Source organism: Bradyrhizobium sp. Arg816, from assembly GCF_029989365.1.
GTDB lineage: Bacteria > Pseudomonadota > Alphaproteobacteria > Rhizobiales > Xanthobacteraceae > Bradyrhizobium.
Genome location: NZ_JAPRAQ010000028.1, coordinates 1 through 57,049, shown reverse-complemented (window position 1 = coordinate 57,049; position 57,049 = coordinate 1). Strand labels below are relative to the sequence as shown.

Genomic DNA, 57,049 nt, shown 5'->3' with positions numbered 1-57,049 from the left:
ACATGGCCGACCGGCACGTTGACGACCTGCATCGGCCGGAGCGGCACCGCGCGCCCGTCGAGCGTCGCCTCGCCGCCGCCGCGCTCGATCAGCAGCACCTGGTGCAGCCGGGCATGGCGATGCACGGCCAGCGTCCAGTCGTGCAGCACCGAGCGCGAAGCGATCGTCTCGCAATGCACGACGTCGGGCAGATCGCCGGACTCGCCGAAGAGGTTGTAGACCCGGATTGCCGGGGCTGAGGCTGTGCTTCTCATGTTCGAATAGTACAAGACAAAGACGAAACCCTCCATCGGTTTGCGGCGTCGTATCTGCAAAAAACGCAGCGACGGACGTAAAAATGAAAGTTCAGGTCTGCATCATCGGCGGTGGGCCGTCCGGGCTGCTGTTGTCCCAGCTTCTGCACCTGAAGGGCATCGACACTGTCGTGCTGGAGAAATACAGCCGCGACCACGTGCTCGCCCGCATCCGTGCCGGCGTGCTCGAGCACGGCTTCGCCAGGTTGATGCGCGAGGCGCAGTGCGGCGAGCGGATGGACGGCGAGGGCGAGATCCACAACGGTTTCGAGATCGCGCATGACGGCGTGCTCTCCCATATCGACCTGCACAAGCATTCCGGCGGCAATTCGGTGCTGGTCTACGGCCAGACCGAGCTGACGCGCGACCTCTACGAGGCGCGCGATCGCCTCGGCGGCAAGGTCGTGCACAACGCCGAGGACGTGACGCCACACGATCTGACGTCGGACCGGCCCTACGTGACCTATCGATCGAACGACGAGATCGTCCGCATCGATTGCGATTACGTCGTTGGCGCCGACGGCTTTCACGGCGTCAGCCGCAGGTCCATCCCGAAGGACGTGCTGCGCGAATACGAGAAGGTGTATCCGTTCGGCTGGTTAGGGGTGCTGTCGCGCACGAAACCGGTATCGCCCGAGCTGATCTATGTGAAGCATGAACGCGGCTTTGCGCTCTGCTCGCTGCGCTCACAAGTGCTGAGCCGCTACTACGTCCAGGTGCCGTTGACCGACAAGGTGGAGGACTGGAGCGACGATGCGTTCTGGACGGAGCTGAAGCGCCGCCTGCCGGACGAGGTCGCCGGCCGCCTGATCACCGGGCCCTCGATCGAGAAGAGCATCGCGCCCCTGCGTAGCTTCGTCGCCGAGCCGATGAGCTACGGCCGCCTGTTCCTCGCCGGCGATGCCGCCCACATCGTGCCTCCGACCGGCGCGCGCGGGCTCAACAGCGCGGCGTCTGACATCTATTACCTCTACCACGCCATGTTGGCGCATTATCAGCACGGCGACGATTCCGGGCTCAAGGGGTATTCCGCCAAGGCGCTTGCGCGGATCTGGAAAGCGCAACGCTTCTCGTGGTGGATGACGATGCTGCTGCATCGTTTTCCCGACCGTTCCGAATATGAGGAACGGCTTCAGCAGACGGAGCTGGAATATCTGCTCTCGTCCGAGACCGCGCAGCGCCTGCTTGCGGAGAATTACGTGGGCCTGCCGTTTTAGGTAGTGGCAGTCGCCTGCTGTGCTGAGCCGCAGTGAAGATCAAATGACTCAGCATATCTGCCCGTTGTCGCCCCAGTCGCAAATGTGACCGGGCCAGCCCCGGACCGACGGACCGAACCATATTGGAATGCCGTCCCAGAAAATCCAGCGGCCATCCGGTTCAAGCGGAAGCTTGTAGGACCTGCTGACGGTGGCGGAATGGTTCATATCAAAGGGCGCGCGTATTATGACGCGTCGCTTCTCGCGAGCCATGGCGGACGTTGTGAGCATAGCGATCGCGATCAATCCAATCGACAAGAGCTTGATTGGGGACATCGAACTTGCCTTTTAGCCCTTGATAGGGGCTGCAACCTTAGCCCGTTTCTTCAACCTTGGGCAGGCGGAACCTATCCGAGTTGTCATGGCGCATTTGCGCCAGTTGAAAACGCACCGGGCCGCGGCGGCAACTACTTTCCTTCCAGCGTGTTGACCGGTGTCCAATCCGGCGGCGGTGGATTGGCCGCGAGGGCTTGGGCGCGCTTTGCGAACAGCGTTGACGCTGGATCGGTCTTTGCCATCGTCTCGAACGCCTCGGCCGCCTTTGCGAACTCCCGCGCCCGCCAGTAGGCCAGCCCCTCCGCATACGCCGCGCCCACCTTTGTTTGCGCCGCGCTCTCCGCGCCCTTGTCCGCCAGCGGCTCGAACACCTTGATTGCCTCGCCGCGGCCGAGCACCCTGATCGCATCGAGCTCACGCCAGGCGAAAGTGTCGCCGGTCTGCGCCATCGTCGTTTCCGAGGCCATGATGGCGGTGCCGTAATATTTGTTGGCGCCCTCGAGGCGCGAGGCGACGTTCACGGTGTCGCTCATCACGGTGTAGTTGAAGCGACGGCGCGAGCCGATATTGCCGACCACGGCCTCGCCGCTGTTGAGCCCGATGCGGTGCGACAGGCCGTGGCCCGCGAAGGCGGGATTGCTGGCGTTCAATTCCGCGAGCTTCTCGTGGCACTTCAGCGCGGCGTGAACCGCGTTGCGCGCGTGTACGGGATCGTCGGCCGGCGCGCCGAACATCGCGACGATGGAATCGCCGATATATTTGTCGACATAGCCGCCATGGCTCTCGATGATGTCGGTCATGGCCGAGAGATATTCGTTCATCAGCGTCACCAGCTCGCCCGGCGTCATCGTCTCGGCGATCGAGGAGAAGCCGCTGAGGTCGGAGAAGAACATGGTGACGTTGCGCATCTCGCCGCCGAGCGCCGGCATCTTGCCGGAGGCGACCATGGTGTTGATCACTTCGGGCGCCAGATAGAAGGCAAAGCTCTTGCGCAGAAAACGCTCGTCGCGATCGGCCAGCACGAAGCGGTAGCCGATCATCATCGCGAGCGCGGCAAGGCTCGCGAGCGCGGGCTCTGTCAAGGGCAGCGCCAGGGCATGCACGAACGCGCCGACCGCCACGGCGGCGTAAACGGCGGTGAGGGCGAGCCAGGCGATCACCGCGCCGCCGGGTGCGAGCATGCAGGCCGCGCAGGCGATGATCGCCGCGAACGCAATCGTGAGGACGGTCCGCGCCGGAAAGCCGAGCTCCGTCACGGCGTCGCGCTCGATCAGGTTTCGCACGACGGTGGCATGCACGAACACGCCGGCGATGTCGCTGCGGGCCTTCTGCGCGGTGCCGGCCGGGGCGGGCAGGGCGCAACGCGGTGCGGGCGAGCCGTCATATCCGCCGGAAAGCCGCATCGAGGTGAGCTTGCGGTCCTCGAAATTGAGGACGGTGCCGAGCAGCACAACCTTGCCGTCGAAGGCGCGGCGGAAGAAATCGCGGTCGCCTTTCTCGACGCAGGCACGCAGGTCGGCGAAAGAATAGGCCGGGACGTCGCGGCCCATGCCACGGTAGTTGAGCGTCAACGTGTTGGGGACCGCGCTCGGGATCGTGTAGCCGGGCAGCTGCATCGCGCCGGATGGTCCGTTCCCGGGCGTCGTGCCGAGCGCACGCGCGGCGAGCTCGACCGCCATCGCAGGGACAGGCTTGCCGTCGATGGCAAAGCTCAGCGGCATCCGCCGGATCACATCATCGGTGTCGGTATGCACGTTGAGGGCGCGGACAACGTTTTTCACCGCAAGTCGCTGTGCGGGGTAGGGCACATCCGGATGGTCATTGCTCAGGATCTCGCCAAGCACCAGCTTGCCGCCGTCGGAGAGTTGCCGGAGTGCGATGAGGTAGTCCCGGTCAAATCCCTTCAAGCGGCTGCCGAACGACGCGTCGCCAAAGGGAATTTCCGACTGCTCGATCGAGCTCGGAAAGATGACGTCGAAGCCGATCACCTTGGCGCCGCCCTCGCTGATGCTGGCGAGCACCCGGCCGATCTCGCGCGTCCAGGTCTGGGTCGGCGATCCCTTGAAGGGCGGCGTGTCGTAGGTCTCCCCGTCGATCGCAACCACGACGACCGGAGAAGCGGCGGGATCGCGGCGATCGCCGACAAGCTTCCAGCGCAGCGCCGTGAGGATATCGAGCGAGAGACCTTGCAGCGTCTGAAGCGGCGGGGACGTGAAGACTGCGCCCGCAACGAGCGCAATCAGGATCGCCGCAACGATGTCCCGTCCCCCGATCCGCCGCATCGCCCCGTCGCAGACCGCCTATTCGAGCCGCAGCAGGCGGCCGACGATCGGCGTCGACGATGATGTGGCGCTGGCATCGACCTGGAAGGCGTAGCGCTTGGCGCCGAGGATGGCGAGATAGCTGCCGCCCGGGGTCAGTGTCTTTCCGGCCTTGGCAAAGTCGTAGAACTTGCCACCGACCATGATCTCGCTCTTGAGCGGCACGCTGATCGTGGGCTCCTTGCCGTCGGTGCGTTCGATCACCAGCGTGCTGCCGCTCTTGGCCTGTACCAGCGGCGCGACGCCATAGAGCGTCGGCAGCTTGGCCGGCGGCGCTCCCTTCGCGTCCGATCGCATGGTGCGGAAGGTCGTTGCGGCGCTCTGGTTCGCCTCGCGCTCGGACAGTTTTGCCGCATTGGTATCGCAGGGCACCTTCTCGCGCTTGACCTCGCCGAGCTGTACGGTGCTCTGCTCGGCGCCGACCAGGACGACGCCTTCGCTGATGGTCTCGCGCTGGCAGGATTTGAGGTAGCTGAGCGTGACGCTGGCCTTGGGCCCGAGCTTGATGATCTTGCCCGGCGCCACATAGTCCATGAAGGCGATGCCGTCGACCTTGCCCTGGACGTCTTCGACGATCGCGGCCGGGGTCTCCGCCAAAGCGGGAGCCGCAAGACAGAACGCGCCGACACCAGCGCCGATCAGGCTTCTCATGGGAATTCTCATCCAATTCGACCGATAAATCGCCGGTCCCCGTCCTGGTTCGATGCTTAGCACCGGCGCGTCCAGACAAATGTGACCGGAATCACTCTTGGTTGTTGGTGCACTCTAGCAGGAACAGGTTCAAATCTGCGACCGGAGAAAAGCGAAGTCGCGGCAAGCTATTGGCCGGATGGATCATGTCAGGCGGCCGGGACGGGCTCAGGCAACCGGTCCTCGACCGCAGGGCTCTCTGCCGCACACTCTATAATAGGTGCGAGACGCGCTTCGGTCTTCTGATACGGCGTCGCCTGTTGACCGGCGGCGATTTCCACGACCTCGTCCCAGCGCGACAGGAAGGCCCCGACGCAGGCCGGGTCGAACTGCCGGCCCTGGTTCTCGACCAGATAGTCGCGCGCCACGTCGAGCGGCATCGGCTCTTTATATGGCCGACGCGTCGTCAGGGCGTCGAACACGTCGGCGACTGCGACGACGCGCGCGGCGACCGGGATCGCGTCTGCCTGAAGGCCGTTCGGATAGCCCGCGCCGTCCCAGCGCTCGTGATGGCCTGCGGCAATTTGCGCACCGAGCTGGATCAGCTCGCAGCTGGAATCCGCCAGGATCTTTTCGCCGATCGTCGCATGGGTGCGAATCACCGCCATCTCATCGTCGGTGAGCTTGCCGGGCTTGAGGAGGACATGATCGGGGATGGCGACCTTGCCGACGTCGTGCAGGGGCGCGGCCAGATAGATGTCGCGGCAGAGCCGGGGCGGCAGGCCGAGCTGCTCGGCGATGATGCGGCTGTAGCGGGCCACCCGCAGCGTGTGCTCGCCGGTGTCGTTGTCGCGGTATTCGACCGCGAGCGCGAGCCGCAGGATGATCTCTTCCTCGCGCTCACCGAGCTTCCGGGTCGCGGCGGCGACCGCGCTCGCGAGATCGGCGGCACGGTCGTTCTGCTTGCGTACGGCTGCACCAAGGCGCACCAGATTGCGCAGGCGCACCGTCATCTCCAGGCTCTGTGGCTGTTTCGGTAAGAAATCGGTTGCACCAACCTGCAGCGCTTCCATCTTGACGTCATCGGTCTGTCGCGACGTGATCATCGCGATCGGGATGTCGGCGCAGCCGGGCAGGGTGCGGAAGGCGCGGATGAAGCTGATGCCGTCCATATGCGGCATCTCGTAGTCGACCAGCACGAGGTCGAAGACGCGCTCGCGTGCGCGAGCCAGCGCCTCGACGGGATCGAGGAAAGTCGTGGCCTCGACCAGGCCTTCGGCTTCGATATGACGTTTCAGGAAATTGAGGACAGAGCGGCTGTCATCAACCAAAAGCGCTTGGGTCAGCATCGGCGGCCGGTCTCGTTCGGATGGCGAGGCGTGACCTCCACGAATAGCCGCTGCGATTTAACGCGGAGCAAACGTCCGGGCTGCGGCGAACTGACTCAAGACTGCGCACAACGCATGAGAAATGAGCGAACCATGCACGCCTGCATGCATGCGCGAAGTTCTAGGGTTTGTGACCCGTAGTTGTACGGTGATGCCCATTAGGGGTTTGCACACTCTCCCAAGGGAATAGTCGCCGTGCGGGATTCGCGTCATGCGTGCAGCGAATCCCGAGGAAATCTGGGGGACGAATGCCGTCTGATGTCACTGAGCCGAAGTGGTCCCTACGGCTGCCTGCAGATTGCAGCATCGCTGCGATCCGCAGCGTCTATGACCTGATCCGAGAGGCTTTCGGCCGGCAGGACCGGCTCGAGATCGATTGTTCGAGCGTCGACAAGGCCGACGTAACCTCGATCCAGCTTCTGCTGTCGACCGCCAGGACGGGCGAGGCCCAGGGCCGCCCGGTGGTGCTCACATCATTCTCCCAGTCTCTGCGCAACACCCTTCGCCGCGCCGGCTTCGCCAGCGATGCGATGATCGAACAGCACTTCCCGCAAAAGAAAGATGGCACCTGATGGCCACGATTCTCACGGTCGACGATTCCCCCAGCATCCGTCAGATGATCAAGGTCGTGCTCGAGCCGGCCGGTCACAACGTGATCGAGGCCGGCGACGGCGCGCAAGGGCTCGCCAAGGCGCAGGCCGGCAAGCTCGACCTCGTCATCACCGACCTCAACATGCCCGTCATGAACGGGCTGGAGCTGATCCGGGCGCTGCGCAAGCTGCCGAGCGCGGTCGGCATGCCGATCGTGTTCCTGACCACCGAATCCAATGACACGGTGAAGCAGGAAGCCAAGAGCGCCGGCGCCACCGGCTGGATCACCAAGCCGTTCAAGCCCGAGCAGCTGCTCGCCGTGGTCGGCAAGCTGGTGCGTGCATGAGTGCGATGGACCCGACCGAGGTCTTTCGCCAGGAAGCCAGCGAGCTGTTCGAGGTCCTGGAAGGGGCCCTGCTCGATCTCGGCCAGCGTCCCGACGACCGCGAGCTGGTCGATTCCGCCTTCCGCGCCCTGCATACGATCAAGGGCTCGGGCGCCATGTTCGGCTTCGACAAGGTCGCCTCCTTTACCCACGAATTCGAGACCGCGTTCGACCGCGTCCGCAAGGGCGAGATCAAGCCGACGCAGGAGCTGATCTCGGTCGCGCTTGCGGCCAAGGACTATATCCGGGCGCTGATCGAGGATCCGCAGTCGACCGACGACATCATCGGCGAGGCCATCCTCGACGATCTCAAGCGCTTCGTGTTTCCCGACCAGCCTGCCGCTCCTGTCGCCGAAATCGCCGAAGCGCCGCCGCTGGCCCCCAGTGAGAGCAAGCAGACCGGCTGGCACCTGTATCTGGAATTTGAATCCCACATCCTGCGCAACGGCTCGAACCCGCTCGATCTGCTGGAAGACCTTTGCAAGCTCGGCCCGTGCTTCGTCGTGCCCGTGACCGACGGCATCCCGTTCCTCGACGAGATGGAGCCGGAAGACTGCTATCTGAAGTGGGACGTCAAGCTGCACGCGGCCTGCGACAAGGACGCGATCGACGACGTCTTCATGTTCGTCCAGGACGAGATGAAGCTGACGCTCTCGCCGCTTGAGCAGGTCGAAGCGCCCGCGCCGCTACCGTTGTTCCAGCTTCTCGACGAGGAGCCGACACCGGTGGCCGAGATGGCCGCGCAGGCGGTCGAGGTCGCTGCCGCGCCCGTCGCCGCGCAGCCCCCCGTCAAGGCAGAGCCGAAGCCGGAAGCCAAGCTTGAATCGAAGTCTGAACCGAAACCCGAGGCCAAGCGTGACGATCGCGGCATCGCCACCGTCCGCGTCCAGGCCGAGCGTCTCGACGAGTTGATGGACCGGGTCGGCGAGCTCGTCATCGCCCAGGCGCGGCTGACGCAGCTCGCCTCGTCCGGTTCGGATCTCTCGATCAAGATGATCGCCGAGGAAATCGAGCGCCTTGCCTCCTCCTTGCGTGACACCACAATGGGCGCGCGCATGGTACCGATCGGCTCGCTGTTCGGCCGCTTCCGCCGCCTGGTGCACGATTTGTCGCGCGACCTGTCGAAGCCGGTCGAATTCGTCACCACGGGCGAGGACACCGAGCTCGACAAGACCATGATCGAGTGCCTGGCCGATCCGCTGGTTCACCTGATCCGCAACGCCATCGACCATGGCATCGAAGACACCGCGACCCGCTCCGCCAACGGCAAGACGGAGCAGGGCCGGATCGAGCTCGCGGCTGTTCATTCCGGTGCGCAGGTGCTCGTCACCGTGAAGGACAATGGCGGCGGCCTCAACACCGCGCGCATCCGCGCGAAAGCGGAAGAGCAGGGGCTGATCGCCTCCGGCGCCGTACTGACCGATCACGAGATCCACCAGTTCCTGTTCCACCCGGGCTTCTCGACCGCGCAGACCATCTCGGCGCTGTCGGGCCGCGGCGTCGGCATGGACGTGGTCAAGCGCACCATCGAGACCATGCGCGGCACGATCGACCTGTCGACCCGGCCGGGCCAGGGCACCACGGTGACGCTGCGCCTGCCGCTGACGCTCGCGATCATCGAGGGTCTTTTGATCCGCGTCGGCGAGGGCCGCTACATCATTCCGTTGTCGGCGGTGGAGGAGTGCGTCGAGCTGACGGCAGAGGACGAGCGCTCCCGCGGCCGCAACTTCCTCAACGTGCGCGGCAACCTCGTGCCGTTCCTGCGCTTGCGCGAGATCATGACCGCATCGGGCGCGCCCGACCGGCACCAGAAGACGATCATCATCTCGACCGGCGAAACCCGCGTCGGCCTGGTCGCCGACCAGATCATCGGCAACCACCAGACCGTGATCAAGTCGCTCTCCAAGCTGCACTCCGACGTCACGATCTTCTCCGGCGCGACCATTCTGGGCGACGGTACGGCGGCGCTGATCCTCGATGTCGCACAGCTCGTCGCGATGGCGCAGTCGAAGGTCGAGAAGCAGCACATCAGCGAGGCGGCGTGATGAACGAGGCGCATACGGAGGAACATCAGGTCGACGCGATGCAGGTCGTGATGATCGGTCTCGGCGAGGAGAAATTCGCGCTCGACGCCGGCCTCGTCCGCGAGATCATCGATCCCGTGCCGGTGACCAGGGTGGCGGGCGCGCGGGCCTTCGTTCCGAGCGTCATCAACGTGCGCGGCAACGTCATTCCGCTCGCCGACCTGCGCATTCGCTTCGGCATGCCGCAGCTCGACGACTCCGCCGACACGCGCATCGTCGTCATCGAGATCGAACTGGACGGCGAGCCGGTGCTGGTCGGCGTCACCGCCGACAAGGTCTATGAGGTCACCGAAATATCGCAGACCGACGTGCAGCAGACACCGCGCGTCGGCATGCACTGGAAGCCGGAGTTCATTCGCTTCATTGCCAAGTGGCGCGAAGAGTTCGTCATCGTTCCGAACATGGAACGCATCCTGAATTGAGATGAGGTCTCGGGCGAGACTGGGGTAGGGGCTGGAAATGAGATTTACGGTCAAGGCAAAGCTTGCCATCGCGTTCGGTGTGGTCCTGTTGCTGTCGATGGCGGCGGGTGGCCTCGCTTATGTGAAACTGAGCGAGATGATCGACACCGCCGACAGTCTGGTGTCGCGCGCGGGCCGAATGGACCGTGCGGCGGAAATCGAAAAGGGAGTTCTGTCCCAGGTTCGGGCCGAGAAGAACCTGCTTCTCGCGCCGGATAGCGAGGCCGACCGCTTCATCGCCGAGATCGCCAAGCAACGTGAGACGCTGCTGAAACTGAAAGAGGAGATCCATGGACAGGCTTCTGCCGAGGGCAAGAAGCTGATCGAGAATTTCGGCGCCGCCTACGTCCGGATGAATGCCATTCAGGACGACGTCCTCAAGACCGCCAGGACCGACAGGACGAAGGCCGTCGAGCGCTCGTCGATTGAGGCTCGCAAGGCGGCCGGCGAGGCGATGGAAGCCGCCAGCGTCTACGTAACCAACGTCAAGAAGAACATGGCCGCTCAGACGGCCCAGGCTCACGAGGACGGCAACCGCGCTCAGTTCCTGCTGATCTCGGCCGTGTTAGCATCGCTTGTGATCGGCCTGATCGCCGCGATCTGGATTTCCCTCAGCATTGCGCGTGGCCTCAGCCGCGCCGTCGGCCTTGCCGGCGCGGTGGCGAGTGGCGACCTCAGCCAGACGATCAACGTCTCCAGCAACGACGAGATCGGCGATCTGGTCAAATCGCTCAACATGATGGTCGAGAAGCTTCGGCAGGTCGTCGAGGAGGCTCTCACCGCTGCAAACAACGTCTCCGCCGGCAGCCAGGAGCTCTCGGCCAGTGCCGAGCAGCTCTCGCAGGGCGCGACCGAGCAGGCCTCATCCGCCGAGGAGGCCTCGTCCTCGATGGAAGAGATGGCCTCGAACGTGAAGCAGAATGCCGACAACGCCAACCAGACCGAGAAGATCGCTGCGCAGTCGGCCAAGGACGCGGAAGCCAGCGGCGTCGCCGTGGGGCGTGCCGTCAATGCGATGCAGACCATCGCCGAGAAGATCACGATCGTGCAGGAGATCGCGCGCCAGACCGACCTGCTCGCGCTCAACGCCGCGGTCGAGGCCGCGCGCGCCGGGGAGCACGGCAAGGGCTTTGCGGTGGTCGCCTCCGAAGTCCGCAAGCTCGCAGAACGCAGCCAGGCGGCGGCGGCCGACATCGGCACGCTGTCGACGGAAACCGTGAAGGTCGCGCGGGAAGCCGGCGACATGCTGTCCAAGCTCGTGCCCGACATCAAGAAGACTGCCGAGCTGGTCCAGGAGATCACCGCTGCCTGCCGCGAGCAGGACGTCGGCTCGGCCCAGATCAACCAGGCGATCCAGCAGCTCGACAAGGTCGGCCAGCAGAACGCCAGCGCCTCCGAGCAGGTGTCCTCGACCTCCGAGGAGCTCGCCTCGCAGGCCGAGCAGCTTCAGTCCACCATCTCGTTCTTCCGCATCGAGCATGCCGGCCGCGGCGAGGCTGCGGCGCCCGCGCCGATCGACCGTGCGGTCACCCAGCTCCGCGCCAAGGCCGCGCACATGGCGGCAGCGGACCGCAGCGTCAAGAAGCCCGCGCCCGCCCGCAAGCCGGCGCGCGCGATGAAGGTCGCCAATGGCGGCGGCTTCGCCTTCGACATGCATGACGGCGAAGACGAACGCGACGCCGAGTTTCAGCGCTGACCGCAACTTGAAAACTATCTGACTCTGGACCGTACCATGGCCGCAACCTCGCAATATCTGACGCTCGGGCTCGCCGGCGAGACGTTCGGCATCAGCATCCGCAATGTCCGGGAAATTCTCGACATGCGGCCGATCTCACGGCTGCCGCATGCGCCGAATTTCCTGCTCGGCATGATCGACGTGCGCGGCAGCGGCTATCCCATCGTCGACCTCCGCACCAAGCTCGGCCTGCCGGCCGTGGAAGCGACTGAAGCGACCCGCATCATCATCCTCGACGTGCCGATGAAGGATCGCCTGGTCGGCGTCGGCTTCGTCGCCGATTGCGTGTTCGAGGTCACCGATATCGACGAGCAGGCGATCGAGCCCATCCCCGAGGTCGGCGGCAAATGGCAGTCCGACTATGCCGCCGGCATCGGCCGCAAGGGCGAGAAATTCGTCGTCATCTTCGATCTCGCCAAGCTGATGGCGAACGACGAGATCCCGGAAGGGCGCGATACCTCTCGCGCCGCCTGAATTTGCAAGCGTGAAGCGTGGTCAAGCGTAAGCACCCCAATTCGAACCAACGAGACTGACATGAGATTCACCGTCAAAGCCAAGCTTGCCAGCGCATTTGGCGTCGTCATCCTGCTGTCCATGATCGCGGGCGCGGTCGGGTACATGAAGCTGGCCGACATGGTCGGCACCACCGAGCTTCTGGTCAGCCGTGCGGGCCGGATGGAAAAGGCCGCCGAGCTGAAGGAAGGCATTCTGTTCCTCGTTCGCGCCGAGAAGAACTCGATCCTGGCGGCGAACGACGCAGAGCACGAGCAGTTCCGGGCTGACCTGATCAAGAATCGCGAAGCGGTTGCCAAGTCCAAGGACGAGATCTACGCGGCGGTCAGCGAAGGCGGCAAGAAGCTGATGGAGGTCTTCAACGTCGCCTTCGCCAAGCTGAACGCCTATCAGGACGAGACGGTCGCGCTCGCGAAGACCGACAAGCCGAAGGCCCTGGATCGCTCCATGCATGACGGCCGCAAGGTCGTTGCGGACGCGATCGAAGCGGCCGACGGTTACATCAAGAACGTCAAGAAGAACATGGCTGAGCAGGCCGAGCAGTCCAAGCAGGACGGTGCGCGCGCCGAGATGCTGCTGATGAGCCTGGTCATTGCCTCGCTGCTGATCGCCGCGGTCGCGGCGACCTGGATTGCGCTGAACATCAGCCGTGCCCTGGCGCAGGCGGTGGGCCTCGCTGATGCGGTGGCGATCGGCGATCTCAGCCACAAGATCGAGTCCTCCAGCAACGACGAGATTGGAGATCTCATCAAGTCGTTGAACGCGATGACGGTCAACCTCAACGCGACGGCGGCGCTCGCCAACCAGATCGCGCAGGGCGATCTCATGGTCGAGGCCAAACCGCTGTCGGACAAGGATACGCTCGGTCTCGCGCTCGAGCGCATGGTGGAGAAGCTCCGCAAGATCGTGTCGGAAGCCCTGACCGCGGCGCAGAACGTCTCCGCCGGCAGCCAGGAGCTCTCTGCCAGCGCCGAGCAGCTCTCGCAGGGCGCGACCGAGCAGGCCTCGTCCGCCGAGGAGGCCTCGTCCTCGATGGAGGAGATGGCCTCGAACGTGAAGCAGAACGCGGACAACGCCAACCAGACCGAGAAGATCGCCGCGCAGTCGGCCAAGGATGCCGAGGCCAGCGGTGCCGCCGTCGGCCGCGCCGTCAACGCGATGCAGACCATCGCCGAGAAGATCACGATCGTGCAGGAGATCGCGCGCCAGACCGACCTGCTCGCGCTCAACGCCGCGGTCGAGGCCGCGCGCGCCGGCGAGCACGGCAAGGGCTTTGCGGTGGTCGCGTCCGAAGTGCGCAAGCTCGCCGAACGCAGCCAGGCGGCAGCGGCCGAGATCGGCACGCTGTCGACTGAGACCGTCAAGGTCGCGCAGGAGGCCGGAAATATGCTCTCCAAGCTCGTCCCTGATATCAAGAGGACGGCAGAGCTCGTCGAGGAAATCACCGCCGCCTGCCGCGAGCAGGACGTCGGCTCGGCCCAGATCAACCAGGCGATCCAGCAGCTCGACAAGGTCGGCCAGCAGAACGCCAGCGCTTCCGAACAGGTCTCCTCGACCTCGGAGGAGCTCGCCTCGCAGGCCGAGCAACTTCAGTCGACGATCGCCTATTTCCGCATCGAGCAGGGACGCAGCCAGGCCGCCGCGCCGATCGACCGGGCGGTGAACCAGCTCCGCGCCAAGGCGGCGACAATGGCGGCCGTCGAGCGGCCGGCCAAGAAGCCGCAGGCGAGGCCGGCGCGCGCCGTGAAGGCGGCCGGTGGCGGCGGCTTTGCCTTCGACATGAACGACGGCGAGGACGATCGGGATGCCGATTTCCAGCGCTGAGACCCGTCAGGAGGTCGGCCCATCCTTCACCGATGGGCCGATCCGCCGTCAGTGATCGTGTAAATGCGTGGGATTCAAGATGGCCCGTTCGGCCCGACATTCAGTGCAGGCAGCCATCGCGGATCGGGGCATTCAGCCATGATGCCCGCCGTGCAGGATACGGTCGTCCATCTGTCCGACCGCCACTTCCGGACCATCGCCGAACTGATCGAGGGCCAGGTCGGCATCAAGCTGCCGCAGGGCAAGCGGCTGATGCTGGAGGGGCGGCTGCACAAGCGCGTGCGCGCGCTGAACTTCTCCGACCTCAATGAATATGTCGACAACCTGTTCGAGGCCGAACATTTCGACGCCGAGCTCACCCATCTCATCGATGTTGTGACGACCAACAAGACCGACTTCTTCCGGGAGCCCCAGCACTTCACCTTCATGAGTGACGTCGCGATCCCGGCCCTGCTCAAGTCGCACGGACGGAAAAACGCGAACCTGAAGATCTGGAGCTCGGCAAGCTCCACCGGCATGGAAGCCTACACCACCGCCATGGTGCTGGACGACATGACGCGGAACGGCTCGCGGTTTCAGTACCGCATCCTCGGGACCGACATCTCGACCGCGGTGTTGCGGCTTGCCAAGACCGCGATCTACACCCGTGACGTGCTCGCGCCGGTACCGGAGCCATTTTTGAAGCGATATTTCCTGTCGTCACGCGACAGGTCGCGCGGCGAGGTACGGGTGGTGCCGGAATTGCGGCGCATGACGCATTTCATGAGGATGAACCTCATGGATAAGTCCTACCCCGTCGACCGGGACGTCGACATCATCTTCTGCCGCAACGTCCTGATCTATTTCGAGCGTGAGACCCAGCGCAAGGTGGTCGAGCAATTGTGCAGCCATTTGCGGCCTGGCGGTTATTTGCTGGTCGGACATTCGGAATCGATGATTCACAGTGCCGTCCCTGGTCTGAAACAGGTTCAGCCCACCATTTTCCAGGTCTGATTGGAGCCACGCGAGATGCCGAAGGAGAAAGTTCGCGTACTGATCGTGGACGATTCGGCGTCGGTTCGCCAAATCCTGCAAACGATCCTCAACGACGACCCTGACATCGAGGTGATGGGGACGGCCTCCGATCCGTTCGCGGCGGCGCGCCGCCTCCAGAACGAAATCCCCGATGTCATGATCCTCGACCTGGAAATGCCGCGCATGGACGGCATGACGTTCCTGCGCAAGATCATGGCGCAGCGCCCGATCCCGGTGATCATCTGCTCCTCGCTCACCGAGGAAGGTTCCAACGTGATGTTCGAGGCGTTCGAGGCGGGCGCAGTCGACATCGTGCCGAAGCCGAAGATCGACACCCGGCAGGCGCTGTTCGAATGCTCGACGCGACTGCGCGAGGCCGTGAAATCGGCGGCGCGCGCGCGGGTCCGCCCGCGGGCGGAGCGCCGTACGATCGAGAGGAAGCTGACCGCCGACGCCATCATCCCGCCGCCGGTGCAGGGCAAGGTCCGGCCGACCACTGAACGCATCGTCTGCATCGGCGCATCGACCGGCGGGACCGAAGCGCTCAACGACGTCCTCGAGATGCTGCCGCCGCACTGTCCTCCCATCGTCATCGTCCAGCACATGCCGGCAGGGTTCACCGCCGCCTTCGCCAGGCGTCTCGACAGCGTCTGCCAGATCCGCGTCAAGGAAGCCGAGGACGGCGAGCCGGTGCTGCCGGGCTGCGCCTATATCGCGCCGGGCGCCCGTCACATGCTGCTCCAGCGCATCGGCCTGCGCTACCAGATCGCGATCAAGGACGGGCCGCCGGTGTCGCGGCATCGCCCCTCGGTCGACGTGCTGTTTCGCTCCGCGGCCCAGCATGCCGGCGCCAACGCGCTCGGCGTGATCATGACGGGCATGGGCGACGACGGCGCGCGCGGTATGCTGGAGATGCGCAAGCTCGGCGCCTCGACGCGCGCGCAGGACGAGGAGAGCTGCGTGGTGTTCGGCATGCCCAAGGAAGCCATCGCGCATGGCGGAGTCGAGAAGGTCGTCTCGCTGCATCATATCCCGCGCGAGATCATGCTCTGGTATCAGGCCGGACCCGTTGCGGTGGCAGGTTGATTGCGATGTCCGCCATTCCGGCCAACACACTCACCGAGGCGATCGTCGCGATCGAGGACGTCTCGTCGCGGATCGAGGACGTCTTCGCGCGCGTCGGTCACGAGCTCGGTCGCGGTCACCTCATCTTCAAGGAGCTGAACCAGGGCCTCGCGACGCTATCGGAGGAGCTCTCCGGCGCCGAGATCGAGGGCGCCGCCACCGCGCTACAGGAGATCGCCGCGCGGCTCAGCGAGCTGGCAGAGGCGCTGCCGGCCGAGAGCGCGCTGCTTGCGACCATCGGCACGAGCACGGCGGAGGCGTCCTCGCTGCTCAAGCCGCTGTTCAAGCACATCCAGATGATCACCATCATCGCGCGCAGCGCGCGGATCGAGGCGGCCTCGCTCGACGGCGATCGCGAGGGCTTTCTCGCCTTCACGCAGGAAGCCTATGATCTCGGCAAGGCGGTACAAGGTTCGATCGAGGGCTGCGCGCGGGACCAGCAGCGCCTGTCGGAAGCCGTTGCGACTGCCTCCGGCCGGCAGAAGGAGTTCGAGAGCCGTTATCGGAATCAATTGGTGTCGGAGAGCGCCGAGCTCGGCGCAGCCTATTCCGGATTGCGCGGCCAGCGCCGGGACAGCAGCCAGCTCGCCGACCTCGCGAGCACCAGCACGAGGAAGATCGCCGAGGCGGTCGGCGGCGCGATCATTTCCCTGCAGGCCGGCGACAGCACACGCCAGCGCCTCGAACATGTCTGCCATGGCCTCGGCCAGGCGTCGGAAGCTGCGCCGGGCCTCGTTCCCGAACGGGGCGCGAGCGAGGACGGCGCGCGCGCGATCTGCCAGTTGCAGGCGGCCCTGCTCAGGGACGCCCAGCGCGAATTCGGCGGCGACATCGGCCAGATCGTTCGCGCGCTCAGCGCCATCCTGCACGATGCGGGCAACGTCGTCGGCCATGGCCGCACGCTGTTCGGCGGCGAGGATGGCGGCTCGTCATCGTTCCTGGCGCGCATCAAGCAGGCACTGGCACATGCCTCGACACTGATCGCCACCTGCGAGAGCGCCGGCCGCTCGGTCGACGAGGCGCTCGCCATCGTCGAGGACACGCTGGCAAAGTTTCGCCAGGCTATCGCCGGGCTCGCCGAGGCGACCGTCGACATCACCCTGATCGGAATGAATGCCGGCCTCAAGGCGAGCCATCTCGGCAGCCGCGGCAGCGCTTTCGTCGTGATCGCCAACGAGCTCAAGGCCACCGCCGACCATGTCTCTGTGGGCGCGGGGCGCTTGCGGCCCGTGCTCGACGGCATCGAGCGCTCTGCGAACGAGCTGAAGGAGCTCCGCGTGCGGGGCGATCCCACGCAGCTCGGCAAGTTCGAGCCGCAGATCCTCCAGGCGCTGCGCGAGGTCGAGGTCGGCAACGAACGGCTCGGCAAGCTGATGAGCCGGCTCGTCGATGAAGGTGCGGAATTCGAAGGCCTGATGAATTCGGCGCAAGGTCTGATGAGCTCGCTGGGCGAGAGCTCCGCGGCCCTGCCTGCGGTTGCCGCGCGTCTCGAGACCGCGAGCGCGGGCACGCAGCAGCCGCAGCCGGAGGCGCAGGATCAGGCGATGCTCGACGATCTCTTCGCGCGCTACACGATGGAGCGCGAGCGGGACGTTCACCGCGAATTCCTGCAAGCGCTTGGCCTTGCGTCGATCGCCGCCACGCGCCGCGTCGATGCGGTCGAGACCGCGGATGACGGCATAGAGTTGTTCTGACGTTCGCCGCCGGCGTCGCGCGTCGGCGGCAATTCGACGGATTGGGTTTTCGGAGCATTAACCTTGCCCGAAGGGCTGGCCGTTAGGTCATTGTCGCGCCCCAGAGTTGGTCGCAAATACAGGGCGATCTTCACCTCGGAAATTCCCCATGCTGAGAGACGGTAAATACGCTGCCTGGTTCAGGACCCCACGAGGTCAGGGCACCGGCATCGTGGATCTGGCCGAGGGCCGGATCTCGGGCCGCGACAGCTTCTTTACTTATGGCGGTTCCTACCGGGTCGATGAGCAGTACTTCTCGGCCGTCCTGACCGTGAACCGGCATGCTGACGGCCCGCTGAGCGTGTTCGGGCCTGATGAGGTCGAGGTCAAACTTTCGGGTGTGTGCAACGGCCTGGTGGCGAGCTGTTCGGGAACGGCCAAGGAAGCGCCTGACGTGAAGTTCGAGGCGACGCTGATCTATAGCCAGGAAGATGCGCCGGCCGACGCCAAATGCGCGGTCGTGAAGCTCAACGCCGACAAGCTGCCCAAGGGCCTCGACAACCGTTCCCGGCCGCGTCATCCGTTTACGCCGCCCAAGGCGCCTGTCTCGTAGGGTGCGGGCTTTTAGCTTTGCATTGACGCTGTTGTCGCGAAAACACCGCGCGACTGTAGTGCGGCAACACTAGTTTTAGAGGTGAAATCTAGGTTGAGGCCCATAACAAAAGGCGGACAGGGACATGCCTCAGATCTGGATGACATATGACGAACTCGCGACCCTCAGCGGCTGCAGCGCTGCCGAAGCCAGGATGCAGGCGATGCATCTGTCGCTCGATCGCCGCAAGAGCCGCGACGGGAACACCCGCGTCAAGCTGAACCTCGCCTTGATGGCCCGGTTCTTCGAGACCGTTCGTGAAGCCGAATTCGACCTCGACGATGCGATCACGGCGCTGCGCGATGCCCATCGGCAGATGTCCGGGGTTCTTTCGACCAATCAGCCGAGCTTGCGGCGCGGAGTAGCGTAAGCCGGCGGCCGCCTCAGGACGGCGGCCTCGGCAGGAAAGCCAGGATGGTCTGGGCCAGAAGGACGCCGACGGTGCCGCCGGCGGCCTTTTGCAGCACGTCGATGAATCGTGGATCACGATCCGGCGTCACCGCCTGCAAGACCTCTAACCCGACTGCGACGGCGATCACGAACGCGCAAGCCAGCTTGACGCGCCCCGGTAGCAGGAAGGACAGCAGGAAGCCCAACAGACCGTAGGCGCTGAAGCGCTCAATCACGACGACCCAGTAGGCCTCCGCGTGGCCCATGAGCGCCGGCCGGCCCGCGAGCTTGGCCAGCGTCGCATAAACGATGAGCACGAGACAGATAACCGCGGCTGCGGTGAGATGATTGCGGCGCATTGCGCCAACATAGCCGGTCGACCGGCTGGCCGCTTTCGAAAGCCAAGAACATCGTTAAGGTTCACAAACCCTCGAGGGCATGAACCAAGGTTCGCGGGCGAACCGCGGAGCCGTGGCTGCGGCCCAATCCGCATGCATCCAGTTGACGTCAAACGAGGCGCGGTCCGGCGACCGTTCTGCGCCGAAAAGGGACGATGTTCAATCTTCATCGTTGGATAGTCTAACATCCGGGCGCGGAGAGATCGCGGGCGCTGAAAGCGATTGGCCCATGTCGACTGGCGGCTGCCATGCATCGATTGATGAGGCGGACGCGCCCGTCCATGACGTGTCGCGTGCGGCCGACGCTAGCTCTTCTTGGCGCCCTTGGATTTCAGCGACAGGCCGAGGCGCAAGGCCATACGCTTGATCGCATCGGGCGAGCGCCCGAGAAGTTTTGCTGCCTCTTCCAGCGAAGTCGAAGACTTGGCCAAATCCATCAGCCGGCGGTCTTCCTTGAACGACCAGGGCCTGCGCGCCATAACCGAAATCATCCTCTCGTCGACACAAAGACAAAGCCGCCAAGCGGACCCACGTTCGCTCGACGGCTTTGCTTGGGTGGGGCCGGGCCTGGGGGAGCCCGGTGCGAAGATGGATATGCGATCCGCTAAGGTTCGCAACAAACAACGCGGATTAAGCTAACTGCTCAACCTTACCGCGATGAAATCGGCGCGTTGCGCTCCGTATAACCACGGAGTTTCGCTAACCAAGATCGATCTGCACGCTGTGATGGTGGGATCGCGGATGTACTGGCACCACGTCCGGTTGTCGCAGAACCGGCGCACGGTCTTCACAAGTCCGCGCTCGAAATCCTCGCGGGAGCGCCAGCCGATATTCGAGATCCGACTCCGCGTCTCGACGCTGCGGCAAGGCTCGGAAGCTCCGCCAATTCGCGCGGACTGTTCTGATGAGCATGGAAGAAGTGCCGATCCCGGAGCCGTCGCCGAGCAGCCGTCGAAACAGCGACCGGTCCTTCGACGCGGTGGCGATGAAGATGTTCCTGATGCCTCCGAGCGTCAGGATGGTTTGCAGGCGCTGGATCATCGGCTTGCCGAAGACAGGCAGGAGCTGCTTGGATGCCATGCTGGCGATGGAGGCGAGCAGGGAACTTGTTCCCTGCGATGATGTCCCTCAATGTCCTCCAAGCTTGGGCCGGCAACCTCCCCTTGATAATGGATGGCACGGCGTTTCGCTGTCAGCACTTGTGCGCGATTAGGAATTATATGCTTCGAGATCACGACATTGTTTGCTTCGAAATCACGACGTAGATTCGAGTGATCAACTTGAATTGAATCGCCGCCGTTGGTCGCAACGGCTCGAACGAGAAAAAATCCAATCGCGATGCATGCGGCAGCGGCCCCGACGAGCAGTATTGCGCTTCTCTCGGTTGAGTCGTCACGAGATCGTCGAATTCGTTCGGCTATGGTGCGCGCGCACGAACAAATCAAAATCAACAAAATCAAGAAGACCGAGATGCTTCAAAAGGCGCGAGCGGCACTTCCTCTCACGAAGCTCAGAGAGCGGGCGTTTGAAGGCGCCTTTTTCAGCGTTGCGCTGATCGCGATGGCGGGCTGGGTGTATTTCATCACGCTGTTGCTGGTGCGATTGTTCCTCTGGTTCTTCGGTTGACGCACGAGCCCGATCACTTCGCATGCAGGGTGCTGCCCAAAAAATCCCTGGCATGACGAGAAAATCAGCGGCGGTGATCATGATCTCGACACAACTCGAAGATGAGACTGCCAGTATCACTGGAATGACTTGCGAATGATGCTGCTCGCGATCCTGGTCTCGCTCCTCGCTGGCTTTGGCGCAGGCTATGCGACGCGCGCGCTGCGGCCTCGCGAGCGCGCGGAGCGTCATCCGTTCCACCGTCCCTACAGTCCCACCGCGTTCCGGCAGAACAGTTCATTGGCGAGGGCGCGGCGTGCATTCTGATGAATTACAACCGGCGTGCGGTTCTCGCGTTGCGGCTCGCATGGCGGCGGAGGGGAGTGAATCATTCCGGGATTTCGGGGAGACGCCATGACGAGCCCGACGTACAACGCGCCACGGCGGTATTTCGTCGATGGGGGAGGTCGCCGCGTCCTGATCGGCCTGACGCCCGAGGAGACGTTCGAGTTCGAGCGGCTCGACAGCGAGCAGGCGCCCGGCCAGGCGCAGGTCGCGCCCGATGGCCGCAATGCGTGGCCCGATGCCGGCGAGCAGCGCAGGCTCGAGCTCTATGAGAAGCACGAGGGTGCCTGGAGGGCCTGGATGGCGCAAAGCCGCACCGAGCGGCGCGAAGGATTCAACCTTTATTAACCATCGCGGGCCCATTTTCTGGTCTGGCGCCTCGAACCGGAAAATGCACGCATGTTTCAGCTCTTCCTGCGGGCCCGCACCCATAACTTCCTGAAAGACCGTTTCGGCGGAGAGCAGGTGTTCCGCGCGCGCTCGCCCGAGCGCGACGCCGAAACCGATCGCACCCGCATCGAAGCCATCATGATTGCGATCGATGACGCCCTGCATGCGGCGGAGCGCGAGCAGTCGGGTCTCAACCGCCGGGTCGAAGACGTGCTGGCGCGCGCCGCCGTGACGATCGGCAACGGCGACGACGAATATCTCGAGCGCGAGGCGCTCGACAATCACCACCAGGACCTGTTCGACAAGGAAATCCTGAACGGCCAGCGCCGACTCAAGGAGCTCGGCGCCTCGATCGCCCATTTCAAGTTCCTGAAGGCGGCGATGCTGAGCCGTTTCCCGGACTACCGGCCTCCGGCGAGCCCCACCAACTGACGCTTGATACGGCGCGCGAGCGAGGCCGCTAGATCGCGAGCATGCTGTTGCCCTGAATGGACAGCAGCGTCAGGTTGCCGGTGGCATAGGCCCCGGTATCGATGTTGGCCCGGTTCTCGAGCAGCTCGGCCTGCTTCACCGGCGTATGGCCGTGTACGACGTATTTGCCGAAGCGCCTGTTGCTTTGCAGGAACTCGTCCCTGATCCACAACAGGTCTTGTTCGCGCTGCTCGGAGAGCGGAATTCCCGGACGCACCCCTGCATGGACGAAGAAGAAGTCGCCGCACGTGAAGGTCGGCCGCAACTGGCGCAGGAACGCGATGTGCTCCGGCGGCATCACCGATGTGAGCTTGCGCACCAGATTGGGCAACTCGTCCTTGCCAAGACCGGGCGCGGCCGACACGCCGTACGACATCAGGGTCTGGAGCCCGCCGAACTGAAACCATTCGGCGGCGCGAGCGGGATCTTCCAGCACCGATGTGAAATAAGCCTCGTGATTGCCCTTGAGAAAGACGGTGTTGCGGCGGCGGCTGCGGTCGATCAGGAGATCGAGGGTATGACGCGAGTCCGGTCCGCGATCGATGTAGTCACCGAGGAAGACCTCGATCGCGCGATACGGCCGGCTGTTCGCCATGTCCGCATCGATCACGGCGAACATCTGCTCGAGCAGATGCGCACAGCCGTGGATATCGCTGATCGCATAGATGCGCACGCCGTTCGGTAGCTTCGGCCGGGGCGAATTTCGGGGCGCAATCATGGACATGGGGTGCAACTCTTTCAAAGAGCTTCGCCCGAGATGTCAATATGCTATCGGCGAATTTGGATGTTCGAGTAGGTCTTTTTACCCCTGCCGGCAAGCGCGCACCTGGCTGATCATTCACCAGCTCTGCGAATCACCCGTCCCCAAGCTTGCGCGGGGCTAGCCGAAGCTGCGGCTGTCGAACGATGGATGGTGCGGCCTTGCCGCGATAGGCGGCCGTTCGCGCGCGGACCAGAACCGCGCCGCAGAAATAGCCAAGCTGGAGCACCGACGCGAAGACGAGGATCGTCACAACGATGTGAGCTGAATCATGTCCCTGCCAGACGGAGGCCACACCGAGAATCGTGGCACCGAGAACGATGGCGGGCGGCAGAATGAAGATCCGGAATCGGCCTCCCAGCAACGATCCGATCAGCAGACTGAAAATGGCAACCGTACTCACGACGCAACTCCTCGAATTGGTCACGAGTGTTAATGGCGGCGGCCTAATAACGGCTTAAGCGGCATGGTTGAACAGCCGTTCAAATGCGCGCGATAATGCTGTGCGAAAATGACGCGATTTGGTGTGAAACGCGGCGTGATGCCCGCTTAATTGTCACGTGTGTGACAGTAGTTTGAGCATTGTTTTGCTGCGACGCTGCATTGCATGAAAATCGATTTGATTTTTTCGGTGCACTGCCGCAATGTCGCTTTGTTTAGTTAAGATATACTCCGGCGCACGTCGAAAAAATTAGATCGATTTGCTCGCAATTCCGATTGCGAGTGGTGACGAGGCAGCGAGGTTCGGATGGCTGTAGCAACTTACGGTTCGGAAAATTATTATTCGGTTATCTCGAACCGACGCGGTGCCCTCCAAAGACCCCTGCAAGTGGCTTTGATCGCCGGAGACTTCGTCGCCGTTCTGCTCAGCTATTTCGCGGCAAGCGGCCTGTATCGCGTGCTCGTGATCGAGCAGGACTCGTCCGTCGGAGCAGGTCTGGTGGTCGGCGCGGTGTTCGTGACGATCGCTTATTTCCAGGGCGTCTACGATCACCATCGTCTGATGAACACGTTCTGGCAGCTGCGCAAGGCCCTGGCGGTCTGGCTGATCTCGCTGACCATTCTCGCCGTCGAGGCGTTCCTGCTCAAATCGTCCGCGGACCTGTCGCGCGGAACCACGCTGCTGTTCGCGGCCACCGGCGGCGTCGCCTTGGGCGGCCTGCGCGTGCTGTGGAGTCTGGCGCTGACCTCGAGCTACGCCAAGGGCCGCCTGGTGGATCGCAAGGTCGTGCTGCTCAGCCTCAAGCCTCTCGATTTCACCTCGACCCGGTTCAAGGATCTGCGCAAGCACGGCTTCAACGTCGTGCGGCATTTCGTGCTCGATCCGTCTGAAGAGGGCGCGGGCTGGGATCGCGAGATTCGCGACATCACCCGTCAGGCGCGCACGGCGGATGTGGAAGAATATCTCCTGGTCATCGACTGGGACGAGATGCCGCTTCTCCAGAAGCTGAGCCAGCACCTGCGCGTTGTTCCCCAGCCGATCCGTCTTCTGCCGGATTTCCCGATCGCCGATCTGGTCTCGCGTCCGTTCCAGCCCGTCAGCGGAACGGTCGCGATCGAGATCCAACGTGCGCCACTCAACGTCTTCGAGCGGGCCCAAAAGCGTTGCCTCGATATCGGTCTTGCCTCCCTCGCCTTGTTGCTGCTTGCTCCATTGCTAGCGACTGCCGCGATCATGATTAAGCTCGATTCAATCGGAAAGGTGATCTTCAAGCAGTCCCGGCGCGGTTTCAACGGCAAGCCGTTCGAGATCTGGAAATTCCGGTCTATGACGGTGGCGGAGAACGGTCATGTCGTCACGCAGGCGACGAAGAGTGACATGCGGGTCACCCGCGTCGGCCGGGTGCTGCGGCGGACCAGCATCGATGAGCTGCCGCAGCTCTGGAACGTTCTACGCGGTGAGATGTCGCTGGTCGGGCCGCGCCCGCATGCGCTCGCGCACGACAATTACTACGACCCGATCATCAGCAACTACGTGTACCGGCATCACATGAAGCCGGGCCTGACCGGTTGGGCCCAGGTCAACGGCTTCCGCGGCGAGACGCCGACCATCGATCTGATGGAAAAGCGGGTCGAGTACGACATCTGGTACGTCAGCAATTGGAGCATCTGGCTCGACATCAGGATCATCCTGAAAACCGCGCTGGCGCTGATCCATCAGGATGCCTACTGAGCCCTGAAGCCTCCTGCGGATCGTCGGTCCCGGAATCAGACGGGCCCGAGAGTTCACGGTGCAGTCCGCGTTGGTTGTCGGCCCTTGCTATTCGTAACCGTCGTCACACCGGGAGTCGGTGTGCAAGGGGAGAATGGCGAAAGCAGCTATCGCGCAAACGACGATCGCGAATGGAACAATTAGGACCGCATAGACTGCCGACTGCAACGCCCGACCGATCCAGGATCGATTATCGCCCTCTTCAGAATTTTCCCGGGCAGGCTGGGCCATCGGCCCGACCGCCAACCGGTGCGACTCCTCGGTGCCGGTCGCGGCCGTCAACATCGGCAACGAACTTCCGTCCAAATCAATCTGCGACATGACCAATGCTCCCTGGATCGTGTTCTTGTTCGTTGTCCCGCAATTCGCCTGCAAGGCTTTGGACTTGAACAATTCGCCGGGAAGGCCCTCTATCGAGGCCGGTTATGTCTCCCGGATAGGAAGTGAATGCACGCGGTTGAAGGCTTGGTACGCAACCTTCAACTTCAAGAACTCTGCCTGCATGAAGCTAACGGATCGTGAGCAGATGCAGAGCAGCTTGATGCAAATTTGTGCTGCGAAAGCGCCTGGTGTAAATCCCCCCGATTCCGGATTTTGTCATAAAAATGCAATTTTAGTTAACGGCTATTCACAAGCCTTGACGAGGTCAGCGGCCCGTTTCAGCGGGAGATGGCCGAACGCGGTGACCTCGCGGTGGCTGTGACGCTCACTGGCAGTGGATAGTCTTCGCGAGGCGATCGGCAATGGCGGTGTTGGCGGCCGTGCTGAGATGAACCTTGTCCTCGGTCCAGATGGGGACGACGTTCCTCAGGACCTCTTCGGTATCGATGAAGGTGAGACCGAGATCCGTCGCGGTCTTGCGAACCACCGCCCTGAACGGCGCGATCAAGCGCTCCTGGTGTTCGTTTCCGATTGGGGGCGGTGAAAGCAGGACCACTTGGCTCCCCTCAGCCTGTCGTCTGTGTATGAGCAGATTGAGGACCGAGCGGAATGTGTCGATGGATACGATGCCGGTCGGTGCTCTGCCATTGTTTAAGGCATCGTTCGAGCCGTACATCAGGATGGCCAGATTGGCGTGAGAGAGGGTTTGCCAACGCACGAGCCCGTCGACCGAACGGTCCCCCGGATATCCATGGTTCGCGACAGCGGCGCATCCCCTGAGCCGTTGGGCAAGCGTTTCCGGGAAAGGCTCCGTGCTGCGGGTCTGCGGCGCGCCGTTGATCTGGGTCGGTACTCCGGCCGGAGAGACGTCCATGCCATAAGTGAGGCTGTCGCCCTCGGCAACGATCGTCGATCCGCGTGCGATAACGACGGCGGACTCGCTACGAGCTGAGTTCGAAAGCACGAGGACGGTCGCAAGGGCGATCGCGGCATATCCAGCGGACGTCATGCCTAGCTCCGGTCAGAGGAGACGTTTCAGACGTAAGAACGGCTTCTCGATGACCGTCCAGGAGAAAGCTGAGCACAAGATCGTCAACACCAGCGAAGCCGCCATGACGAACAAGGTGATCGCGGCGTCCTGTTTGAATATCCCGAGTGTGATGAGGATGAAGACCAGCGTCTGCGCGATGGGGTACCCATAGAGATAGATCCCATACGAATAGTCGTTCTTGAAGAAGCGATCGAACCAGGGGGTTCGGAAGGTGCCAATGCACACGACACAGTAGATGAGGAAGAGGCACGAGATCGCGTCCGGAATCCGAAGCGTCATGCCGACCATGTAGAGCAGGAGGCTCGCCACGAACATTAGAGGGTTGTATACGATCTTGTCCGCGTACTGCGCAAACACGACGCCAACGAAGAACAAGTAGACGATGAACCAGTTGGTGAAGTGCGTATTGTCCGCTCTGGTCGTAAATCCCTCGGGTGACGCCAGCGACATCACGCTAAACGCGACGGTCAGAAGAACGATGCCGGTGAGAACGACCCGTCTCCGCGCGAGAATGCCACCCGCCATCAAGACCGCGATGATCAGGTAGCAGTAAAATTCCGGCCGCAGTGTCCAGAGGTTTGCGTTCACCATTCCCTTGATCGGATTATCCTGGAAGACACCGGGCAGCCAGAACGTGATCCAGCCGACGACGTTGCCGAAGTAGCGGTAAAGTCCAAGGCTTGCGAAATAGTCGCTCAGCGGCAAGCTGGTCACGAGCGGACCCAATACGAGCGCCGAAAGCGAAACCTCGAACAGCAGCGCCGGTATGATCCTGAGCGCGCGGAAGCCGAGAAACTTGCGCACGATACCGGTGCGCCCCGCGCTGCCAGCCACCAGGAAGCCGCTCAGCGCGAAGAAGCCGCCGACAAGCGCAAACAAGAGCGGTCGAAAGATCTCGCTCGACATCGCCGTATGAAGGAACGCCGAAAACTGCGGCACCGTCGACGTCGCGCCCGAAATCGCGGTGTCCGCGACCGGCAATACGCGTTCGCCGCGCACCAGGACGCGGGCGTGGTTCAGCAATATGACGGTCGAGAGGAAGTGCCTGAGAAACAAGAAGCCCGGATAAATTCCGCCGTTCGCTCTTCTGACCTCTTCAAGTGTGGCTCCCGCAGGTGACGTCGCATAGTCTGCAACTGCTTCGCTCATGTGACGTACGTACTCCCCACCATTCGATTCTGGTGCCTCGTAGGCTCAATATTTTGCCAGATTGTGACGTCGGTCCGGAACATGCTCATCATGCTTCCAAACCAGCAACACTGCGATGCCCAGATCGGAGGCTGGCGTCGAGCACCCGGCGCAACCGTACTTCGATCAGTTCATATGTCATGGCCGACATCGCGAAGCTGACGATCAGCCCGACCGCCGCAAAGGACAGCCAGATCGGCCAGAGCGGATAACCATGGGCGGCGAGCTTGGCTCCCGCCATTTGCAGCGGAAAGAGCGCAAAGGGATGCGCTAGATAGAGGCTGTAGCTGATCTTGCCGATGTATTGGATGACTGGCCGCTCGAGCGGAGCGACGATTCCCGAGGTTGGCGCGCGGACCATCGCGAACAGCAGATATCCGGGAATGAGCCCGAGGAAGGGATTGATGTATTCGAGGCAGACATACATCAGGAACAGACAGACCATCCCGGCCGCAGCACCGCGCAAGCCCGGTAGTTCCAGGCGGACATCGAAATACCGGATCGCGACACCGACCAGAAAATAGGCTGCGATGGGAAAAGCTGCGATGGCGATGAGGCCTGCGGCGACGAGAAGTCCGGCTGCCACCCACACTCGTCTGATCGTGACAAAATAGAAGGTCGCCGCGAACCAGAAATAGAACAGCCATTCATAGGTCAGCGTCCAGGCGTTCTGCTGAGCGGCCGGCAGGCGGAGAATGTCCGGCAGAAAAAAGAGATTGGCGAGGAAAAGACCGAGATAACTCAGAGGATCGATCCCCTTGAAGAACTTGTAGCCGACGATCGGTCCGACGATGAATATGACGAGGTGGAAGACGACGAACACCGGCAGAATACGCATGCAGCGTTCGTAGAAGAATTTCGAAATCTGCCGGTGGCGCACCAGGCTCGCCGGAATCAGATAGCCGCTGATGATGAAGAATAGCTCGACGCCGCGACCGCCGGTCAGGATGGTGAAGTCGAACCAGGAGGGAACCGTCGGCAGAAAGCCTGCATTCATCGGCATATCGTAGAGATGCACGAGCAGCACGCTCAGCGCGGCGATACCGCGCAAGCCCTGAATGGAGGGTTCGAATTTCTTGTCGTGGCTGGCTTCCACTGGATTGAGGCTTTCTGTCACTTAGGTGCCTGCCACAACAGGCAATGCAAGATGCTCGCCAACTAGCGGGCGCGTATGGGAACCGACAGCGCTCCGGCCGGCGTGGGAACCATGACCCGCGTAACCCGCCGTGACGGTCGGCGGAAGACCTCGCTGAACGCAAGCCCGATGATCAGAAGGCCGCTGGCGGGGCCGTAACTCAGAATCGTGATGGTGTAGATGTTCATCACGAACGCCAGCGTCAATTTGTAAATGTCCCCGGTACGAGCCACCGCGAGCACGACGAAGATCATGAAGACGATAAAGATCGGACCTATCATCAAATACGTACCGATGTAGAAATTGTCGACAGGTACCCAATAGGAGATCTTGTCTGAAAACAATTGCTGCGGATAGTTGAAGCAGCCCAATCCGCATCCGGTGATGAACCCGCTGGGCATCAGCTTGGCCATATAGACGAACGGCAATTGCCAGCTGTTATCGATTCGATCCTGCAAGCTGAACAGGCTGCGCGACAGACTAGTGAGATTTGTTCCCGCGAGCACGATCATCAGGACGATTGGAATGAAGATGCATGAGAACGATAGTAATGACATCGTCCGGAGCACGCTGAACCGGTAGCGCTCCTGGAACATGCGAACGAGCATCATCGCCAGGAAGTATAGGACCAGAGTGCCGGCGGCCGTCTTGCTGGTTGCGAGATTGTTGATTGCGTAGAACGCGATCGGCATCCAGACCAAGCACCAGATCAGGCCACGCCGGGGTGACGTCATGACGTAGCCCATCAGCACGAAATAGCCCGCCATTGTGCTGTCGGCGGCGAAACCTTGCAGGCGAGTCTGGCCTTCGGCCCACCAAAGCTTGCCGGCAATGCGCGACGCTCCGAACGTCTCGTATTCGAAGCCGACCCAGGGAAACTGGACGCGGGACGACCAGAACAGGCCGATGATCGAGATATAGAAAAGGGCGTGTATGAGCCCCAAAAGGAATCTGTAGTCCTTAACCTCCCTGCCGCAGAAGCAGAAACCGACGAAGAGCGGGGCGATCATTTTCAGCGCGGAGAGGCCTCCGCGGTGGTCGTTCAGAAAGACGTAACCGACATAGAGCGAGAACACGAGGTAGAGCAGCGTGAATATCGCGAGCGAGTTCGCCTGCTTGATCGCATAGCGATATGCAAACGTTGCCATGCAGGCAAAGGCTATGAGGTCCGGGATGAACCACAGGGCGCCAAGGTGCGTGATGGTCGCGTAGTAGCGGAACGCTCCGGCAAACGCGTCGCGGGTAAAGTACAGACACAGCGCGATCGCCTCGATCGGGAAGGACACGGCCTCCTGCCCGCGGATCGTCTCCATGCGGGCTTCGCTTAGGCTTGGCGCCGCTTCAAGCGTCATCGTCGGTTGTCGATCTCTCATATTCGTGCGTATTCATTCGTAAGATAGCATCCACCTGCTGGCTGTACCAACAGCGTCGTACTTTCCAAGTCGGCCCTTTTTTTGAGCAATCGATGGCAACGAGTTTGCGGGACTACGTCAATCTCGGAAAAATATCCAACGCGCTGGCCTCGACGGTTTTCGTGCTCGCGCCACTGCCGCTCGGCTCGGTCGATCTGGCCTGGGTGTGCATCTGGACGGTTCTGCTTGCCGTGAGCCTGGCGACAGCTTCGGTAGACCGCAGTTGCAAGGCTGATTTATGGTTTATAACGCCGATTTTTGCTGCAATTGCTACGATTGTCCTGATCATCTGGATTCAGGTGTCGCCGAATGCCGTCTCCAACTTGCAGGATCCGGCGTGGAGCAACGCGCGCGAACTCGCAGGCATCAACGTGCCGGGTCGCATTTCGCCGACCCAGTCGGTGCCCTGGTTGAGCTTCGGATATTATCTTCTGTTCACGCTCGGATTGAGCCGCGCCTACCTGCTTGCAATAGATGGCTGGCGGGCAAATAAATTACTCAAACTGGTGGCCTATGCTGGCGTTTGTTACGCTCTATATGGGATTTTTTCGCAATTGTTGCTGCCTGACACTCTGCTATGGCGGCAGAAGGAGTTTTATCTGCAATACGCCACAGGAACCTTCGTGAACCGCAACACGGCGGCTACCTTCTGGGGCAGTTGCGGCCTGATCCTCCTGATCATGCTGGTGCGCTCGATCCTGCACCGATCAGACGACCCCGGTCCGACCCGCATCAGGTTTTTCGACCGGCCCGCGACGCTGGCGTCAGGTTGCGGCATCTGTCTCGTGGCGGTGGGGATGACCGGGTCGAGGGCGGGTATCCTGATTACGATCTTCAGCATGGTTTGCGCGGTCGTGCTCTACCTGGCACCGCTTAATCGCAGTGAACGGTCGTTCATGAGCTCGGTGCGAAACAGTGTCGCGGTCGGCGTCATTGCGCTGGCCCTCGTGGGCAGCATGGCAATGGGGCGCATCTCCGAGATTGGCCTGGTCGATAGCCAACGCTACGAGGTCTATAAGACCGTCCTCGACATGATCCGGGGGCACGCTCTTCTCGGCTTTGGAGTCGGCAATTTCGAGGTTGCCTTTCCGCCGTTCCGGCCGGAATCTCTTGGAAGCCAGGGCATTTGGGACCGTGCCCATAGCACGCCGCTGGAGCTCGTGCTGGACCTTGGGCTGCCAACAGCTATTGGGATTGTCGCAGTCGCCATCTTCTATTTTGCGAGCCTGGTCATTGGCGCACTTCGCCGAAAACGAGACCGTCATATCCCGGTCATGGGGGCTGGGGTCTTCGCTTTGGGCTCCCTGCACTCGTTCGTGGATTTTTCGCTCCAAATTCCCGGATTTGGTCTGTTATTTGCCTGTGTTCTCGGCTGCGGGCTGGCTCAATCGATATCCACCTCAGCGCGAAGTCTCGCGCACCTAAGTGGAGATTGAAATTCACCATTTCTTAGGTAAATCTACCGTCAGAGCCGAACTCGATATAATGTATTTGTAGAAAATTGTTGGTGATTGAACATGCGCTTAGGTTATTTCGTTTTGGCTGCTGCGTTTCTGGGATTGCCGGACGCAAGTCTTGCTGCCACCGCCTATGGTGGCGCCTGTGCTTCGCCGTCTCCGCAAATCACCGCGGAGAAAGCCACCAACTTTCTGGATGCGCCAGCCGCCCTCCTGGCAAACTATGCAGATGGAGGCGGTGCGCTTTCATCGGCGATCCGTGATCTCGTTTCGACCCGGCCCGAGACTCTTGAAGGCATCCAATCGCTGTCCGAGGCCGCCACACCCGACCAAAATAGCGCCATCGGCGCCGGTCTCGGAACGGCGGCTGCAATCTGTGTGGTGTCCCAGCCGGCCACCGCCATGGATATCCAAGCTGCTGCCCTCAAGAGTGGGAGCAATGAACTCCTAACCTCGTTCACGAGTATTACCGGTGACATCCCCACCAATGTCACGCCCGGCTCGGACCCGACCGGTGAATCGACTGCGGGGGGCGGGAAGGGTGGTGGCACGCAAACCCAGCAGGCGGGAGGAGTGACTGGAACCAGTGACACACAGTCATTCTCGGCGGCCCGGACAACAATTAACAACGTCTTCTCGGCGGTGGCGGCTGCGCCGGCAGTCGTGGTCTCGCCGGTGAGCCCGACAAACTGAAAAGACGAGCTTCGATCAAATTTTAGCGAAATCCGGAACTGAAGCGTGAAAGGTGCTTGCTAGTCTACAGCGAATGTCCGGCAATCGCTGAGGTTAGCTATGAAAACTCTGGTCGCTCTTTCATTTTTCGTCCTGGGCTCAGCGAGCGCATTTGCCGCGCCTGTCGAGCAGGAGAATCGCTCTTCCGCCACCATCATTGGCGAGGCCCGCAACGTCCTGGCGCCGATCCAATTCGTCAAGTTCTGCATGAACTATCCGTCGGAATGCGAGGCTCGTACCAGTGAGGAGCCTACGCTGTCGCGAGACGATGCGTTTGCCGCCCTTGAGGAGGTCAACACGCGCGTCAACAGGTCGATCGCCCCCACGGTGAAGTCGAATGCGCCGTTAGCGGCGCGCTGGACGATCGGGCCGGCCGCCGGCGATTGCAACGATTATGCGGTGACCAAGCGCCATGAGCTCCTGGCGAAGGGCTGGCGGTCTTCCGACCTGCGCCTCGCCGTTGTTTTTGCGCCGGAGGGCGGTCATTTGATTCTGGTCGCGCGCGTGAAGGACGGCGACTATGTGCTCGACAATCTGTCGGAAGTGGTGCGGCCTTGGAACGAAACCAGCTATGCTTGGGTTTCGATCGAATCGACGGTGAACCCGAAATTTTGGGTGGCGGTCGACGGTAAGGGCCAGACGGGCAGTGCACAGAAATCCGCCTCTCTCGACTGATCGATGGGATGAATTAACTCAACAATGGGGCGGTCTAGACCGCCCCATTGTTAGTTTTTGCACCGCACAAAGATTTGCCATAGTGTTGCAGTCTACGGTCCGTTCTGCAGCTTGAGGCGAGCCAGGATGTCGGTACAAACAATGCCCGAACCGAGGCGCGTCGCAGTCAGCTGCAAGTGGGCACTGCTCGCGGCCGTTGTCCAGCTGTCGTGGTTGAGCCCGGCTCTCGCGGCAAGTGGCTGTGTTCCGCTCCTTGAACGAACCCCACCACTTGAGCTGGAGCTGTTCTCCAAAGACACGAGCCGAGTGCTGGCTTACGCCCAAAGCGACGACACCAAGCTGGAAGACAAAGTCACCTCCTATCTGGCGACGGATCCTGAGCTGGTGTCGGTCATGAAAAACCTCCTTATCAAGGCTCCTCCGGCCCGACACTTCGTAATCGGTAAGGCGATGGGCCGTGCAGCGCTCCACTGTGGAGCCGTCGAGCCGGCCTATGCCAGAAAGATATCTGCTTTTGTGGGCACGCTACGTGATTCTGACGTGTTGGCAGGATATACGTCCATCGACACGTCCAATGAAACGCAGCCCGGGACAATCGGGATAGCCGGATCAAAAAAATCCGGGGGGACCGCCCTTTTCGAAGGCGAGTTTGGTACTGAACTTGCTAATCCGTTCGCCGAAGTACCGTTGCCTCAATGACCTGTTGGATCTCGACTGATGTATCAGCCTAGGACTGCGTTTGAGCCGAGCTCCAGTTTTCGAACGCCTCTAAACGAGGCGTTTTTGACGTTTGAGCGGCTGCTCGACATCGTTCGTCGCCAGTGGCCGTTGATCACCTACACGGTCATTGGCGCCGTAGTCGTGGTGATCCTCTACCTGCTGGCCGCTTCGCCCATGTACACGGCGACGGCCAGCATCCTGATGGACACGCGTCAGGCTCAGATCTTGAACAAGACCAGCGAGGTTGCCAACACCACGTTGATCGATCCTGGCTTCGTCGACAGTCAGGTTGAGATCATTACTTCCGAGAATCTGATCCGGGGCGTCGTCAACAAGCTCAGTCTGACCAAGGATCCGGAGTTCGTGGGACCGCCGACCGGCGTCGTTGCGATCGCGATGGGGGCCGTGTTGCGCCTCTTCTCGTCCAATGGCCCGCCGTCGAAGGAACAATTGGAGCAGACCGCCGTCCTCGAATTGAAGAAGAACCTGAAGGTCGAGCGCGTCAGCACTACCTACGTCCTCAACCTGTCGTTCCGCTCTTTGGTCCCTGAAAAGGCGGCCCAGATCTCAAATGCGATCTCCGACGAGTACGTGGTTGGATCGCTCGAAGCCAAGTACCAGTCGACCAAGCGTGCGAGTGAGTGGCTTCAAAACAGAAGCGCCGAGCTTCAGGCTCAAGCGATCGCTTCCGATCGCGCGGTTCAGACCTTCAAGGCCGAGAATGGTATCGTCGGCACCAGCCGCGGATTGGTGAATGAGCAACAGCTTGCCGATGTCAACACTCAACTGATCCAGGCACGTGCGTCGACCGCCGAAGCGAAGGCCCGGCTGGATCGCATCAAGCAGGTGACTACGCAGGATTTGGCTCAGCCAACGGTGACCGATGCGCTGAACAATCCGGTGATCACCCGTTTGCGTGCCCAGTATCTCGATCTTTCGGCGCAGTATGCCGACTGGTCGACGAAATACGGCAAAGAACACCAGGCGACCGTTAATCTGGCCAGCAAGATGCAGGACCTAAAGAATTCGATTCGCGACGAGGTCAACCGCATCGCCGATGCCTATCGAAGTGACTACGAGATCGCGAAGAGCAGGGAAGTCTCGCTGGAGAATGGCCTGAAAGGACTGATGAACGAGTCGGGCAGCACCGCGCAGGCTCAGGTGAAACTGCGCAATCTCGAGAGTGCCGCCGATACCTACCGAACTCTTTACAACAACTTTCTCCAGAAGCTTCAGGAAGCTAACCAGAACGAAAGCTTTCCGATCTCGGAGTCACGCGTGATTGCGACTGCAGTCACACCGGACAAAAAGAGTTCGCCGAAGACTGGCTTGGTCCTGATCGGAGGGGTCATCGCCGGGCTGTGCTTCGGCCTCGGCGGGGCATGCGCGCGGGAATTGCTGAGCCAGGTAATCCGGACACCAAGCGAAATCGAAAACGAAATCGGGATGCGCTGCGTTGGGACGCTTCCCGACGTGGCAGATGGTAAGGATCAGCTCTGGTCGGCAGCTCGAGCGAGCGTATACGCGGTTGACCATCCTTTCTCCCGCTTCGCAGAGTCTCTTCGCAGCGCAAAGACAGCGATCGATGCGGCGCGCCTGACCAAGGAGATGAACGTTGTTGGCATCGTCTCCTCATTGCCCAAGGAAGGCAAGACCACGGTCGCAGCAAACCTGGCGCATCTGGTCGCTATGGCCGGACACAAGACGCTGTTGATCGACGGCGATCTGCACACGCAGTCATTAACACGCAAGCTTGCTCCCGAGGCGACCTACGGCTTTCTGGAGGCAATGTCGGATCCGGATCACGCCGAGCGGTATGTGAGCGTCAGCAAGAAGACAAACCTGTCCCTGCTGCCTGCCGTGGTGCGTTCGCGATTGACGAACGCGTCTGACATCATGGCGTCCCAACAAATGGCAGACCTGCTTGCCGCGCTTCGACAAAAATATGCCTATGTCTTTATCGACCTGCCGCCAATACTCCCGGTTACCGACGCCAAGGCGGTCGGGCATCTTGTTGATTCTCTCGTCTACGTGGTGGAGTGGGGCAAAACGCGCAGGTCGGCAGTGCAGGAAGCCGTCGCCGAAGTCGAGGGCTTCAGCAGCAAGATCGTGGGCGTCTTGTTGAACCGCGCCAATCCGAAGGTGCTGAAGCGGATCGAATCGTACAAGGGCCGTCACTACTCTGACTACTATGTCGAGGCAACCTGACGCGGCGGGCCGATCGCCGCGATTGCCAGGGCGCATCCTCGTCGCATTCAGGCTTGTTCTGGCTGCGGTCGGCATCTGGTGGGTTGCTCAGGTCGGGAGTACCATTTTCGAACCGAACTTGCGGCAAGTCGCCGAGCGGCTCGGCCGCGGAGAGACTTACGATACCGAGGGTCTGCGGAGCATGGCCTCTCCCGTTCGTGCCGGCGAGGCGCGCTTGTGCGACGTCAAGGGGAGACGGAACGCCTTGCTGATCCAGCTTCGCGTGGCTTCCTCGTCGATCGAGAAGGCCGATCTTTCGCATTTGGATCAGGATGTCGGTGACGTTGCCGGCCTCAGCAAGGAATTGCTGGTTTGCTCGCCGTCCGATGGCTTTGCATGGCTTGGGTTGTACTGGGCTGAAATTCATTCGGGCGGTGCGGGGCCGAAGGCATGGTCCTATCTGGCGCAGTCCTATCGGTTCGCGCCGCACGAGGCCTGGATCCAGCTCATCCGCGCCACGCTCGTGCTGCGTTCGGGACCAGCGATCCCTGATGCGCTACGACCGTCGGCTGTCGCCGATTTCGATGACATCTTTCGCGCGCGGCTCTATCCGAGCGCGGCGGTCATCTACAAATCGTCCTCGGCCCGGATGCGGACCGTGCTTCTCGACCAGACATGCGGGTACCCGTCCGAGCCGCGTGCGGTGTTTCTTCACTATGTGAAGGAGCAGGGCTTGAGCATCGAGCACCGATGCTATCCAGCCCGGACGAATTCCAGCGCTCAGCCGAACGAGCTGAGCAGGGCGAGAGCAGATTTTCGCCAGGAATAGATCGACAGCCGAGCCTGCTGCGCGGCCCGTTCGGCCTCGCGCATCGGACCGCCGGCGATTTGCTCGTTGAGACGTGCGGCCAACCCGCGCGGATCGGTTGGATCGAAATAGCGCACGGCCTCGGCACATGTTTCGCGAACCGGCGGGATGTCGGCCGCAATGACAGGACATCCGAACAGCATGGCCTCGAGCGGCGGAACGCCAAAGCCCTCGTACAGGCTCGGGAAGACGAAGGCGGTCGCATGCTGATAGAGCGCTGCCAGGCCTTCGTCGGGGAGCCGCCCGGCAAAAATGACGTTCGCGACCGGGGCGGTCGGCGTCTCCCCGCGGCTGAAGACGCGATCGTTTTCGCCCCCGACGACGATCAGCGGATAGTCGGTGCGCCCAAGCAGCCGCATTGCCTCGATCGCGACCTGGACGTTCTTGTTCTTCTTCAGCGATCCGACGGCGAGGAAGTAGCGGCCGGCCTCGAGCTGGAATCGTTTTAGGACGGCGGTGTCGGGATGTACACGCGCCAAATGTTCGGCGCTGTTCGGGCACACGCCGATGGTCCGCTCCGGCAGGCCCAGCGAATCGGCCAGCTCTCCGCGCGAGAACTCCGAGACAGTGAAGATACGGCTGCGGAGCGCCAGCAGCCGGCCGAGTTGCCGATGCGCGAAGGCGTATTTCCAGCCGAAGAACTCGGGATGCTTGAACACCTGCGCATCGTGAAGCACCACGCGCTGGTCCCGATGGAGCAGGGGGCCTGAATTGGCGAGGCTGATCAGTGGGCCGCTGCGCGCCGCCCGTGCGAGATCGATCTGGTCCCAAACGTGTCCGGACCGCGTTCCGACCTGAGCCACCTCGATGTTGCGCAATGCAAGGTTTGAGCTCGAATTCGGCGGTACCAGCAGCGTCCAATGCGCGCTCGAAATGGACTTAGGAAGCGCGGCCGTTCCCGCCAGCTCGTCGATCGACCTGACCATCTCGGCCGCGTAACGCTGGACGCCGCTGAGCGATTGCGACAGAAATCGCCCGTTGATGAAAATCCGCAAAACAGCCAAGCCTGCTCTAAAGCTTCGCCCTGAAAGGAGCGAGCGTCTCGTGGAACGAGACCGGGGAAACGGTCGCAACCTCGCCTGGAGGCCAGCAAGCTGCCGTTCATCGGTCACGCGAAAGGGCGTGCGACAGGATTATCGCACGCCCTCGCGCTTGCCGACAAGCGGACGTTTGGTCGTCCGCTATGCGAAGATGAAATTGTTATGGGTGAGCTGGCTCGCCGTGACATGCGCCAGCGTGATCGAATCCGATCCGTTGATGTGGACGACCGTGTCTTGTCCGCTCTGTTCGAACTGCAGGTGGCTGTAGTCCGCGACGAGCGACTTCGAGATCTGCACCACGTCGTAGCCCGCGACCGAGCCGGCATGGAAATTGGTAATCGTGTCGTTGCCATGGTCGAACACCATGGTCGTCGAAGCCGTGGAGAACACAAATTGGTCGTTTCCGTTGCCGCCCTCCAGGGTCTGGCCGGCCTTGAAGGCCGTGACCTGATGCGTGCCGTCCGCCGCCGTCACGTCCGTCTGCAGGACGCCGCCCGACGAATTGTACGACACATGCTGGGTAGTACCTTGAGAACCGAAGTCAAAGACGTCTCGGGCTCCATTGGTTCCCACCAGAACTTGCGACGTCACGTTTCCTTGCGCGTCGTAGTGGAGCGAGTTGGTGCTACCGTCGGCGGCAAAGGTCTCCTTGAAATCGAGGGTTCCGTCAGTGTGGGTCCGGACGATCGAGGTGAGCTTGCCGCTAGCGTCGACATGCTGGACCTGGTTGGCATAGGTCTGCCCGGTGATGCCATACGAGTAGATGTCATGGCTTTGGTCCGCGTTCGCCACGACCTGCTTGGTCAGAACGCCGGCGCTGAAGGTCGAGATGGCAGAGGACCCGTCGGAGTGGGTGACCGTCTCGCTGGTCACGTGGCCTGAAGCGTCGTACTGGTCCGTCGTCGTCGTGCCGTCCGCAGTTTTGGTGACCTTCATCAGATCGGTACCGTCGGCGCGGAGGCGCTCGAAGGACGTCATCAGGCCGGCCGTATTGTAAACCGAGTGTTCGGTCGCGTAGGCCTGCCCCTTGATGTTGAACGTATAGTATTCATGCGATCCGTCGGAATGGACGATGCTCTCCGACGTCTTCACGCCGCTGGCGTTATAATAGACGCCCGTTCGCGTGCCGTCGGCCGCCGTGACCTGGGTGTAGTCAAGCGTGGCGTCAGCGTGACGCTGAACGATCTCCGTTACCTGGCCGTTCGCGTCGTAGTGCTTGTGTTGAGTGGTGTAGCTCTGACCGGTCACATTGTAGAGGTAGATGTCTTTGGTTGCATCGGTATTGGCGACCGCCATCTGTGCCTTGACGCCGCTGGTATAGGTCGTCGAGTGCGATGAACCGTTGGCATAGGTGACGACCTCGCTCGTCAGCACGCCCTTGGCGTCGTACTGGTCGGTAGTGGTCACGCCGTTCACGGTCGTGACCTTGAGCGCGTAGCTGCCGTCGGCATGGAAGCGTTCGAACAGGGCGAGCTTGCCCGCGGCGTCGTAGCTGCTGTGCTCAGTGGTGTAGGACTGGCCCGTGATGTTGTAGGAGAAGTATTCCTTTGCCCCATTGGGATGCGTGATGCTCTGCGCGGTCTTCACGCCGGCCGCATTATATTGCGTCGAGGAAACGGTGCCGTCCGCAGTGGTCGATTCCGTATAGTCGATGCTGCCGTTGGCATGGTAGCGCCAGACTGCGGTCACCTTGCCTGAGGCGTCGAGGTGCTGTTGCTGCGATGTATAGGTCTGGCCCACGATCCCGTAGGCATAGTTGTCGTGGGACTGATCAGCGTTAGTGACGAAGACGTAGGACTTTGCCCCGGCGGAAGTATAGAGCGTCGTGCTCGACGATCCGTCGAGATGGGTGATGGTCTCGGACGTGAGCTTGCCTGCAGCAGTATACTGGTCGATCGTCGTGGTTCCGTCGGCCGCGATCTTCGTTACCCCGGTCAGCTTTCCGTTCGGATCGACATGGTCGATCTCGGTCACCTTGCCGCTGCTAGCGTAAAGATAGGTGTCCTTGGAATGATCGACATTGGTGACGACCGTCGTCGTCTTGACGCCGTTGGCGAAGTTCGTCGCGGCGGTGGACCCGTCCGCATTGGTGACGAGCTGATAGGCGATCACGCCGTTTGCGTAGGCGGATTCGTCCGTCGACGTCTGCTTGCCGGTCGAATCGTAGTTCGTCGTCAGTTTCCAGCTGCCGCCGTTGATCGTGACGGCAAAGGAGTAGCCGCCCTTGATCGTCGACAGCACCTTACCGTAGTTGGCGATCATGTACTTCATCGTCGCTTCGGAGGCGACCGTCAGAACGTGAGTGTCCGTCAGCGTGATGCTGGTGACCGTTCCGGCTGCGTTCAGATCCGACAGCTGCGCCACAAGGTCGGCGGCGGTGTCAGTCACCGTGGTCACCGTGGCTGGAGGAGCAGTAGCGGCGGGCGGGTCGATCTCGATGATAAGCGGATGATCGCTGATCGGAACGTTGAAGTCCTGGACGTTGTGGTAGGTGGCGATCGGAACGGTTCCAGTCAGCGGGTCGTAGATGACGACAGTCTGATGAACCGCGCCGAGATGCACGGCGACCGACTTGGTGGGGTTTGACACTTCCTTGTCAGTCGTATCGTTCCACAGCGTCGGCTCGGCCCAGACGACGAGGTCGTAGGCCCCGTTGCTCTTTCCGAGGACCATGCTGTTGCCCGTCGTGGGCATGTTGCTGAGGCTGTAGTTCAGCGAGGCGGTCGGCGTGTGCCCGCCGGTGCCGTCGTCCGCGAGGATGGTTGTCAGATTATGGAGCGCCTTTGCCGCAAGTTTCGGCGTGCCATCTGAATTGAACAGACCGAAATGCGCCTCCGGATCCGTGTTCGAGGAACTGGAGTCACGGTCGAGCAGCTCGTACAGATACGTCTTCTTGACGCCATCGCTGTACGAGTCGACCAGCAAGTTCAGAATGGATTTCGCCTGCACCGTCTGGTCGACGCCGAGTCCGCTCGCGCTGGCCAACGTGGTGTAGCCTGTTTCGGTAATGACCGACGGCTTTCCGACCGCGCTCGTCGAGGCGGTGTCCAGCGAGACGTCGAGGCCGTACTGGTTCGGCGTGCTGGTCGCGACATAGGCGTGCGCGTTGGAATAGTCAGCGTATTTGGCGAGGTTTCCGAGCGAGGCGTAACCGCTCGCGTCGTTATAGGCCAACGTCATATTGTAGACCGCGACGCTGCCGAGATGGGCATCACTCTTGATCGCGGTATAGAAGTCTGCCTGGAACTGGGCTGCAGCCGAGAGCGACGAGCTGCCGTGATAGCTGAAGGACTGGATGTTGGCTTCGTTGAGCCCTTCCACGGCGACGATGCTGCCGGGGTGTGCCGCAAGGAACGCGTCGATCGATGCGACATATTGCATCAGGCCGCTGCTGCCTGTCACCGGAAGATCGGACGACGTCACGAAGTCGAACTTTATGCCAGCGGCCGCGAGTGCATTCACAACGGGCACTGCGCTCGGATCGGTCGCAAATGAATCTCTGACGGTTGTGACGCCAAGATATTTGAGATCGTCGATCACGAGGCTGGCGTTATTATAGGCACCCCACGAATAGGCCGCGTGCGTGTTGATGCCGATCGAGCCGACGAACGAAGCAGCAGAGAGAATCGTTTGATTGGCATTCGCCATAGTCCAGGTCCCCATTTCAATTTCGGAGACATGCTGACAGGCGACAGCGAGAATTGAGTGTCGGGAAAAAGTAAAATTGTTAGCGTTGCGATGTTTTTCTTGCGACAACGTCCCGTTGTGGAACTTACGCGCGCGCAAGCACCATCAGGGACCATCCTCCGACGAGCCGCACCGTTGCATCGGGGGCCATTGTGAAAGCTATGCGACGCGGCCAGGCCGCGATCCGCTTCTTCCACGTCTTGTGGGACTGGTCGATTGCCCACGCCGTATAGAAGTCGTCTACGATTTCGAGCCCCGACTCATTCAGCAGAGAAATCGCACTCTCGCGTGAAAAATAATGAATGTGCCCAAGGCTTCGGCGTGCTTCCGGCAGCACCCAGCCGCGGCCGACCGAAAGTGCGTTCATGTCGAGCGGGATGTGGAGCACGTGCCACTGTGCCACTCTTTTCATCGCTCTGACGAAGGCGAACGGATTTTCGACATGCTCGATGACGTCGATCGCCATGCACAGATCGAACGTGCGCCCGCTCTCGAATGCGTCGGCCATGGTAAACGACAGGTTTTCGGATCGTCGCTTGGTGCTCATGGCGTGGGCATGCGGGGAGATCTCGAAGCCTTCGGCCATGGCCTGAGGGTACCGCTTCGACATGATTTCGATGATCGCGCCGGTCCCGCAACCGACGTCGCAGATCGACTTCGGCTGGACATGGTTATCGTCGAGTATCTTCGTGATGTGCGCCGCCTTCCAGGGGGCGTCCTCTTCGTGCCAGTCTGGATTGTCGGCCAGATATTGGTCGCTGGTGTATTTATCAGAAAGTTCCGGCTGCGCGCTTTCCATCGGTCACTCCGCGGTCCTTATCCATGGGCAATGCCGCGCCGGCTGAGCCGCGCCTGACGGTCTCGAAGAAGCTGACGAGCTTGTTGCCGAGCGTGTCCTGTTCGAATTCATGCGCCCCAAGCTTGGCATTGTCGCGAAGAGCAACAAGTTGTGCCGGGCTTTCGAGAATGCTCTTTAGTGCGCTGCGCCAGGCCTCGACCTCGCCGGGTGGAACCAGAACACCGTTGACGCCATCGATCACCAGCTCGGGAATTCCTCCCTTGTTGCTGCCCATCACGGGCAGCGACTGGCCGAGGGCTTGGATGACGACGCCCGGCGAATTTTCCTGCCAGATCGATGGGATGAGGAGCATATCGCTGGCGGCCATCCGGTTGGCGACCTCTTCCATCGACACGTGCCCCGTGAACGTCACCCATTTGTGGTTAGTGCAACGCTGCTTCAAGCGCTCGGCGCTCGGACCGGTTCCAACCACCGTGAAGGTAAGGTCATATTGGTCCGCAAGCGGCTCCAGCGCATCGAGCACCACATCGACGCCCTTGGTTTCGTGCAGCCGGCCGACATACAGCAGGCGAACGGTCTGCGAGGGGGCGTGCTGGACCGTCGGGGCCGGATATTTGTTGGGATTGAGAATGTGGGCCGTCGGATAGTCTCTGATGGGCAGAAACCTCGATAGCTTGTTGAGATTGTTCGCCGACGGAGAGACAAACCCCACCCGCGGAACTTTCCGGACATGGCCCATCTTGACCTTCGCCGAGGCGGCGCACGCGGTGCATTGGTCGATGCATTCGCGTCCGTTCACGAACATCGCCATCTTGATGCAGGCGAGGCTCAGATCGTGCAGGGTGAAAACGGTCGGGATGTCCCGCTTGCCGATCTCGGCGAGACCGTTGTAGCCGAGCCCCTGCATGATATGGATGCTGATGAGATCGGGTTTGAACGCATCAAGGGCCCTGGCGACTACCTTCCGGTTTCGCGGATCGAAATGATCCTGCAGGTGCCAGATCGGCTTCTGCCAGCCGGTGCGATAGATCGCCTCGAAGACGGTGTAGGGCCGCGGCATCGTCGCCCGCCAGACCTTCAGTCCCTGAACCGTCTCTCCATTGAGGTCGTCGCTGGGGGCTGGCGACGTGGTGAGAACGCCGACCTCATGGCCCTGGGCAACAAGCCAATGGGCGAGGCTTTCGGCGCTAAGCTCGGCACCTCCCTGCAGGTGCGGAGGGTAGAGGGCGGAAATGAAGAGAATACGCATATTGGTCCGTCGAGATGGCAGCCGTTAGCGCGGGCCCGCTGAATCGATGAATTGGCTCTTCCAGGCGAGAATGTCCTTGGTAGGAATATCGAGTGAGACCGGCGACGGCTTGTTTATCCATTGCTCGATCTGGTCGAAGGCGTCGCGCTTTGCGGTCGGCAGCCGGGTATTCTTTGCGATCTCGGTCGCGCGATTGTCGACCTCGAGGATCAAGGATCGAACGCCCGCCTGGAGCGCAAGCACGCCGCAATGCAGGCGCATACCGACATAGTCGACGTCGCCCCCGGTGAACACGTTGCGCGCACCGCTGATGCTCGGTTCGACCACCAAATATCGTGCCTGCGAGATCGCGCGCAAATATGCGAGATCCTCGTACATCTGCGGCCAGAAGAACAGCTTCTCGTAGTTCGCTTCGAGTCGCCTGACGAACTCCCGGTCACTGTCGGGATTCTTGAGATAGCCCGTCAGGGTGAAGAAGACGTTGCGGGATTTCTTCGCTGGAATGCTCGAAACATGCTCCGGCGTCAGATCCCACATCGTGGGACATCCCGTGTACGTCACGTTGGCGATGCCGGCGTCACGCAGTTTCTCGAAGGTGTATTTGTCGCGAACGGAATGAGATACGTTCCTGTTCAGCAGGACGCTGTAGATCTTCCGCGTGAACCAATCGGGCGTGCCCTGGTACTTGTGCCAGCCCACGCCCATCAGCACCGGATGTCCCGCATGCCGGAGCTGCGTCGGCCGCAATTTCCACTGATGATACCAGAGCCAGTGGCTCGACAGCATGTTGGTCCCGCCGACGAAGGCGAAATCCGATTGCTTCAGCGCCGCCATCGAAATCGACGAGGGGTAATCGTGTGTCGGGATTCCCGTGAAGAAGCCTTCGGGAAACATCTGTCTCAGATGCTTCATCACCGACTCCATGATGATCTGGTCTCCCAGATTGTCGGTGACATAGGACGTGTCAAATACGCAAATCTTCTTCAAGGCGACCTCGGACGATTTCGTTCATTGAGCTTCCGCGCGGACATCGAACTACAGGGGAGTTCGGGCGGATGACAGAGTGAAGACCGGCTCCTGTGGAAGGAGCGGAGTTATCTTTGCTGGAATCCCCGCCGCCAGCGAGCATGGCGGGACATCCTGAGTGACCACGGAATTCGCTGCCACAATGGAGTCTCGCCCGATCGTGATGTTTCCGAGGATGACGGCGCCGACCGACACTTGCACGCCACTTTCAATTTTGGGGCGTTCCTTGTCGTTCAGCTTCTTTCTTCCGACGGTCACATTCTGGAGAATTGTCACATTCTTCCCGATATCGCTGACCCCAAGCACGATTCCGTAGGGGTGCGGGATATACAGGCCGCCGCCGACCTCGCAAGCAATCGCGATTTCCGAGCTGAAGACGATGCAGGTGATCCACCAGAGGAGACGCCGAAGCGGCCGCCCCACAACCGGGATGCTCGCCACAAGCTCCTGTAGCCTTCGGGACAGGACAAATTGATATCCCGGCGTGATCAAGATCAGCCGGAGCACGATCAAGATCGTGGCCAGCTCCGAAGGCTCTCCGTCCACATAGGCGAGCTCTTGTTCAAGATAGCGAGCAGTATCGTCCCTGATCCTCTGGGTAGGTGTGTCGTTCGGGCTCACGGTCAATTCTCGCTGGTTCTCCTTCTGGTACAGTATTGCTTTGCCGAAAAGAACCCCAAAATTTGTTGGAACGCGCGCCGAACAGCAGCAACTGGCATGCGTCATGCAGACGGCAATTTGCCCTCAAATGCCCCATTTTCATGCTAGATGCTGTGCTCGGTGAGACGTCGAGTTGCTCACTTTGACGTCATGATCGTTCGCTATCGCCGCGTCCCTCGATGGGGCACCCTCCTCGCAAAGGCCCATGTCAGAGATGATTGCAAGAAGCCTGTGTCGCATCATGTTGGTTGTCGTGCTTATCTACTGCGTCGGGGACCATCATCTGGTTGCCGCCGGTCCAGGCAAGACTCTGCTGTTCGACAGCAAATCGATCTCTGCTCGCGGCACTCCCCTGATCGTCGGTGTGGGCGTGCACTTCGGCATCGGTGGCGAGCACGGCTACGGCGCCAGCAAGGCGGCTCCCCTGATTGCCGCAGGGCATTTCGATTCCTACCGCGATGATCTCGGCTGGAGTGTCTTTTATTCCCCGCCCTCGGGCGGACCGGGAAGACAGCCGGCAAAGTTGTTCGATTTCATCGGAATGACGAAGGTGCGACCAACACTTGTTCTTGGTCATCCAAATCCGGCAATTCCAGATGGCAATCCGCCCTTGACGGATACCGGCCGCGCTGCCTTTGCCGACTTCACCGCGAAGGCTGCTCTCGGGACGCGCGATCTTCATCCGATCTACGAGATCTGGAATGAGTGGAACATGAATGCAGTCAGGGGACGTCCCTGGCTGACAGGGCCGGGCGAGGCTAGCGATCCCCGCGCTGCCGTGAATTACGCGGCCTTGGCGAAGGCGTCCGTCAAGGCAGTCTCGCGTGCCGTGCCGGGAGCAACGATCCTGGTCGGTGCGGTGGGCGTCGATCCCGGATGGAAGTGGACGCAGGCCATCGTCGATATGGGCGTTCTCGACGGAGCCAGCGGTCTGTCCGTGCACATGTATAATCATTGCGAGAAGGTGATTGCCAATCGCACCGCGCGCGAGGCGATCGACCGCCTCGACGAACTCCAGGCCTTCCTGACGTCGAAGCACGCAGGACAACCCTATCCGGTTTACATAACCGAAGTCGGCTGGCCGACGGCCCAGAAGCCGTGCGCAATGGCGCGCGAGACGTCCGCCGACAACCTGGCCCAGTTCATTCTGTGGTCCGCTGCGACGCCTTGGCTGAAGGGAGTTTGGGCTTACGAGTTGAAGGATCAGGTCGAAAATCCCAACGACCTCGAGAGTAATTTCGGCCTCTACGACGTCAACTACCAGCCCAAGCCAGCCGCCTGCGCGGTTATCGAGGCCAACAAGATCATCAAGAGCTCATCGGGCATGACGCTTCACCGCCCATTCGATGATTTGTTCATCGTGCAGGCGCAGAAACAGAATGGAATCAGGCTCATCGCGTGGACGTCGCGAGACGCTGTGCAGGGGACGCTGGCGATCGAAGGAAATGCTCCTGTCCGCATTTCGAAGCTGTGTCGCGAGGACGCCGTCTCCGGCGCCAATCCGACCATCGGAGCAACTCCGGTCGTCATCGACATCGACGCCCCGCAAGCTTCGGTCCGCGCGCAGTTGTCCCCGTAGTCGAACCGTTAAAGCGCGCGCGCTAGATAGTACAACCGGACGGCCAGCAGGATGACGGCCGTGGCGAGTGCGGCGAAGGCCGTTCCCACCAGATCGAACATATAGCTCGCCCCGAAGCTGAGGACAGCCGATAGGACGACGCCCATCGCATTGATCGCGGCGTATGGCTTGTCGCCGCCCGTGCTTGTGATCCCGATGTTTGCGAGATCCGAGCAGGAACGAAGCACGGCGGCGCCGAGCATGGCGAGAAAGACAACGCGATGCTCCTCCAGTTCGTGCATTCCCAGATATCGCAGCAGGATCTCGCTGGCTACGAATATCGCGATTGCGAGTGTCGTCGACGTTGCGATTGTTTTCAGGAACTCGAGCCGGAGGCTCGAACGCCACGCTTGTCTGTTGGCTGTCTTGAACTTGCTGACCAGGACGGGCAACGCGATCTGCACGACCGATGTCGCGACCAGCGTCTGGAGCGCATTCGTCAAGGACCAGAAAAACGTATAGATGCCGGTGGCAGTCAGGCCGAGCAGGAAGCTGACAATGTATCGGTCGAGATAGGTCAGGCCGATGAGACCGAGGTCGCTCAGGTAGATGTGCCAGGAGCGGGATAGCCGCAGCTTGATCCACTTGAAGTCGATCGGGGAGCGCAGCGCGCGGTCCAGATTCCACCCTCGGCATACGTAGACGAGAGCAACGAGCGCGAGCAGATTTGCAATCGCCCAGGCCAGGAACACGGCGTCGATCGTGCGCGTGCCCGGCGCCAACACGCCAAGGATTACGATCGGCGGAACCCATGACGCGAGGCGAATGAAGGCGAGCGCGTTGGCCGCAGTTGCCTTCCCGAGGCAGACCAAAGGCATATGAATGTCGAGCGCCAGAGTTTCCAGCCAGACCAGCGCCGCGATCAAAACATAGACGAAGGTGATCGAATATCCACAGATCAGTGCCACGGCCGTCGAGACGATCGAGGCGGCCGTCAGAGACGACAAGGTCACGACGAGCCGGTCCCTGATGCGGGCGACTCCCTGTTCGGGAGGAACGCCCACGACTTCTCTTGCCGTGTAGTAGTTGAGTCCCCATCCGAGCGCGCCGGGCAACGAACCGACAGCGCCTGCTGCGAGACCGTAAATGCCGTTCGCCTCGAAGCCGAGGAATTTCACGATGTAGAACGAGAGAATGAAACGAAGACCAAGCGTCAGGGAGCGCAACGCGAGATTCAGGAGACCTGTGAGCTTGGAAAATTGCATCTGGCTTCTGTCAAGACGGATAGGCGCGGTGGCCGACTTGTCCGGGAAGGTTGCTGATCACTGGGGAGCGACGAGATCGAGTGTGCTTTGAGCGCAGCGATTCCAAGTGAACAACTGGGCGCGCTCGCGTCCCTTTGCCGACAGCGTGGCCAGTAGCGCCTTGTCTTCCAGCAGTTGTTCGATCTGGCTGGTGATGTTCGCGGTATCGTACGGGTCGCAATAGATCGCTGCATCACCGCAGCGTTCGCGCAGGGCCGGAATGTCGGAGGTGAGGACGGGACAGCCGCACGCCATTGCTTCGATGGGAGGCAGACCGGACGATTCGTAGTTCGAGGGGAACATGAACAGAGACGCTTTCTTGTAGAGCTCGATCAATTGTCCTCCGTCATTGACCTGTCCGACGAACTTGACGAGCTCTCTCGACTCCTCTGGCACATGGCTTGCCGATTCCACGAGCCCCCCGGCGGTTCCGCCAACGAACGTGAAGCGGTATCCCTTCTTCTTGGCAAGAGCGCACGCGATTTCCAGCATTCTTGGGAAGTTCTTTCGCTTGCTGAGGCTGCCGACGTAGAGGACATGGCCTTCGTCGCGCTTCGAACCTTCGAGCTTCGGCAACACGTCGTTCGCAAGTCCGCCGTTGGGAATTGCGACGATCTTCGGGCCGACGCCGGGATAGTGCTTGAGGATCGATATGCGTTCGGACTCGGAGACCGTGACGACCCGATCTGCGCAACGAAACGCCAGCGGGACGAGAAAGCCATAGGTCGCACGAAAGGCACGGCTATAGGCTTCGGGAAAATAGAGATAGGAGAGATCGTGCACGGTCACCAGGACGCGTTGTCCGCCGATGAGTGACACGGCGGGTGCCGTGTTGCCGGGACAGAAGAGGACCTTGCCCCAGGCGAATCGCGGCAATTCGAACTGCTCCCACGCGTGGCCTTGCAGCCGTCCGCGCTGCTGGATTGGGATGTTTTTGAGCACGGGAGCCTCTCCATTCAGCACAGGACAGACCACCGACACGCTCAGGCCTGGACGCGACGGGAGAATCCGATCGATCGCATGCAGAAGCTCATGACCGTAGCGCTGAACGCCGGTCACTTCCTGGGTCAGAAAACGACCGTTGACCACCAATTCGATCGATCTCGCATCCATATTCAGCCTTTCGATTAACAGGTCGCTTTTACACCGGTGCGAGTTGACGCGGTAGCCCATCGGAGCAGGAGCACGTCCCGTGCCTCGTCGCCTCGCGATCGTGATGCATGGTCAACCGAATTTTCACGCCGTTGTCACCGTGTTGCATGTGGTGTTTCGCAAGCTGCCGGCCTCTTGCGCAGTGGTGTCCGATGGGCTTCAATGCATTCGAACTCCACTACTTATTGAGCGTAGGTCTATGCGGAATTCCTCTCGAACTTGGTTACGTCGTGAGAATATAGCGTTTGCGGAGGGCGTGCCGGCAGGCTCTCGCGTGCTCGACGCGGGTGCCGGCGATCAACCGTATCGCAAGCATTTCTCTCATTGTGAATACGAGGCCGCGGACTTCGAGAAGGTCGACCGAAGCTACGCCAAATCAACTTACGTGTGCGATCTGTCAAGCATCCCCGTGTCGGACGCACGCTTCGACGCAGTCGTATTCAATCAGGTGATGGAGCATCTCCCGGAACCTCTCAGCGTCCTGCACGAGTTGAACAGGGTCCTGAAACCTGGCGGAAGAATGATCTGCACCGCACCTCTGTTCTTTGAGGAGCATGAGGTTCCCTTTGACTTCTACCGCTACACGCAGTTCGCATGGCGCCATCTTTTGGGCAAGGCCGGTTTCGAGGTCGAGAGTCTGAATTGGATGGAGGGCTATCTCAGCACCGTCGCCTATCAACTTCAGACGGCCGCCAGATATCTGCCTTCGAACCCCAGGGATGTCGCGCCTGGACTCCTCGGCTGGGTCTGCGCCCCCGTGCTGCTCGGTTGCAGGGTAGCCTTTCACATTCTCGCCAGATTGTTTCACGTCCTGGATGAGCGGGAACGCTTTACGAAGCGCGGCTATCCCAAGAACTACGTCGTTGTCGTCAGAAAATTGTAGGGCGTGCCGTCATCCGGTGGTTGCGCACTGCATTCGTGACGTGCGGTGTGTAGCCACGCTCCGCCGTCCGCACTTTCGGCGGTCAGCTCTTCATCAAGTTGCCTTGGTCGAGTTGACGTTATGCTCCTCGATGGCGCCCTCGACGGCGTCACGAAAGTGCTGGGAGAACAACTCGCGAGAAAACTTCAACGCATTCTGTCGGCAATCGTCCGAAGTGATGGTCGGTGCAAGCGATTCGAATTCGTCGATGGCGCTCTTGATCGACTGCGTCGTCTGCTCGTGGAAATAGACGCCGGTTCGGCCAGGACCATCGTGGCCGCGCACCGTCTCAAGCGAGCCGCCGCGGCCGTACGCGATGACCGGCGTTCCGCATGCCTGCGCTTCGACCGGGATGATGCCGAAATCTTCCTCGGCCGCGAAGATGAAGGCGCGGGCACGCTGCATATGATCTAGCAGAACGTTCTTGGGCTGATAGCCCATGATCGTGACGTTCGGCCCCGCGACAGCTCTTGCGTTTGCCAGCTCCGGTCCGTCGCCGATCACGACCAGTCGCTTCTCGGGCATGCCTGCGAACGCCTTGACGATCATGGGAATGCGCTTGTAGGGCACCATCCGCGAGGCGGCCAGATAAAAGTCCGAACGATCTCCCGGACCCGGCCTGAAATATTCAGTGTCGACCGGCGGATAGATCACATCGGATTTGCGGCCATATGTCTTCTGGATCCGGCGTGCTACGAATTGCGAGTTGGCAACGAACGTGTCGACGCCGTGCGCCGTACGTACGTCCCACATCCGAATGTAGTGCAGGATGGTTCGCGCGATCATGCTGCGCAGACCGGAGTCCAGCCGGCTCTCTCGCAGATACTCGGCCTGCAAGTCCCAAGCGAAGCGCACGGGACTGTGAACATACGAGATGTGGAGCTGGTTCGGTCCTGTGATGACGCCCTTCGCCGCGGCATAGGAGGACGAGATCACGAGGTCGTATTCGGACAGATCGAATTGCTCGATAGCGATCGGGAAGAAGGCGAGATAGCTGCGATACTTCGTTTTTGAGAACGGTAGTTTCTGCACGAAGCTCGTGCGCGGAACGAGGCCGGACAGGAATTCCCTGCGATCTTCGGGCAGATGACATACGAGCGTGAACAGGTCGGCTTCGGGGAAGAGCTTGATGATTTCTCGAAGAACCTGCTCGGCGCCTCCTTGCACCATCAGCCAGTCGTGTACGATCGCAACTCTCATGCTAAGCGCTGATTTCTTCCGAGCCGGAATTGCGGAACGCAATTGGAACTAGAGGCCTACTGCAACTGGTTATCAACCGCCGCGTTGCAATAGTCAACGTGATGCGGCGCAAAGCGCTTGCTTCGAAATGTGAAGATTTTGCAGCCCGTAACACGTATTGCGTGCAATTGGTCACGCGCCTGCCTTGTCGGCAGGCGCTGGACTTATTTCAACGCGTTGATGTTAACGGCCGTATTAGTTGCTGAGTTCGTGAGGTTGAGGAATTTGAGAATCTCGGTCTCAGGAGATTCAGAGACAACGAGCTGGTCGTGATCGCGAACTTGGAACGAGTCGGCGAGGAACATGCCGTCGGGTTTGCTCCAGTCGAACCAATAGACCGTCGGGATTACGTCTCCCGGAAACATCTTGGTGTCATAGCCTGAGGAGTCGAGCAGGCGACGTGGCTCGAAACGGAATACGTAGACGGTCGTAAGATTGGCGCGCACCGGATCGAGGCCGCCGGACTTTGCCAGCGCTTCGGCGAGCGTCATCGTGTCGTTCTCGAACGTAAACCGCCTGTTGTTGGTGCCTCCGATCGAACCGGGTGAAGGCGTCGAGCCGAACGTCATGAACACACGCGGTTCGCGCGACAGATAGACGACGTCGCCCGGTGCGAGTTGCACGTCGTCGTTCGGCTTGCGGATCAGGCCGCTCATCGACTCAGTCAGAACTTGGGTGCCCCGCTTGATGGTCACCTTGGTCTCGTAGGACGGATACTTCGGTCCACCGGCGCGCGCGACCGCGCCGGTCACCCTGATGCCGCCCGGGTCGACCGGGAAACGAACTGGCGTGTTGACTTCACCCAACACACTGATCTGGTTGCCGCGCTGCTCTGCGACGGCGACGACCACCTGTGGATCGATGGCGCGGTTCTTGATGCGCTCGCGAACGATGTCCGACACGGCGCGCGCCGTGAGTCCGGCGACCTTGACCGAGCCGGCATACGGGATCGTGATGTTGCCCGATTGGTCGACCTGCTGCTTCGGAATGTCGACAAAGTTGCCAGGCCGGACGCTTGCTTCCTTGGGAATGAAAAGGCCGCCGGATTGGGCCTCGTACACCGTCACCTGCACAAGGTCGCCTACAGCGATCGTGACGTCCTTGTAGTTTCCGCCACGCAGCTTGGCGAAACTTCCGCCGTACTGGTCAGTCACGCCATTGGTCAACCGCATCACGTCCGGATTGATCGGCACAAGCACGTACGGAACGCGCTCGGTCGGTGCGGTCCTGAGAGCCGCGTTGCCACCAACGGAGATCGCGTTCGGAGCGTCTTGCGGAATAAAGCCGCAACCTGCCACGCTTAACGAAAGCACCGCGGCAGTGGCAAGAAGGAAGTGGCTTTTGTAGGCGGGAGTCAGGCGCAAAGGGATCACTCAGGTCATTGCTACGTAAATATCGGCGAAACAGATACCAGCAGCTAGTATGCGTATCTACGACACAATGGAGGGCAAGGGCTCTTCTCAGAACCTTGTTGCGAATGGGCAACAAGAGCGCGATGTGAACTTGAGTTCACATTGCCGCCTTTTTCATCGTCGTGACATAAACATCGGCAAGAGCCGCGTGCGTTTTCTCGATCGAGAAGAATTCCACGAAACGTGCGGAGCCTTTCGCGCCCATTTCCGACAGATCGCGTTCCCTTGCCTTCTGCAGGCCATCTTTCAACGCGCGGGCGCTAATGGGATCGCAGATGATTCCGGTGACGCCGTCTTCGACTATTTCGGGCAGAGCGCCGGCGCGGAATGCGACAATCGCTTTCTTTGCGCGCATCGCCTCCAGCGCGACGAAGCCGAATGCTTCCCACCGCGACGGGATCACGGTGAGATCCGCCAAGTCGAGCTGGATTTCGATTTGCTTACGGTCGAGCCAGCCCAGCATCTGAACGTTGCTGGGAAGTTGTATCTTCTCCCGTGAGCTGACGACCGGAGATCCGATCATGCGGATATCCGCTAGATTCTTCAGCATCTCTGCCGCTTCGATAAGCAGGTCGAAGCCCTTCTGCCGATCAAGTCGTCCGACGAACAGAACCTTCAGCCTGTTCGAGTCCCAGCTTGCTTGCGATGGCGATGCCTTTTTCCGAGCCGTCGAAAGTCCGTTAACCACGAGACTAAGGCGCTTCTCGGAGATGCCGGCGCGCTGGGCCGCACGGTATTCGTCATTCGAGACGCAGATGATTCGATCCGTCCGGCGCGCAAGCAGGCGCTCGAACAGGCCGGTCATGATGGTGCTGACACGGGATGTTTCCCGGGAAAAAGCCCAACCATGCGGGCAGTAGACGATCTTCGGTCGTGACGGCATGAAGATCAGGATCGGGCGCAGGACCAAGCCGGCAAATGTAGAGTGAATGTGCACGATGTCCGGCTTCAACCGGCGCACCTCGGCGACGGTCTGGCGCGCAAGTCGAAGCAGGCTTGCGAAGTTTCTGCCGGTGCGCCCGAACAGCGAAATATACCGATCGTCGATCTCAACCAGCTCGCTGCGATGATCGGCCGGAACGACGTAATGAACCTGCCTGAAGGTCTCGCGCTGGAGCGTGTGGAGTTCGTTGAAGTACGTCGCGATACCACCTCGGATGGTCTCGGCGGCATGCAATATCGTCAATGGTAACTGCGTTTCCGCCATGATCAAAATAAATGCGGTTTTGAGCGACTATGAGTCAATTGACACGCCGAAAAATATTTGAGGCTATCACACGGAATAAGCTTCTTAGGGCCACTTTTTCGCCGCGAGAAATCGACATGGGCAGCGAACAAAGTGTGGCCGAAAGTCGCAATTGGCGGCTAGGCAAACGGAGGGTTGATGAGATCAGTCCTTGTTCGACTTAGCCTTGTCCGATGTCATAGATCGGGTTCCTAGCGACTTTAATCCCGTAGTCCGGGACTTCGCCGAAAGCAGTGGAGGATGGTTTGGGTTGAGGCGTGGATCTGTTTACGCAGGTCTGACTCTTCAACTCTCTGCTCCGAAAGCGCGGCTCAATTTTCGCTGGATGGCTGCTGGATTCTCGTCTGCCTGGAATTCCAGATGACGCGGGAAGTGCGTCAGCGACAGTCATGGGCCTTGTCGCATGTTTGTTTCTCGAATGGAAGCACCAAGACATCTCCGTTCGGTCTTGCATCTAGCTTGTCAAATTGGAGCGAGCCAATATGGCCACATCGGACCTTGGCGAGCGAAGCGCCGTGGGTGACCCTATTTCCCAGCTGAAGCCGCTCTTGTGGCGGTCTGCGGACCTCTGCGAGCAAGCCCTGCCGCGTCGGATTTAGCATCATGCTTGGCGGTCGCGTTAACTGTTCATCTCAGTGCCAGGGTTGACCTCAATCAGCCGATATGCCCAAGAACTGTGTTGCCTGCACACGGGCTGTGCATCCGAGGATTGTAGGGCCGGGGCGGGTGCTCGCAGGGCCTTTTGATGGAACGTGAGACTTCAGGCCATGAGCAAGCGGATCGCTCTCATCACCGGCGTGACCGGTCAGGACGGCGCCTATCTCGCCGAATATTTGCTGTCGCTCGGCTATGTCGTGCACGGCATCAAGCGGCGTTCGTCCTCGTTCAACACCGCGCGCGTCGATCACCTCTACCAGGACCCCCATGTCGGCAACGTGCCGTTCCTGATGCATTACGGCGACATGACGGATTCGACCAACCTGATCCGCCTGGTGCAGCAGATCCGGCCGACCGAGATCTACAATCTCGCCGCCCAGAGCCACGTCGCCGTCAGCTTCGAGAGCCCGGAATACACCGCCAACGCCGACGCCATCGGCGTGCTGCGCCTGCTGGAAGCGATCCGCATCCTCGGCATGGAGAAGGAGACGCGGTTCTACCAGGCCTCGACCTCCGAGCTCTATGGCCTCGTGCAGGAGATCCCGCAGAAGGAGACGACGCCGTTCTATCCGCGCTCGCCTTACGGCGTTGCAAAACTCTACGGCTACTGGATCACGGTGAACTACCGCGAAGCCTACGGCATGTTCGCGTCGAACGGCATCCTGTTCAACCATGAGAGCCCGATCCGCGGCGAGACCTTCGTGACCCGCAAGATCACCCGCGGCGTCGCGCGTATCGAGGTCGGGCTGGAACAGACGCTCTATCTCGGCAATCTCGAAGCCAAGCGCGACTGGGGCCATGCCAGGGACTATGTCGAGGGCATGCACAGGATCCTGCAGGCCGACAAGCCCGATGACTTCGTGCTCGCCACCGGCGAGATGCGCTCGGTGCGCGAGATGGTCGAGCTGTCCTTTGCGCATGTCGGCCGCCGCATCGCATGGCGCGGCAAGGGCGTCGAGGAGACCGGCGTCGACGAGGCGAGCGGCAAGACGGTGGTGAAGATCGATCCGACCTATTTCCGTCCGACCGAGGTCGATCTCCTCGTCGGCGACGCCAGCAAGGCGCGCGAGGTGCTCGGCTGGACGCCGAAGCGCAGCTTTGCCCAGCTCGTCGAGGAGATGATGGCGAGCGATCTGGCGGAGGCAAAACGGGATACGGCCAGTGGCAAACGCACCGTTTGAGCTGAAGGGCAAAAGCGTCTATGTCGCCGGCCATCGCGGCATGGTCGGAGCCGCGCTGCTGCGCCGGCTGGCGCGGGAGGACGTGCAGCTCGTCACCGTCGACCGGCGCGAGGTCGATCTCTGCAACCAGGCCGCCGTGTTCGACTGGTTCGCCAGGACGCGGCCGCAAGTGATCTTCCTCGCCGCGGCCAAGGTCGGCGGCATCGTTGCCAACGACACGCTGCGCGCCGAGTTCATCTACGACAACATCGCGATTGCCGCGAACGTGATCCAGGCCGCGCATCAGAGCGGCGCCGAGAAGCTGATGTTTCTGGGCTCGTCCTGCATCTATCCGAAGCTGGCGCCGCAGCCGCTGCGCGAGGATTCCGTGCTATCAGGCCCGCTGGAGCCGACCAACGAGCCCTATGCGATCGCCAAGATCGCCGGCATCAAGATGGCGGAAGCCTATCGCAGCCAGTATGGCAGCGACTTCATCAGCGTGATGCCGACCAATCTGTACGGGCCCGGCGATAATTATCACCCCGAGCTAAGCCACGTCGTCGCCGCCCTGATCCGCCGCTTCCACGAGGCAAAAGTCGCAGGCGCAAAGAGCGTCATCGTGTGGGGCACCGGCACGCCGCGGCGCGAGTTCCTCTATGTCGACGACATGGCGGATGCCTGCGTGCATCTGATGAAGACCTATTCGAGCGCGGAGCTGGTCAACATCGGCACCGGCGAGGACATCACCATCGCCGAATTCGCGCGCGTCGTGGCCGACGTCGTCGGTTACGGCGGCGAGATCAGTTTCGACACCTCGCGCCCCGACGGCACACCGCGCAAGCTGCTCGACGTCAGCCGTCTCGCCAGGCTCGGCTGGTGCGCCACGACCTCGCTCGAGGACGGCGTGAGGCGCGCATACGCGGCGTATCTATCGCATACGTAGAATGCAACAAATGCATGTCGCGTATTTCAGGAGTTGTCAGCAACGCCTGTCGCGCGCGGCGGCTAAGGTTAATTCGGTTCGCGTAGCGACCTGCCCTAATGTAGCGTGCGGCCGGATAGGGAAATGGTCTAGGGTGTAGTGGGAGATCCGACTTCAACGGAAAGAGTTTTTCATGCGAATCGCGATGATCGGAACGGGCTATGTGGGACTGGTGTCCGGAGCCTGCTTTGCGGATTTCGGTCACGACGTCACCTGCGTCGACAAGGACGGGAAGAAGATCGCGGCGCTTCATCGCGGCGAGATTCCGATCTACGAGCCCGGCCTCGACGAGCTGGTCGCGACCAATGTGAAGGCCAAGCGGCTCGACTTCACCACCGATTTGTCGAAGCCGGTCGCG

General features: G+C 61.2%; 54 protein-coding genes (1 of these 54 cut by a window edge). 29 read left to right on the top strand and 25 right to left on the bottom strand.

The window, feature by feature from the left end; all coding sequences use genetic code 11:
• On the bottom strand, positions 1–290 hold the 5' end (the start) of the coding sequence (locus tag OWC48_RS39415) for a helix-turn-helix domain-containing protein (RefSeq protein WP_282524832.1). It extends 616 nt beyond the left edge of the window; only the first 290 of its 906 coding nucleotides appear in the window; the start codon lies at positions 288–290; its stop codon lies beyond the left edge, outside the window.
• Positions 291–337: 47 nt separating this feature from the next.
• Here OWC48_RS39415 and pobA point away from each other — a divergent pair, with 47 nt between their 5' ends.
• Positions 338–1,510, top strand: coding sequence for a 4-hydroxybenzoate 3-monooxygenase (gene pobA, locus OWC48_RS39410; RefSeq protein WP_282524831.1), 1,173 nt, complete (start codon positions 338–340; stop codon positions 1,508–1,510).
• 446 nt (positions 1,511–1,956) lie between these two features.
• Here pobA and OWC48_RS39405 read toward each other — a convergent pair whose 3' ends face one another.
• The 3 genes from OWC48_RS39405 to OWC48_RS39395 all read right to left on the bottom strand — a co-directional run bounded on the left by OWC48_RS39405 (position 1,957) and on the right by OWC48_RS39395 (position 6,125).
• Entirely contained in the window at positions 1,957–4,107 is a 2,151-nt protein-coding gene (locus tag OWC48_RS39405; RefSeq protein WP_282524830.1) for an adenylate/guanylate cyclase domain-containing protein, read from the bottom strand.
• 18 nt (positions 4,108–4,125) lie between these two features.
• Entirely contained in the window at positions 4,126–4,797 is a 672-nt protein-coding gene (locus OWC48_RS39400) for a hypothetical protein (protein ID WP_282524829.1), read from the bottom strand.
• 188 nt (positions 4,798–4,985) lie between these two features.
• Complete coding sequence (locus OWC48_RS39395; protein ID WP_282524828.1) at positions 4,986–6,125, bottom strand: HD-GYP domain-containing protein; 1,140 nt, start codon at positions 6,123–6,125, stop codon at positions 4,986–4,988.
• A 287-nt stretch (positions 6,126–6,412) separates the two neighbouring features.
• On the opposite strand from OWC48_RS39395, the gene OWC48_RS39390 reads away from it, so the two are divergent.
• The 12 genes from OWC48_RS39390 to OWC48_RS39335 all read left to right on the top strand — a co-directional run bounded on the left by OWC48_RS39390 (position 6,413) and on the right by OWC48_RS39335 (position 18,591).
• Positions 6,413–6,736 (top strand): lipid asymmetry maintenance protein MlaB, encoded by a 324-nt coding sequence (locus tag OWC48_RS39390; protein ID WP_282524827.1) that lies wholly within the window; start codon positions 6,413–6,415, stop codon positions 6,734–6,736.
• Entirely contained in the window at positions 6,736–7,101 is a 366-nt protein-coding gene (locus OWC48_RS39385) for a response regulator (RefSeq protein WP_008142319.1), read from the top strand. The genes OWC48_RS39390 and OWC48_RS39385 overlap by 1 nt, the downstream gene beginning before the upstream one ends.
• Positions 7,098–9,185 (top strand): chemotaxis protein CheA, encoded by a 2,088-nt coding sequence (locus OWC48_RS39380; RefSeq protein ID WP_282524826.1) that lies wholly within the window; start codon positions 7,098–7,100, stop codon positions 9,183–9,185. Before OWC48_RS39385 ends, OWC48_RS39380 begins: the two co-directional genes overlap by 4 nt.
• A complete protein-coding gene (locus tag OWC48_RS39375; protein ID WP_282524825.1) occupies positions 9,185–9,646 on the top strand; it encodes a chemotaxis protein CheW in 462 nt (153 codons plus the stop codon). Before OWC48_RS39380 ends, OWC48_RS39375 begins: the two co-directional genes overlap by 1 nt.
• A gap of 37 nt (positions 9,647–9,683) precedes the next feature.
• Positions 9,684–11,381: a methyl-accepting chemotaxis protein gene (locus OWC48_RS39370; RefSeq protein ID WP_282524824.1), complete on the top strand. Its 1,698-nt coding sequence runs from the start codon at positions 9,684–9,686 to the stop codon at positions 11,379–11,381.
• Positions 11,382–11,417: 36 nt separating this feature from the next.
• The gene (locus OWC48_RS39365; RefSeq protein ID WP_063985241.1) at positions 11,418–11,894 is read left to right on the top strand and encodes a chemotaxis protein CheW; all 477 of its coding nucleotides are present in this window, start codon (positions 11,418–11,420) and stop codon (positions 11,892–11,894) included.
• Positions 11,895–11,954: 60 nt separating this feature from the next.
• Positions 11,955–13,757 carry a methyl-accepting chemotaxis protein gene (locus OWC48_RS39360; RefSeq protein WP_282524823.1) on the top strand — a complete coding sequence of 601 codons (1,803 nt, stop codon included), beginning with the start codon at positions 11,955–11,957 and terminating at the stop codon, positions 13,755–13,757.
• Between the two features lie 138 nt (positions 13,758–13,895).
• The gene (locus OWC48_RS39355; RefSeq protein WP_282524872.1) at positions 13,896–14,750 is read left to right on the top strand and encodes a protein-glutamate O-methyltransferase CheR; all 855 of its coding nucleotides are present in this window, start codon (positions 13,896–13,898) and stop codon (positions 14,748–14,750) included.
• 15 nt (positions 14,751–14,765) lie between these two features.
• On the top strand, positions 14,766–15,857 hold the full coding sequence (locus OWC48_RS39350; protein ID WP_282524822.1) for a chemotaxis response regulator protein-glutamate methylesterase: 1,092 nt from the start codon (positions 14,766–14,768) through the stop codon (positions 15,855–15,857).
• Between the two features lie 5 nt (positions 15,858–15,862).
• Positions 15,863–17,590, top strand: coding sequence for a chemotaxis protein (locus OWC48_RS39345; RefSeq protein WP_282524821.1), 1,728 nt, complete (start codon positions 15,863–15,865; stop codon positions 17,588–17,590).
• A 148-nt stretch (positions 17,591–17,738) separates the two neighbouring features.
• Entirely contained in the window at positions 17,739–18,182 is a 444-nt protein-coding gene (locus tag OWC48_RS39340) for a hypothetical protein (protein ID WP_282524820.1), read from the top strand.
• Positions 18,183–18,306: 124 nt separating this feature from the next.
• Entirely contained in the window at positions 18,307–18,591 is a 285-nt protein-coding gene (locus OWC48_RS39335; RefSeq protein WP_282524819.1) for a hypothetical protein, read from the top strand.
• A gap of 13 nt (positions 18,592–18,604) precedes the next feature.
• Here the strand turns inward: OWC48_RS39335 and OWC48_RS39330 are convergent, their stop codons facing one another.
• The 3 genes from OWC48_RS39330 to OWC48_RS39320 form a co-directional block, all read right to left on the bottom strand.
• A complete protein-coding gene (locus OWC48_RS39330; RefSeq protein WP_282524818.1) occupies positions 18,605–18,970 on the bottom strand; it encodes a VanZ family protein in 366 nt (121 codons plus the stop codon).
• 344 nt (positions 18,971–19,314) lie between these two features.
• Positions 19,315–19,488, bottom strand: coding sequence for a hypothetical protein (locus tag OWC48_RS39325; RefSeq protein ID WP_282524817.1), 174 nt, complete (start codon positions 19,486–19,488; stop codon positions 19,315–19,317).
• Between the two features lie 220 nt (positions 19,489–19,708).
• Positions 19,709–20,110 (bottom strand): sugar phosphate nucleotidyltransferase, encoded by a 402-nt coding sequence (locus OWC48_RS39320; protein WP_368860682.1) that lies wholly within the window; start codon positions 20,108–20,110, stop codon positions 19,709–19,711.
• Between the two features lie 198 nt (positions 20,111–20,308).
• Between OWC48_RS39320 and OWC48_RS39315 the strand changes: the two genes are divergently transcribed.
• From OWC48_RS39315 to OWC48_RS39300, 4 genes are all read left to right on the top strand, one after another.
• Positions 20,309–20,635, top strand: coding sequence for a hypothetical protein (locus tag OWC48_RS39315; protein WP_282524815.1), 327 nt, complete (start codon positions 20,309–20,311; stop codon positions 20,633–20,635).
• A 135-nt stretch (positions 20,636–20,770) separates the two neighbouring features.
• Positions 20,771–20,941, top strand: coding sequence for a hypothetical protein (locus OWC48_RS39310; protein ID WP_162136531.1), 171 nt, complete (start codon positions 20,771–20,773; stop codon positions 20,939–20,941).
• A gap of 87 nt (positions 20,942–21,028) precedes the next feature.
• Entirely contained in the window at positions 21,029–21,307 is a 279-nt protein-coding gene (locus OWC48_RS39305; RefSeq protein WP_282524814.1) for a hypothetical protein, read from the top strand.
• A gap of 51 nt (positions 21,308–21,358) precedes the next feature.
• The gene (locus OWC48_RS39300; protein ID WP_028159056.1) at positions 21,359–21,781 is read left to right on the top strand and encodes a hypothetical protein; all 423 of its coding nucleotides are present in this window, start codon (positions 21,359–21,361) and stop codon (positions 21,779–21,781) included.
• A 28-nt stretch (positions 21,782–21,809) separates the two neighbouring features.
• On the opposite strand, the gene OWC48_RS39295 is transcribed toward OWC48_RS39300, so the two are convergent.
• Both OWC48_RS39295 and OWC48_RS39290 read right to left on the bottom strand, forming a co-directional pair.
• Positions 21,810–22,544, bottom strand: coding sequence for a metallophosphoesterase family protein (locus OWC48_RS39295; RefSeq protein ID WP_282524813.1), 735 nt, complete (start codon positions 22,542–22,544; stop codon positions 21,810–21,812).
• Positions 22,545–22,674: 130 nt separating this feature from the next.
• A complete protein-coding gene (locus OWC48_RS39290) occupies positions 22,675–22,983 on the bottom strand; it encodes a hypothetical protein (RefSeq protein ID WP_282524812.1) in 309 nt (102 codons plus the stop codon).
• 345 nt (positions 22,984–23,328) lie between these two features.
• Here OWC48_RS39290 and OWC48_RS39285 point away from each other — a divergent pair, with 345 nt between their 5' ends.
• On the top strand, positions 23,329–24,753 hold the full coding sequence (locus OWC48_RS39285) for an undecaprenyl-phosphate glucose phosphotransferase (protein ID WP_306664676.1): 1,425 nt from the start codon (positions 23,329–23,331) through the stop codon (positions 24,751–24,753).
• An 87-nt stretch (positions 24,754–24,840) separates the two neighbouring features.
• Here OWC48_RS39285 and OWC48_RS39280 read toward each other — a convergent pair whose 3' ends face one another.
• The 5 genes from OWC48_RS39280 to OWC48_RS39260 form a co-directional block, all read right to left on the bottom strand.
• Positions 24,841–25,113, bottom strand: a complete 273-nt coding sequence (locus tag OWC48_RS39280; protein WP_282524810.1) for a hypothetical protein — start codon at positions 25,111–25,113, stop codon at positions 24,841–24,843.
• Between the two features lie 385 nt (positions 25,114–25,498).
• Positions 25,499–26,182, bottom strand: coding sequence for a GDSL-type esterase/lipase family protein (locus tag OWC48_RS39275; RefSeq protein WP_282524809.1), 684 nt, complete (start codon positions 26,180–26,182; stop codon positions 25,499–25,501).
• Between the two features lie 12 nt (positions 26,183–26,194).
• The gene (locus OWC48_RS39270; protein WP_282524808.1) at positions 26,195–27,373 is read right to left on the bottom strand and encodes an acyltransferase; all 1,179 of its coding nucleotides are present in this window, start codon (positions 27,371–27,373) and stop codon (positions 26,195–26,197) included.
• An 88-nt stretch (positions 27,374–27,461) separates the two neighbouring features.
• Positions 27,462–28,529 (bottom strand): acyltransferase, encoded by a 1,068-nt coding sequence (locus tag OWC48_RS39265; RefSeq protein ID WP_282524807.1) that lies wholly within the window; start codon positions 28,527–28,529, stop codon positions 27,462–27,464.
• Positions 28,530–28,570: 41 nt separating this feature from the next.
• Positions 28,571–29,860 (bottom strand): hypothetical protein, encoded by a 1,290-nt coding sequence (locus tag OWC48_RS39260; RefSeq protein WP_282524806.1) that lies wholly within the window; start codon positions 29,858–29,860, stop codon positions 28,571–28,573.
• A 152-nt stretch (positions 29,861–30,012) separates the two neighbouring features.
• On the opposite strand from OWC48_RS39260, the gene OWC48_RS39255 reads away from it, so the two are divergent.
• From OWC48_RS39255 to OWC48_RS39230, 6 genes are all read left to right on the top strand, one after another.
• Positions 30,013–31,395: an O-antigen ligase gene (locus OWC48_RS39255; protein ID WP_282524805.1), complete on the top strand. Its 1,383-nt coding sequence runs from the start codon at positions 30,013–30,015 to the stop codon at positions 31,393–31,395.
• A gap of 81 nt (positions 31,396–31,476) precedes the next feature.
• Positions 31,477–32,109: a hypothetical protein gene (locus tag OWC48_RS39250; RefSeq protein WP_282524804.1), complete on the top strand. Its 633-nt coding sequence runs from the start codon at positions 31,477–31,479 to the stop codon at positions 32,107–32,109.
• Positions 32,110–32,208: 99 nt separating this feature from the next.
• A complete protein-coding gene (locus OWC48_RS39245; RefSeq protein ID WP_282524803.1) occupies positions 32,209–32,823 on the top strand; it encodes a transglutaminase-like cysteine peptidase in 615 nt (204 codons plus the stop codon).
• A 126-nt stretch (positions 32,824–32,949) separates the two neighbouring features.
• Positions 32,950–33,522, top strand: a complete 573-nt coding sequence (locus OWC48_RS39240) for a hypothetical protein (RefSeq protein ID WP_282524802.1) — start codon at positions 32,950–32,952, stop codon at positions 33,520–33,522.
• 84 nt (positions 33,523–33,606) lie between these two features.
• A complete protein-coding gene (locus tag OWC48_RS39235; RefSeq protein ID WP_282524801.1) occupies positions 33,607–35,751 on the top strand; it encodes a GNVR domain-containing protein in 2,145 nt (714 codons plus the stop codon).
• Positions 35,752–35,869: 118 nt separating this feature from the next.
• Positions 35,870–36,559 (top strand): hypothetical protein, encoded by a 690-nt coding sequence (locus OWC48_RS39230; RefSeq protein ID WP_282524800.1) that lies wholly within the window; start codon positions 35,870–35,872, stop codon positions 36,557–36,559.
• Here OWC48_RS39230 and OWC48_RS39225 read toward each other — a convergent pair.
• From OWC48_RS39225 to OWC48_RS39200, 6 genes are all read right to left on the bottom strand, one after another.
• Positions 36,511–37,602: a glycosyltransferase family 1 protein gene (locus OWC48_RS39225; protein ID WP_306664675.1), complete on the bottom strand. Its 1,092-nt coding sequence runs from the start codon at positions 37,600–37,602 to the stop codon at positions 36,511–36,513. The two genes, OWC48_RS39230 and OWC48_RS39225, sit on opposite strands and share 49 nt — an antisense overlap.
• 177 nt (positions 37,603–37,779) lie before the next feature.
• Entirely contained in the window at positions 37,780–41,301 is a 3,522-nt protein-coding gene (locus OWC48_RS39220) for an RHS repeat protein (protein ID WP_282524799.1), read from the bottom strand.
• Between the two features lie 109 nt (positions 41,302–41,410).
• The gene (locus tag OWC48_RS39215) at positions 41,411–42,124 is read right to left on the bottom strand and encodes a bifunctional 2-polyprenyl-6-hydroxyphenol methylase/3-demethylubiquinol 3-O-methyltransferase UbiG (RefSeq protein ID WP_282524798.1); all 714 of its coding nucleotides are present in this window, start codon (positions 42,122–42,124) and stop codon (positions 41,411–41,413) included.
• A complete protein-coding gene (locus OWC48_RS39210) occupies positions 42,096–43,373 on the bottom strand; it encodes a glycosyltransferase family 4 protein (protein WP_282524797.1) in 1,278 nt (425 codons plus the stop codon). The genes OWC48_RS39215 and OWC48_RS39210 overlap by 29 nt, the downstream gene beginning before the upstream one ends.
• A gap of 24 nt (positions 43,374–43,397) precedes the next feature.
• Positions 43,398–44,360 (bottom strand): polysaccharide pyruvyl transferase family protein, encoded by a 963-nt coding sequence (locus OWC48_RS39205; protein ID WP_282524796.1) that lies wholly within the window; start codon positions 44,358–44,360, stop codon positions 43,398–43,400.
• Positions 44,361–44,408: 48 nt separating this feature from the next.
• Complete coding sequence (locus OWC48_RS39200) at positions 44,409–45,020, bottom strand: hypothetical protein (RefSeq protein ID WP_282524795.1); 612 nt, start codon at positions 45,018–45,020, stop codon at positions 44,409–44,411.
• A 280-nt stretch (positions 45,021–45,300) separates the two neighbouring features.
• On the opposite strand from OWC48_RS39200, the gene OWC48_RS39195 reads away from it, so the two are divergent.
• Positions 45,301–46,638 (top strand): hypothetical protein, encoded by a 1,338-nt coding sequence (locus OWC48_RS39195; RefSeq protein ID WP_282524794.1) that lies wholly within the window; start codon positions 45,301–45,303, stop codon positions 46,636–46,638.
• A gap of 8 nt (positions 46,639–46,646) precedes the next feature.
• On the opposite strand, the gene OWC48_RS39190 is transcribed toward OWC48_RS39195, so the two are convergent.
• Positions 46,647–47,882 (bottom strand): lipopolysaccharide biosynthesis protein, encoded by a 1,236-nt coding sequence (locus OWC48_RS39190; RefSeq protein ID WP_282524793.1) that lies wholly within the window; start codon positions 47,880–47,882, stop codon positions 46,647–46,649.
• A 57-nt stretch (positions 47,883–47,939) separates the two neighbouring features.
• On the bottom strand, positions 47,940–49,094 hold the full coding sequence (locus OWC48_RS39185) for a glycosyltransferase family 1 protein (protein ID WP_282524792.1): 1,155 nt from the start codon (positions 49,092–49,094) through the stop codon (positions 47,940–47,942).
• A gap of 19 nt (positions 49,095–49,113) precedes the next feature.
• Between OWC48_RS39185 and OWC48_RS39180 the strand changes: the two genes are divergently transcribed.
• Positions 49,114–49,956 carry a class I SAM-dependent methyltransferase gene (locus OWC48_RS39180; RefSeq protein ID WP_282524791.1) on the top strand — a complete coding sequence of 281 codons (843 nt, stop codon included), beginning with the start codon at positions 49,114–49,116 and terminating at the stop codon, positions 49,954–49,956.
• A 93-nt stretch (positions 49,957–50,049) separates the two neighbouring features.
• Here the strand turns inward: OWC48_RS39180 and OWC48_RS39175 are convergent, their stop codons facing one another.
• The 3 genes from OWC48_RS39175 to OWC48_RS39165 all read right to left on the bottom strand — a co-directional run bounded on the left by OWC48_RS39175 (position 50,050) and on the right by OWC48_RS39165 (position 53,853).
• Positions 50,050–51,195, bottom strand: a complete 1,146-nt coding sequence (locus OWC48_RS39175) for a glycosyltransferase family 4 protein (protein ID WP_282524790.1) — start codon at positions 51,193–51,195, stop codon at positions 50,050–50,052.
• A 203-nt stretch (positions 51,196–51,398) separates the two neighbouring features.
• Entirely contained in the window at positions 51,399–52,607 is a 1,209-nt protein-coding gene (locus tag OWC48_RS39170; protein WP_282524789.1) for a polysaccharide biosynthesis/export family protein, read from the bottom strand.
• Positions 52,608–52,743: 136 nt separating this feature from the next.
• Positions 52,744–53,853 (bottom strand): glycosyltransferase, encoded by a 1,110-nt coding sequence (locus tag OWC48_RS39165; RefSeq protein WP_282524788.1) that lies wholly within the window; start codon positions 53,851–53,853, stop codon positions 52,744–52,746.
• Between the two features lie 806 nt (positions 53,854–54,659).
• On the opposite strand from OWC48_RS39165, the gene gmd reads away from it, so the two are divergent.
• The 3 genes from gmd to OWC48_RS39150 form a co-directional block, all read left to right on the top strand.
• A complete protein-coding gene (gene gmd, locus OWC48_RS39160; RefSeq protein ID WP_282524787.1) occupies positions 54,660–55,730 on the top strand; it encodes a GDP-mannose 4,6-dehydratase in 1,071 nt (356 codons plus the stop codon).
• Positions 55,711–56,652, top strand: coding sequence for a GDP-L-fucose synthase (locus OWC48_RS39155; protein ID WP_282524786.1), 942 nt, complete (start codon positions 55,711–55,713; stop codon positions 56,650–56,652). The genes gmd and OWC48_RS39155 overlap by 20 nt, the downstream gene beginning before the upstream one ends.
• Positions 56,653–56,824: 172 nt before the next feature.
• Positions 56,825–57,049, top strand: a 225-nt coding sequence (locus tag OWC48_RS39150; RefSeq protein ID WP_368860681.1) for an NAD-binding protein, incomplete at its 3' end; no start/stop codon positions are given.

What these genes read in the sequence shown, in the direction of transcription:
- pobA (WP_282524831.1), top strand. Translation starts at nt 338, where the DNA reads ATGAAAGTTCAGGTCTGCATCATCGGCGGTGGGCCGTCCGGGCTGCTG.
- OWC48_RS39405 (WP_282524830.1), bottom strand. Translation starts at nt 4,107, where the DNA reads ATGCGGCGGATCGGGGGACGGGACATCGTTGCGGCGATCCTGATTGCG.
- OWC48_RS39400 (WP_282524829.1), bottom strand. Translation starts at nt 4,797, where the DNA reads ATGAGAAGCCTGATCGGCGCTGGTGTCGGCGCGTTCTGTCTTGCGGCT.
- OWC48_RS39395 (WP_282524828.1), bottom strand. Translation starts at nt 6,125, where the DNA reads ATGCTGACCCAAGCGCTTTTGGTTGATGACAGCCGCTCTGTCCTCAAT.
- OWC48_RS39390 (WP_282524827.1), top strand. Translation starts at nt 6,413, where the DNA reads ATGCCGTCTGATGTCACTGAGCCGAAGTGGTCCCTACGGCTGCCTGCA.
- OWC48_RS39385 (WP_008142319.1), top strand. Translation starts at nt 6,736, where the DNA reads ATGGCCACGATTCTCACGGTCGACGATTCCCCCAGCATCCGTCAGATG.
- OWC48_RS39380 (WP_282524826.1), top strand. Translation starts at nt 7,098, where the DNA reads ATGAGTGCGATGGACCCGACCGAGGTCTTTCGCCAGGAAGCCAGCGAG.
- OWC48_RS39375 (WP_282524825.1), top strand. Translation starts at nt 9,185, where the DNA reads ATGAACGAGGCGCATACGGAGGAACATCAGGTCGACGCGATGCAGGTC.
- OWC48_RS39370 (WP_282524824.1), top strand. Translation starts at nt 9,684, where the DNA reads ATGAGATTTACGGTCAAGGCAAAGCTTGCCATCGCGTTCGGTGTGGTC.
- OWC48_RS39365 (WP_063985241.1), top strand. Translation starts at nt 11,418, where the DNA reads ATGGCCGCAACCTCGCAATATCTGACGCTCGGGCTCGCCGGCGAGACG.
- OWC48_RS39360 (WP_282524823.1), top strand. Translation starts at nt 11,955, where the DNA reads ATGAGATTCACCGTCAAAGCCAAGCTTGCCAGCGCATTTGGCGTCGTC.
- OWC48_RS39355 (WP_282524872.1), top strand. Translation starts at nt 13,896, where the DNA reads ATGATGCCCGCCGTGCAGGATACGGTCGTCCATCTGTCCGACCGCCAC.
- OWC48_RS39350 (WP_282524822.1), top strand. Translation starts at nt 14,766, where the DNA reads ATGCCGAAGGAGAAAGTTCGCGTACTGATCGTGGACGATTCGGCGTCG.
- OWC48_RS39345 (WP_282524821.1), top strand. Translation starts at nt 15,863, where the DNA reads ATGTCCGCCATTCCGGCCAACACACTCACCGAGGCGATCGTCGCGATC.
- OWC48_RS39340 (WP_282524820.1), top strand. Translation starts at nt 17,739, where the DNA reads ATGCTGAGAGACGGTAAATACGCTGCCTGGTTCAGGACCCCACGAGGT.
- OWC48_RS39335 (WP_282524819.1), top strand. Translation starts at nt 18,307, where the DNA reads ATGCCTCAGATCTGGATGACATATGACGAACTCGCGACCCTCAGCGGC.
- OWC48_RS39330 (WP_282524818.1), bottom strand. Translation starts at nt 18,970, where the DNA reads ATGCGCCGCAATCATCTCACCGCAGCCGCGGTTATCTGTCTCGTGCTC.
- OWC48_RS39325 (WP_282524817.1), bottom strand. Translation starts at nt 19,488, where the DNA reads ATGGCGCGCAGGCCCTGGTCGTTCAAGGAAGACCGCCGGCTGATGGAT.
- OWC48_RS39310 (WP_162136531.1), top strand. Translation starts at nt 20,771, where the DNA reads ATGATGCTGCTCGCGATCCTGGTCTCGCTCCTCGCTGGCTTTGGCGCA.
- OWC48_RS39305 (WP_282524814.1), top strand. Translation starts at nt 21,029, where the DNA reads ATGACGAGCCCGACGTACAACGCGCCACGGCGGTATTTCGTCGATGGG.
- OWC48_RS39300 (WP_028159056.1), top strand. Translation starts at nt 21,359, where the DNA reads ATGTTTCAGCTCTTCCTGCGGGCCCGCACCCATAACTTCCTGAAAGAC.
- OWC48_RS39295 (WP_282524813.1), bottom strand. Translation starts at nt 22,544, where the DNA reads ATGTCCATGATTGCGCCCCGAAATTCGCCCCGGCCGAAGCTACCGAAC.
- OWC48_RS39285 (WP_306664676.1), top strand. Translation starts at nt 23,329, where the DNA reads ATGGCTGTAGCAACTTACGGTTCGGAAAATTATTATTCGGTTATCTCG.
- OWC48_RS39280 (WP_282524810.1), bottom strand. Translation starts at nt 25,113, where the DNA reads ATGTCGCAGATTGATTTGGACGGAAGTTCGTTGCCGATGTTGACGGCC.
- OWC48_RS39275 (WP_282524809.1), bottom strand. Translation starts at nt 26,182, where the DNA reads ATGACGTCCGCTGGATATGCCGCGATCGCCCTTGCGACCGTCCTCGTG.
- OWC48_RS39270 (WP_282524808.1), bottom strand. Translation starts at nt 27,373, where the DNA reads ATGAGCGAAGCAGTTGCAGACTATGCGACGTCACCTGCGGGAGCCACA.
- OWC48_RS39260 (WP_282524806.1), bottom strand. Translation starts at nt 29,860, where the DNA reads ATGGAGACGATCCGCGGGCAGGAGGCCGTGTCCTTCCCGATCGAGGCG.
- OWC48_RS39255 (WP_282524805.1), top strand. Translation starts at nt 30,013, where the DNA reads ATGGCAACGAGTTTGCGGGACTACGTCAATCTCGGAAAAATATCCAAC.
- OWC48_RS39250 (WP_282524804.1), top strand. Translation starts at nt 31,477, where the DNA reads ATGCGCTTAGGTTATTTCGTTTTGGCTGCTGCGTTTCTGGGATTGCCG.
- OWC48_RS39245 (WP_282524803.1), top strand. Translation starts at nt 32,209, where the DNA reads ATGAAAACTCTGGTCGCTCTTTCATTTTTCGTCCTGGGCTCAGCGAGC.
- OWC48_RS39240 (WP_282524802.1), top strand. Translation starts at nt 32,950, where the DNA reads ATGTCGGTACAAACAATGCCCGAACCGAGGCGCGTCGCAGTCAGCTGC.
- OWC48_RS39220 (WP_282524799.1), bottom strand. Translation starts at nt 41,301, where the DNA reads ATGGGGACCTGGACTATGGCGAATGCCAATCAAACGATTCTCTCTGCT.
- OWC48_RS39215 (WP_282524798.1), bottom strand. Translation starts at nt 42,124, where the DNA reads ATGGAAAGCGCGCAGCCGGAACTTTCTGATAAATACACCAGCGACCAA.
- OWC48_RS39210 (WP_282524797.1), bottom strand. Translation starts at nt 43,373, where the DNA reads ATGCGTATTCTCTTCATTTCCGCCCTCTACCCTCCGCACCTGCAGGGA.
- OWC48_RS39195 (WP_282524794.1), top strand. Translation starts at nt 45,301, where the DNA reads ATGTTGGTTGTCGTGCTTATCTACTGCGTCGGGGACCATCATCTGGTT.
- OWC48_RS39190 (WP_282524793.1), bottom strand. Translation starts at nt 47,882, where the DNA reads ATGCAATTTTCCAAGCTCACAGGTCTCCTGAATCTCGCGTTGCGCTCC.
- OWC48_RS39185 (WP_282524792.1), bottom strand. Translation starts at nt 49,094, where the DNA reads ATGGGCTACCGCGTCAACTCGCACCGGTGTAAAAGCGACCTGTTAATC.
- OWC48_RS39175 (WP_282524790.1), bottom strand. Translation starts at nt 51,195, where the DNA reads ATGAGAGTTGCGATCGTACACGACTGGCTGATGGTGCAAGGAGGCGCC.
- OWC48_RS39165 (WP_282524788.1), bottom strand. Translation starts at nt 53,853, where the DNA reads ATGGCGGAAACGCAGTTACCATTGACGATATTGCATGCCGCCGAGACC.
- gmd (WP_282524787.1), top strand. Translation starts at nt 54,660, where the DNA reads ATGAGCAAGCGGATCGCTCTCATCACCGGCGTGACCGGTCAGGACGGC.